The 42,057-nt window shown below is 37.1% G+C and carries 49 protein-coding genes and 1 riboswitch (1 of these 50 cut by a window edge); of the genes, 35 read left to right on the forward strand and 14 right to left on the reverse strand.

Going from position 1 to position 42,057, the window contains the following annotated elements; translation table 11 throughout:
• The 7 genes from asnB to AHA02nite_RS09190 form a co-directional block, all read left to right on the forward strand.
• Window positions 1–26 carry the final stretch of an asparagine synthase (glutamine-hydrolyzing) gene (asnB, locus tag AHA02nite_RS09165; protein ID WP_146816555.1) on the forward strand. The gene continues 1,822 nt to the left of window position 1, outside the view, so 26 of the gene's 1,848 nt are visible here — the last part of the coding sequence; its start codon lies beyond the left edge, outside the window; its stop codon occupies window positions 24–26.
• A 288-nt stretch (window positions 27–314) separates the two neighbouring features.
• Window positions 315–464, forward strand: coding sequence for a hypothetical protein (locus AHA02nite_RS15135; protein ID WP_170236038.1), 150 nt, complete (start codon window positions 315–317; stop codon window positions 462–464).
• A gap of 200 nt (window positions 465–664) precedes the next feature.
• Window positions 665–1,450, forward strand: a complete 786-nt coding sequence (locus AHA02nite_RS09170) for an ABC transporter substrate-binding protein (protein WP_146816557.1) — start codon at window positions 665–667, stop codon at window positions 1,448–1,450.
• A gap of 28 nt (window positions 1,451–1,478) precedes the next feature.
• The gene (locus AHA02nite_RS09175; RefSeq protein WP_146816559.1) at window positions 1,479–2,138 is read left to right on the forward strand and encodes an amino acid ABC transporter permease; all 660 of its coding nucleotides are present in this window, start codon (window positions 1,479–1,481) and stop codon (window positions 2,136–2,138) included.
• Window positions 2,131–2,853, forward strand: coding sequence for an amino acid ABC transporter ATP-binding protein (locus AHA02nite_RS09180; RefSeq protein WP_146816561.1), 723 nt, complete (start codon window positions 2,131–2,133; stop codon window positions 2,851–2,853). Before AHA02nite_RS09175 ends, AHA02nite_RS09180 begins: the two co-directional genes overlap by 8 nt.
• Before the next feature lie 44 nt (window positions 2,854–2,897).
• Complete coding sequence (locus AHA02nite_RS09185) at window positions 2,898–4,460, forward strand: BCCT family transporter (protein ID WP_146816563.1); 1,563 nt, start codon at window positions 2,898–2,900, stop codon at window positions 4,458–4,460.
• A 102-nt stretch (window positions 4,461–4,562) separates the two neighbouring features.
• Window positions 4,563–5,375: an RsiV family protein gene (locus tag AHA02nite_RS09190; RefSeq protein ID WP_146816565.1), complete on the forward strand. Its 813-nt coding sequence runs from the start codon at window positions 4,563–4,565 to the stop codon at window positions 5,373–5,375.
• Between the two features lie 37 nt (window positions 5,376–5,412).
• On the opposite strand, the gene AHA02nite_RS09195 is transcribed toward AHA02nite_RS09190, so the two are convergent.
• The 5 genes from AHA02nite_RS09195 to AHA02nite_RS09215 form a co-directional block, all read right to left on the reverse strand.
• The gene (locus AHA02nite_RS09195) at window positions 5,413–5,637 is read right to left on the reverse strand and encodes a DUF3892 domain-containing protein (RefSeq protein WP_146816567.1); all 225 of its coding nucleotides are present in this window, start codon (window positions 5,635–5,637) and stop codon (window positions 5,413–5,415) included.
• Window positions 5,638–5,895: 258 nt separating this feature from the next.
• Window positions 5,896–7,728: an ABC transporter ATP-binding protein gene (locus tag AHA02nite_RS09200; protein WP_146816569.1), complete on the reverse strand. Its 1,833-nt coding sequence runs from the start codon at window positions 7,726–7,728 to the stop codon at window positions 5,896–5,898.
• Entirely contained in the window at window positions 7,718–9,448 is a 1,731-nt protein-coding gene (locus AHA02nite_RS09205) for an ABC transporter ATP-binding protein (RefSeq protein ID WP_146816571.1), read from the reverse strand. Before AHA02nite_RS09205 ends, AHA02nite_RS09200 begins: the two co-directional genes overlap by 11 nt.
• Before the next feature lie 248 nt (window positions 9,449–9,696).
• A complete protein-coding gene (locus AHA02nite_RS09210) occupies window positions 9,697–10,830 on the reverse strand; it encodes a DUF3221 domain-containing protein (RefSeq protein ID WP_146816573.1) in 1,134 nt (377 codons plus the stop codon).
• Window positions 10,823–11,398 (reverse strand): sigma-70 family RNA polymerase sigma factor, encoded by a 576-nt coding sequence (locus AHA02nite_RS09215; RefSeq protein ID WP_146816575.1) that lies wholly within the window; start codon window positions 11,396–11,398, stop codon window positions 10,823–10,825. The genes AHA02nite_RS09210 and AHA02nite_RS09215 overlap by 8 nt, the downstream gene beginning before the upstream one ends.
• A 165-nt stretch (window positions 11,399–11,563) precedes the next feature.
• Between AHA02nite_RS09215 and AHA02nite_RS09220 the strand changes: the two genes are divergently transcribed.
• The 8 genes from AHA02nite_RS09220 to AHA02nite_RS09255 all read left to right on the forward strand — a co-directional run bounded on the left by AHA02nite_RS09220 (window position 11,564) and on the right by AHA02nite_RS09255 (window position 17,703).
• Window positions 11,564–12,706, forward strand: coding sequence for a M20 family metallopeptidase (locus tag AHA02nite_RS09220; protein WP_146816577.1), 1,143 nt, complete (start codon window positions 11,564–11,566; stop codon window positions 12,704–12,706).
• 425 nt (window positions 12,707–13,131) lie between these two features.
• Entirely contained in the window at window positions 13,132–13,416 is a 285-nt protein-coding gene (locus AHA02nite_RS09225; protein ID WP_146816579.1) for a hypothetical protein, read from the forward strand.
• A gap of 12 nt (window positions 13,417–13,428) precedes the next feature.
• Entirely contained in the window at window positions 13,429–14,289 is an 861-nt protein-coding gene (locus tag AHA02nite_RS09230) for a 5'-3' exonuclease (protein ID WP_146816581.1), read from the forward strand.
• Between the two features lie 10 nt (window positions 14,290–14,299).
• The gene (locus AHA02nite_RS09235; RefSeq protein WP_146816583.1) at window positions 14,300–14,740 is read left to right on the forward strand and encodes a pyrimidine dimer DNA glycosylase/endonuclease V; all 441 of its coding nucleotides are present in this window, start codon (window positions 14,300–14,302) and stop codon (window positions 14,738–14,740) included.
• Between the two features lie 21 nt (window positions 14,741–14,761).
• Window positions 14,762–15,286, forward strand: a complete 525-nt coding sequence (locus AHA02nite_RS09240; protein ID WP_146816584.1) for a GNAT family N-acetyltransferase — start codon at window positions 14,762–14,764, stop codon at window positions 15,284–15,286.
• A gap of 93 nt (window positions 15,287–15,379) precedes the next feature.
• Window positions 15,380–16,342, forward strand: a complete 963-nt coding sequence (locus AHA02nite_RS09245) for a ring-cleaving dioxygenase (RefSeq protein ID WP_146816586.1) — start codon at window positions 15,380–15,382, stop codon at window positions 16,340–16,342.
• A 134-nt stretch (window positions 16,343–16,476) separates the two neighbouring features.
• Window positions 16,477–16,803 carry a hypothetical protein gene (locus AHA02nite_RS09250; protein WP_146816589.1) on the forward strand — a complete coding sequence of 109 codons (327 nt, stop codon included), beginning with the start codon at window positions 16,477–16,479 and terminating at the stop codon, window positions 16,801–16,803.
• A gap of 15 nt (window positions 16,804–16,818) precedes the next feature.
• A complete protein-coding gene (locus AHA02nite_RS09255; protein WP_146816591.1) occupies window positions 16,819–17,703 on the forward strand; it encodes an EamA family transporter in 885 nt (294 codons plus the stop codon).
• Window positions 17,704–17,719: 16 nt separating this feature from the next.
• Here AHA02nite_RS09255 and AHA02nite_RS09260 read toward each other — a convergent pair whose 3' ends face one another.
• Window positions 17,720–18,025: a YggT family protein gene (locus tag AHA02nite_RS09260; RefSeq protein ID WP_146816593.1), complete on the reverse strand. Its 306-nt coding sequence runs from the start codon at window positions 18,023–18,025 to the stop codon at window positions 17,720–17,722.
• Window positions 18,026–18,183: 158 nt separating this feature from the next.
• Between AHA02nite_RS09260 and AHA02nite_RS09265 the strand changes: the two genes are divergently transcribed.
• Both AHA02nite_RS09265 and ytzI read left to right on the forward strand, forming a co-directional pair.
• Window positions 18,184–19,338, forward strand: coding sequence for an acyl-CoA dehydrogenase family protein (locus AHA02nite_RS09265; protein WP_246118841.1), 1,155 nt, complete (start codon window positions 18,184–18,186; stop codon window positions 19,336–19,338).
• A gap of 70 nt (window positions 19,339–19,408) precedes the next feature.
• Window positions 19,409–19,570 carry a YtzI protein gene (ytzI, locus tag AHA02nite_RS09270; RefSeq protein WP_146816595.1) on the forward strand — a complete coding sequence of 54 codons (162 nt, stop codon included), beginning with the start codon at window positions 19,409–19,411 and terminating at the stop codon, window positions 19,568–19,570.
• A gap of 17 nt (window positions 19,571–19,587) precedes the next feature.
• Here ytzI and AHA02nite_RS09275 read toward each other — a convergent pair whose 3' ends face one another.
• Both AHA02nite_RS09275 and AHA02nite_RS09280 read right to left on the reverse strand, forming a co-directional pair.
• Window positions 19,588–20,004, reverse strand: coding sequence for a thioredoxin family protein (locus tag AHA02nite_RS09275; RefSeq protein WP_146816597.1), 417 nt, complete (start codon window positions 20,002–20,004; stop codon window positions 19,588–19,590).
• A 1-nt stretch (window position 20,005) separates the two neighbouring features.
• Window positions 20,006–20,428 (reverse strand): disulfide oxidoreductase, encoded by a 423-nt coding sequence (locus AHA02nite_RS09280; protein WP_146816599.1) that lies wholly within the window; start codon window positions 20,426–20,428, stop codon window positions 20,006–20,008.
• 139 nt (window positions 20,429–20,567) lie between these two features.
• Between AHA02nite_RS09280 and AHA02nite_RS09285 the strand changes: the two genes are divergently transcribed.
• The 9 genes from AHA02nite_RS09285 (at window position 20,568) to AHA02nite_RS09325 (ending at window position 26,919) form a co-directional block, all read left to right on the forward strand.
• Window positions 20,568–21,356: a YfhO family protein gene (locus tag AHA02nite_RS09285; protein WP_146816601.1), complete on the forward strand. Its 789-nt coding sequence runs from the start codon at window positions 20,568–20,570 to the stop codon at window positions 21,354–21,356.
• 127 nt (window positions 21,357–21,483) lie between these two features.
• Complete coding sequence (locus AHA02nite_RS09290) at window positions 21,484–21,825, forward strand: ArsR/SmtB family transcription factor (RefSeq protein ID WP_146816603.1); 342 nt, start codon at window positions 21,484–21,486, stop codon at window positions 21,823–21,825.
• 17 nt (window positions 21,826–21,842) lie between these two features.
• Complete coding sequence (locus AHA02nite_RS09295; protein WP_146816605.1) at window positions 21,843–23,144, forward strand: arsenic transporter; 1,302 nt, start codon at window positions 21,843–21,845, stop codon at window positions 23,142–23,144.
• Between the two features lie 11 nt (window positions 23,145–23,155).
• The gene (gene arsC, locus AHA02nite_RS09300; protein ID WP_146816607.1) at window positions 23,156–23,563 is read left to right on the forward strand and encodes an arsenate reductase (thioredoxin); all 408 of its coding nucleotides are present in this window, start codon (window positions 23,156–23,158) and stop codon (window positions 23,561–23,563) included.
• A gap of 207 nt (window positions 23,564–23,770) precedes the next feature.
• Window positions 23,771–24,283: an RNA polymerase sigma factor gene (locus AHA02nite_RS09305; RefSeq protein WP_146816609.1), complete on the forward strand. Its 513-nt coding sequence runs from the start codon at window positions 23,771–23,773 to the stop codon at window positions 24,281–24,283.
• Complete coding sequence (locus AHA02nite_RS09310) at window positions 24,270–25,313, forward strand: hypothetical protein (protein ID WP_146816611.1); 1,044 nt, start codon at window positions 24,270–24,272, stop codon at window positions 25,311–25,313. Before AHA02nite_RS09305 ends, AHA02nite_RS09310 begins: the two co-directional genes overlap by 14 nt.
• Before the next feature lie 73 nt (window positions 25,314–25,386).
• Window positions 25,387–25,728, forward strand: a complete 342-nt coding sequence (locus AHA02nite_RS09315) for an NIPSNAP family protein (RefSeq protein ID WP_146816614.1) — start codon at window positions 25,387–25,389, stop codon at window positions 25,726–25,728.
• A 7-nt stretch (window positions 25,729–25,735) separates the two neighbouring features.
• Complete coding sequence (locus AHA02nite_RS09320; RefSeq protein WP_246118842.1) at window positions 25,736–26,269, forward strand: DUF4269 domain-containing protein; 534 nt, start codon at window positions 25,736–25,738, stop codon at window positions 26,267–26,269.
• Entirely contained in the window at window positions 26,266–26,919 is a 654-nt protein-coding gene (locus AHA02nite_RS09325) for a class I SAM-dependent methyltransferase (protein ID WP_146816616.1), read from the forward strand. Before AHA02nite_RS09320 ends, AHA02nite_RS09325 begins: the two co-directional genes overlap by 4 nt.
• A 39-nt stretch (window positions 26,920–26,958) precedes the next feature.
• Here AHA02nite_RS09325 and AHA02nite_RS09330 read toward each other — a convergent pair whose 3' ends face one another.
• Window positions 26,959–27,714 carry a SurA N-terminal domain-containing protein gene (locus AHA02nite_RS09330; protein ID WP_170236039.1) on the reverse strand — a complete coding sequence of 252 codons (756 nt, stop codon included), beginning with the start codon at window positions 27,712–27,714 and terminating at the stop codon, window positions 26,959–26,961.
• A 263-nt stretch (window positions 27,715–27,977) separates the two neighbouring features.
• Here AHA02nite_RS09330 and AHA02nite_RS09335 point away from each other — a divergent pair, with 263 nt between their 5' ends.
• From AHA02nite_RS09335 to AHA02nite_RS09345, 3 genes are all read left to right on the forward strand, one after another.
• Entirely contained in the window at window positions 27,978–28,175 is a 198-nt protein-coding gene (locus tag AHA02nite_RS09335; protein ID WP_017185847.1) for a cold shock domain-containing protein, read from the forward strand.
• 136 nt (window positions 28,176–28,311) lie between these two features.
• Complete coding sequence (locus AHA02nite_RS09340; RefSeq protein ID WP_146816620.1) at window positions 28,312–30,375, forward strand: putative bifunctional diguanylate cyclase/phosphodiesterase; 2,064 nt, start codon at window positions 28,312–28,314, stop codon at window positions 30,373–30,375.
• A 70-nt stretch (window positions 30,376–30,445) separates the two neighbouring features.
• Window positions 30,446–30,862, forward strand: coding sequence for an organic hydroperoxide resistance protein (locus AHA02nite_RS09345; RefSeq protein WP_146816622.1), 417 nt, complete (start codon window positions 30,446–30,448; stop codon window positions 30,860–30,862).
• Window positions 30,863–30,903: 41 nt separating this feature from the next.
• Here AHA02nite_RS09345 and AHA02nite_RS15425 read toward each other — a convergent pair whose 3' ends face one another.
• Window positions 30,904–31,476, reverse strand: a complete 573-nt coding sequence (locus tag AHA02nite_RS15425) for a 3D domain-containing protein (RefSeq protein ID WP_146816624.1) — start codon at window positions 31,474–31,476, stop codon at window positions 30,904–30,906.
• Between the two features lie 286 nt (window positions 31,477–31,762).
• Between AHA02nite_RS15425 and AHA02nite_RS09355 the strand changes: the two genes are divergently transcribed.
• Both AHA02nite_RS09355 and AHA02nite_RS09360 read left to right on the forward strand, forming a co-directional pair.
• Window positions 31,763–32,290, forward strand: coding sequence for a DNA topology modulation protein (locus AHA02nite_RS09355; protein ID WP_146816626.1), 528 nt, complete (start codon window positions 31,763–31,765; stop codon window positions 32,288–32,290).
• 67 nt (window positions 32,291–32,357) lie between these two features.
• The gene (locus AHA02nite_RS09360) at window positions 32,358–32,921 is read left to right on the forward strand and encodes an NADPH-dependent FMN reductase (RefSeq protein ID WP_146816628.1); all 564 of its coding nucleotides are present in this window, start codon (window positions 32,358–32,360) and stop codon (window positions 32,919–32,921) included.
• A 64-nt stretch (window positions 32,922–32,985) separates the two neighbouring features.
• Here the strand turns inward: AHA02nite_RS09360 and AHA02nite_RS09365 are convergent, their stop codons facing one another.
• From AHA02nite_RS09365 to AHA02nite_RS09380, 4 genes are all read right to left on the reverse strand, one after another.
• The gene (locus tag AHA02nite_RS09365) at window positions 32,986–33,759 is read right to left on the reverse strand and encodes an enoyl-CoA hydratase (protein WP_146816630.1); all 774 of its coding nucleotides are present in this window, start codon (window positions 33,757–33,759) and stop codon (window positions 32,986–32,988) included.
• Between the two features lie 22 nt (window positions 33,760–33,781).
• The gene (locus AHA02nite_RS09370; protein WP_146816632.1) at window positions 33,782–35,026 is read right to left on the reverse strand and encodes a helix-turn-helix domain-containing protein; all 1,245 of its coding nucleotides are present in this window, start codon (window positions 35,024–35,026) and stop codon (window positions 33,782–33,784) included.
• A gap of 101 nt (window positions 35,027–35,127) precedes the next feature.
• A complete protein-coding gene (locus tag AHA02nite_RS09375) occupies window positions 35,128–36,777 on the reverse strand; it encodes a methyl-accepting chemotaxis protein (RefSeq protein WP_146816634.1) in 1,650 nt (549 codons plus the stop codon).
• A gap of 12 nt (window positions 36,778–36,789) precedes the next feature.
• Complete coding sequence (locus AHA02nite_RS09380) at window positions 36,790–37,734, reverse strand: BMP family lipoprotein (RefSeq protein ID WP_146816636.1); 945 nt, start codon at window positions 37,732–37,734, stop codon at window positions 36,790–36,792.
• A 230-nt stretch (window positions 37,735–37,964) separates the two neighbouring features.
• Window positions 37,965–38,145, forward strand: a riboswitch (cobalamin riboswitch).
• A gap of 127 nt (window positions 38,146–38,272) precedes the next feature.
• Between AHA02nite_RS09380 and AHA02nite_RS09385 the strand changes: the two genes are divergently transcribed.
• From AHA02nite_RS09385 to AHA02nite_RS09400, 4 genes are all read left to right on the forward strand, one after another.
• The gene (locus AHA02nite_RS09385; protein WP_170236040.1) at window positions 38,273–39,229 is read left to right on the forward strand and encodes an ABC transporter substrate-binding protein; all 957 of its coding nucleotides are present in this window, start codon (window positions 38,273–38,275) and stop codon (window positions 39,227–39,229) included.
• Between the two features lie 28 nt (window positions 39,230–39,257).
• Complete coding sequence (locus AHA02nite_RS09390; RefSeq protein ID WP_146816639.1) at window positions 39,258–40,298, forward strand: FecCD family ABC transporter permease; 1,041 nt, start codon at window positions 39,258–39,260, stop codon at window positions 40,296–40,298.
• Between the two features lie 13 nt (window positions 40,299–40,311).
• The gene (locus tag AHA02nite_RS09395) at window positions 40,312–41,076 is read left to right on the forward strand and encodes an ABC transporter ATP-binding protein (protein ID WP_146816641.1); all 765 of its coding nucleotides are present in this window, start codon (window positions 40,312–40,314) and stop codon (window positions 41,074–41,076) included.
• Window positions 41,077–41,146: 70 nt separating this feature from the next.
• A complete protein-coding gene (locus AHA02nite_RS09400; RefSeq protein WP_146816643.1) occupies window positions 41,147–41,965 on the forward strand; it encodes a DUF368 domain-containing protein in 819 nt (272 codons plus the stop codon).
• Window positions 41,966–42,057 lie beyond the last annotated feature (92 nt).

Consider the following 42,057-nt stretch of genomic DNA (forward strand, 5'->3'; position numbering starts at 1 on the left):
ATTATAATGTGCAAATCGAGGCGTAAAGACTGAGCATTTTTAATTGTTTAGAAGTAGGCTGAATACTCCTTCGAAAGTTGTCTAACTATGGAAATGAATAATTTTTAAATTTTAGCACCATGATAAGCTTACAATTCCTTCGTATAAATCGTTGGTTTTAGGTTAGAATTACTACTAAAGGTAACAATTAGGTTAAAAACATTGCAACAATTTATCAAACCTTACAATGTTGTAATGTTAGTTTATGTCGATTGAATACGAGGGTATAACACTAGTACAATCAAGATACATTAATTAAGAAGGAGTGTATGAAAATGAAAAAATGGTTAATGAGTATTCTAATGATTTCTACTTTAGTGATAGCAGCTTGTGGTGGTGACGTTGAAGAAGATCCAATGCCAGAAGAGGATCCAGTAGAAGATCCAGCAGATGAAGATGGCGACATGGACAACGGTGACATGTAAGAACATTCCCCCCTTATAATATAATTGAGAAGCTGACAGGAGTCTTTCCTGTCAGCTTCTTTTTTGTGTTCAAGTTTGTAAGCACTTTCATTATTTTAAAAATTCAGACTTTATAATTATACAGAAAAACCTATTTAAATTTAATTAAACCCGTGTTAATATACATATAATCGTATAAATATACAAAAAGGAGAATGGATATGCAAATTAAAAATTGGGGATTTATTTTTATTGTTGGAGTAGTATTAGCGGTGTTATCTGCATGTGGCACAGGTGCTACAGAGGCTGATGGAGAAGAAATAAGTTCTGATGAGCAGCAAGTGTTGGAAATGGGAACTTCAGCAGACTTTCCGCCATTTGAATCGTTCAATGAAGATGGTGAATTCGTCGGCTTTGATATTGATTTAGCTCATGAAATTGCTGAAGAGTTAGGTTATGAGTTAGAGATTTCGGATATGAATTTTGATGGATTGATTGGTGCATTACAATCCAATCGTGTTGACATGGTATTAGCTGGGATGTCAGCAACGGAAGAGAGACAAGAAAACGTAGATTTTTCACCTGCTTATCATCACTCAGGTGAAATGTTCATTACACAAGAAGATTCAGACATTACAAGTATTGAAGATATTGAAGGAAAAACGGTAGGTGTTCAACTCGGAACTATTCAAGAAGAGGGTGCACAAGCATTACAAGAAGAATATGACTTTGAAATTCATGCTGTCGATGAAGCGACAAACATTATTCAAGACTTATTAACGAATCGTATTGATGTCGGTTATATGGATACGACAGTGGCTGAAGGGTATATTGAAGAACAAGGATTGGCAGGGTTTGAAGATCCAACTGAAGCTTCACCTGGAATGGCTATTGCATTTCCTAAAGATAGTGAGTTACAGGAAGACATTAGCGCTATCATCGAACAGTTTTTAGAGGACGGTACGATTGCTGAACTTGAAGAAAAATGGGAGTTAGATGAACAATAAAATTTAAAGGGATTGGAGTGAATAAGGCATGAATTTGGACTTTAGCCAAATCGTGCCTTATATTCCTTTTATGCTAGAAGGAGTATGGGTCACGTTACAGTTTGTGATTATAGCGATTATTTTTGGTTTTATATTAGGTTCTTTAATTTCTTTAGTAAAAATTAGCCGGTTTACATTACTGAAGTGGTTAGCTGATTTTTATACATCAATTTTTAGAGGGACACCACTAATTTTGCAGTTATTATTAATTTATTACGCCGTTCCTCAGCTTACGGGATATGATATATCGCCATTTTTATCAGCGATTTTAACGTTTGGTTTGAATTCCTCGGCATATGTGTCAGAAATTATTCGTGCAGGAATTCAAGCGGTGGATAAAGGCCAGCGTGAAGCGGCTGAAGCACTAGGTATTCCTTATCGACCGATGATGATTAAAATCATTTTGCCACAAGCAATGAAAAATATATTACCTGCATTAATGAACGAGTTTATTACGCTAACGAAAGAGTCAGCATTAGTTTCTGTTATTAGTTATTTAGATTTAATGCGTCGAGCTCAAGTCGTGTCTTCAGATATATACCGTAGCTTTGAACCGCTCATATTTGTAGGATTACTGTATTATGCGATGGTGATGGTCTTAACGTTAATTGGTAAGTATGTTGAACGGAGGATGAGAGCAAGTGATTAATGTAGAGAAGTTGCATAAAAGTTTTGGAGACACAGAAGTTTTGCATGATATAAACACGAGCATTGAACGTGGAGAAGTTGTTACGATTATTGGGCCTTCTGGTTCCGGTAAGTCGACTTTTCTACGTTGTTTAAATTTATTAGAGCAGCCGACTTCAGGGCGTGTATTTGTTAATGATGAAGATATAACAAATCCTAATGTCAATATCTTAAATATTCGACAGCAAATTGGTATGGTGTTTCAACATTTTCATTTGTTTCCGCACATGAATGTGTTGGAGAATTTAACTTATGCTCCGATGACTGTGAAAGGAGAGAGTAAAGCCGAAGCTAAGCGAAAAGCAGAACAGTTGTTAGCTAAGGTTGGTTTAAGTGAGAAGCTTGAAGCATTTCCAAATAGTCTATCGGGTGGACAGAAGCAACGTGTAGCGATTGCAAGAGCTTTAGCGATGGAGCCAAATCTAATGTTATTCGATGAACCTACTTCTGCATTAGACCCCGAAATGGTTAAAGAAGTGCTTGATGTTATTAAAGATTTAGCTCACTCAGGCATGACGATGGCTGTTGTAACGCATGAAATGGGTTTTGCGAAGGAAGTTGCGGACCGTATTATTTTCATGGACGAAGGCAGAATAGTAGAAGAAAGTGACCCAAAACCTTTCTTTGAAAAGCCTAACACAGAAAGAGCACAATCGTTCTTAGAAAAAGTGTTATAAGTTTTAGGTCACTTCAAATGCTGTATGCTTTGGAGGGCTAGACAATGAAAGCAGAGTACTTTAAAAACCCAGTATTTTATATATCAGCATCGATTGTAACATTGCTAGTAATTTTCGGGGCTGTTATGCCTGAGCGCTTTGGTGAAGTAGCTGGTACACTATTTGTGTTTACGACTGACCATTTTGGGTGGTTTTATTTAGTTGCCGTATTTGCGATTATCATTTATTTAATTGGATTAGCTATTAGTCGTTATGGGAAAATCCGACTCGGTGATGATGGGGAACGACCTGAGTACCCATTCTTTACATGGATTGGGATGTTGTTTTCAGCTGGGTTTGGTGTAGGTTTAGTGTTTTGGGGAGTTGCTGAGCCGATGTCACACTATTTTTCTACGCCTTTTGCAGGTGTGGAGGCTCAAACAGAAGAAGCTGCCCGAGTGGCGATGGGTTATGCTTTCTTTCATTGGGGAGTTAGTCAATGGTCAGTATTTGCTATAGTCGGTTTAGTTGTTGCATTTATGCAATTTCGCCGTAATGATAATGGGTTAATCTCTAAAGCAATGGAGCCTGTGACAGGTGAAAGGCCTGCTTTAAAAACGACAATTGACGCATTAGCAATCATTGCAACAGTAATGGGGGTTGCCACAACATTAGGTTTAGGTGTCATGCAGACGAACAGTGGACTTTCAACTGTTACCCCTTTACCGACTGCCATTTGGGTTCAAATGTTAATTATTGTCGTCATGTTTATAGCTTACATGATCTCTTCAACAACAGGTCTTGATAAAGGAATTAAATATTTAAGTAACGTGAACTTATCTTTATGTATCATTCTGTTTTTATTTATCTTTATTGCAGGTCCAACTACGTTCATTTTAAATGCGTTTGTAGCTGGAGTTGGTGATTATTTAAGAAATTTTGTTGGTTATAGTTTGAGGTTAACCCCATACCAAGGTGGAACGTGGGTCCGTGATTGGACAGTGTTCTACTGGGCGTGGGCGATTGCATGGTCACCTTTTGTTGGAGCGTTTGTTGCTCGCGTGTCAAGAGGCCGAACAATTCGTGAATACGTTATTGGTGTCATGATTGTCCCACCAGCGATCGCGTGTGTATGGATTGCAGCGTTTGGTGGTGCGGCAATTTATAGTGATTTAAATGAAGGGACGATGATTGCTGAAGCGGTTGATAACGATGTGGCAGTGGCGTTGTTTGAGTTGTATGAAACGTTACCATTAACGACAATTTTATCAGTAGTGTCGCTTTTACTAATCTTCACTTTTTTAATTACATCAGCCGATTCTGCTTCATATGTATTGGGTAGCATGGCTGCAAAGGGAAGTTTGTCACCACCATTGTTTCTAAAGCTAGTTTGGGGTGTGCTCATTTCTGCAATTGCTGGTGTGCTATTATTAGCTGGCGGTCTTGATGCATTACAGACAGCATCACTCGTATCAGCTCTACCTTTCACTGTGATTTTACTCATTTTGCTTTACTCTATAATAAAAATGTTGCGAAACGAACAGGTGCCAATAAGTAAACAAGAAGTCCGTCGTTTCCGGAAACTAGAGAAGAAGAATAAAGAGTTAAGGAAAAAAGAAGAAGAATAGATAGGGAAAACATCGGCTGATTGTCGGTGTTTTTTCATGAATAATCTCTTGTTATATAGGGCTAAATAATAGTAACTAAGCTTAACAAGGGGTTATGTGATCATGAGCTCGCAAAAGACGTTGCGTTATTTTTTAGTTTCGCTTTTAATTAGCTATTTAGTTGGATTAATATTTTTTGCACCTGACTTTAGTGAAAGCTCCACAGTACATGCATTAGAGACAGTTAATGATACAGGAGAAATTGAAGAATCCGGTTATCCAAATATTAATATCCGAACGGTATCCCGTGAAACAGAAGATTATATTTTGTTTGTTCAAGCGCCGGTGTTTGACTCTGAAGAACTAAATGAGTTCTTCGGTGATTATGTTGAACAAGTAATGAATCAGTTTTTCCATGAGGTGGAGCAGTTAGGTCGTGTCGATGCAGACACACCAGGTAACTTAAGTTTAAAAGTTGAAATTGAACCAGCTGGAGAAGAATTGTACTCCGTTATATTCAGTGAAGAAACGTTTACTGGTGGGGCAAGTGTCAATCAGAAGGCGAGCGTTTATATGGTTGATGTAGAAGCAGGTGAGTTAATCAATCGTGCTGAGTTATTTAATGACCCAGATGAAGCTCAAAGCACTATATTTCCAATTATTGAGCAACGACTGAAGGACTCAGAGCAATATAGTGCTTATATTTTAGACGATGAATTACAACGTTGGTTATCACAAACGGATTATCATTTTACAAACATGTATATTGAAGATGGTAATATCGTGTTTAAGTTTAATAAGTATGAAGTATTAGCAGGCGTTGCTGGAACCCCTGAGGTGAGTATCCCGATTAATGAAGTGAAAGATCTATTTAAACCTGAGTGGCTTGAAAGAATGAAAGTCGAAGATCAAACGGGACAAGATTTTTATCTGTAAAAAAAGAGAGCCTTAGACTGAGGCTCTCTTTTCAGTATTAAAATGTTTCGAGATGATCTAAATTGTTACTAGGGTCACCATCTGCAACTCCGCGAATTGTTGTACGTCCATTTCGTGCTTTTCCGATTGTGACACCATCCACTTCACCTTGCTCGACTAACGCCAAAGCTTCATCATAATTTAAAATGTTACCATCAGCAGTTTTAAAATGTGTAAGGTCGCCATCTTCGTTGTGGCGAACTGCGACAAATTCTGTTGCCATCACAATCCCTCCTTGAGATTATTTTGTCTTGTAAGGAGGGTTTTATGCGAGCGCTGATAAAGTTGTCGTGAGCGCTGATAAAATATCATGAGCGCTGATAAATGCTGCTGAGCGCTGATAAAATATCGTGAACGCTGATAAAAAGTTGCGAGCGCCAAATAACTGTCGCGAGCGCCAAAAAAGTCCATCTGAACGCCAATAAATTTTCATGAACGCCAAAAAACATAACACGAGCGCCAAATATCTTCCACACCACCACTAAGCTTTTTGCTTCAACTGCGTTTGATAAAGATCAGAATACTTCCCGCCATGTTTAACGAGCTCTTGGTGTGACCCTTTTTCAATAATCTTGCCATGCTCTAACATAATGATTTGATCGGCATTTTGAATCGTATTAAGTCTATGAGCAATGACGAAACTCGTTCGGCCTTCCATTAGGCGATGCAAAGCTTCTTGAATTTTAATTTCGGTAACTGTATCAATGCTGCTCGTCGCTTCATCTAGTATTAAAATTTTCGGATCAGATAAAATAACTCGTGCGATCGTTAGCAACTGTTTCTGACCTTGGCTGATCCCACTTCCGTCAGGGTCTAATACTGTGTCGTATTGATTAGGGAACTTCATAATAAATGAATGTGCATTGGCCTTCTTAGCTGCTTCAACGACTTCATCGTCTGTTGCGTCTAATTTGCCGTATCGAATGTTTTCACGAATCGTTCCTTCAAAAAGAAAAGCATCTTGTAGCACGAAGCCCATATGTTTCCTTAAGCTTGAACGTCTAATATCTTTTATATCCGTGCCATCTAATAAGATCTGACCATCATCGTAATTATAAAAGCGCGACATTAAATTAATAATCGTTGTTTTACCAGCACCTGTGTGGCCAACGAAAGCAACAGTACTACCTGCAGTAGCATTGAAAGAGACGTCATTTAATACAACTTCGTCTTCATCATATGCAAAAACGACATTTTGAAATTCTACATCTCCTTTAGGTTCACCGATTTCAATAGCATCGACTTCATCTAACTCTTCGCTATCTTCATCGATAATGTCAAATACACGTTCAGCACCAGCGACGGCTGTTAGTAACTGGTTGAACTGGTTTGATAATTCGTTTAATGGACGGGTAAATTGACGGGCTAACTCAGTAAAGATGACGATCGTACCGACTGTCACCATACCGTTTATCGCAAAAATACTACCGACAAATGCGATGATCGCAAAACCGAATGAATTTAACATGTTCATCAACTTCGGAATAAAGCCAGAAAAGACAGCAGCCCAATAACTAGCACGCATGACATCATCATTGCGTTGTTCAAACTCTCGTGACACTCTATTTTCTTGAGAGAATGTTTTAACGATCCGTTGTCCGGAAATCGTCTCTTCGACATAACCGTTCATTTCACCAATTCGGCGCTGTTGGATTTTAAATAATGGGCCTGTTCGCTTCGTAATCCACTTCATCCCGAAAACCATTAATGGAACGATCGTTAATGTCACGACTGTTAATAGCGGACTTAAATAAAGCATGACAGCAACAGTACCAACGAGTGTCAAAATACTTTGGAATATTTGAATAACCGATTGGTTCAATGTATTACTAATGTTATCAACGTCGTTCGTTACGCGGCTCATGATTTCGCCAAACTGCCTCTTATCAAAAAAATTAATCGGCAATTCATGAAGTTTATTAAACAGTTGTGAACGCAAACGATAAACTGTATTTTGCGCGATCCCAATCATAAAGAAATTTTGTAAAAAGATCGCTAATGAGTAACCTAAATAAATAAATAACAACGTCACAATTAATGTACCGATTCCTTCTTCTTGCCTTTCAACGATATAATCGTCGACACCCATTCCGATCATATAGGGGCCTAAAAGCGAGAAGGCAGAGCTAAAGACGACCATCACAATGACAAATAGAAGTAGCCAGTTTTCACTTAATAAGTACTTCCATATACGTTTGACAGTCCCTTTCCAGTCGCGGACTTTCGGCTTCGAATGTTCATCGACTTGTTCGGCTTCATTTAAATCGATTTTTTCATATTGAAAAGGCTCTTTTAGTTTGTCTTTAAAGCTCATGGATTTCTTCCTTTCCAAATTGCGACTCGACAATTTTGCGATACATGTCAGAGCGCTTCATCAACTCGTTATGTGTACCTTCATCTAGCAATTCACCATCGTCTAATAACATGATGCGATCGGCGTTCATAGCTGTTGTGACTTTTTGCGTTACAATTAAAGTCGTGCACTCATATTGAGCAATAGCCTCTAACAACCTCGCTTCAGTCTTTAAGTCTAACGCACTTGTACTATCATCAAGCATTAAAATTTTCGGCTTTCGAACGAGCGCACGTGCAATGGAAACACGTTGTTTTTGACCTCCGGATAAGTTAACGCCTTTTTGCCCGATCTTCGTGTTATAGCCATTTGGCAAATCAGCAATGGCGTTATGGATTTGAGCATCTTTAGCAGCTTGAATCACTTCATCTTCTGTTGCACCATTTTTCCCCCAAGCAATATTGTCAAAAACTGACCCCGTAAATAGGAGAGGTGCTTGTGGGACGTAGCCGATTGCTTTTCTTAAGTGATCTAGTTTTAACGTTCGAACATCGTTACCATCAATGTAAACCGCGCCTTCTGTAACATCATATAACCTCGGAATTAACTGAAAGAGCGATGACTTACCAGAACCGGTCGCGCCGATTATAGCAACTTGTTCTTGTGCGCGAGCAGTAAAGCTAATATCTGATATTACATTTTCTTTTAAATTAGGATAACTAAATTTCACGTGGTCAAATTCAATCTTACCTTCCGTAATTTGTTTCGACGGATTCGCATCTTCAGCTTCAACTAAATCGATTTTAGCTGTGAAAACATTTTTAAGTCTTTCTGCAGAAGCTTTAGCTCTTGCGAATGCCATCGTTAAAAAGCCAAACATCGAAATAGCCATCGACACTCGTAATGCATAGTTAATAATCGCGACAATCTCACCTTCAGTCGCATTGTTGTTATTAATCTCGCCATAACCGAACCATAAGATGAACAGCAAGCTTAAGTTCATGACGAGCAAGAGTACAGGCATGGACGTTTCTATTAAACGAAGTGATTTCTTCATTTCAGTCATTAAACCAGAGTTTGCATCAACGAAGCGGTTTTGCTCATGATTACGACGAAGAAAAGCTTTAATCAAGCGAATACCTGCTAAGTTCTCCTGCATGACGCTGTTAACGTTGTCGAGCCTTGCTTGCACTTTCTCAAACAGTTGACTACCTTTTTTCACAACCCAAGTTAAGAAAAAGAGCAAAATAGGAACAGAGATTAAAAAGATTAATGCAATTCGCCAGTTAACGATAAACGCCATCGTGACACCACCAAGAACGAGCAGTGGTGCACGTAACATAATTCTTAACGCCATAAATACACCGTTTTGAATTTGTCTAACATCATTAGTGAAACGGGTGATTAAAGAAGATGTAGGATATTCATTTAAGTTTTTAAATGAAAAGGATTGAACTTTCTCAAACAGTTTTCCGCGAACGTCATAACCAAATTTAAATGTAACGTGTGCTGCAAAAAACGAGTTCCCAATTCCAGCGGCAAATGATAAAAGGGCGAGTCCGATCATAACGGAGCCCCAAAAGACAACGTTGTTTAAATCTTGGACTAAAATGCCTTCGTCAATCATTCGCATTAAAATGAATGGAAGCATTAATTCAACACCTAGTTCAATTAACATCAGTGTCCAAGCAATAATCATATGAAAACGATAAGGTAATAAGTTCTTTAAAACATGAATCATCGTTGGCAGCCCCCAGCAGTAACGGTATATATTAGTGTTTGTTTTAATTTGTATTTCATATCAGACGCTTTATATTTTATCGTGAATTTTTAAATAACCATAGAAGAAAACGGAATTTTCTTATTTTTTATGATGTAATCAATCAACTATTATTAAGGGATGCGAAATATATTTAATATATTACCATAATTCAGAGGCTAACAAATAGAAAAAAAGCTGCCACTTTTTAAAGTGACAGCAAATTAAGGTTATTCATCAATTGGGTCGTAAAGTACATCTTGAACAATCCAGTTCTCATCATGGTATTCAATTAGATAAGTTAGCTCAATGTGGTCAGTGAATTCGTAATTAACTTCTTGGATCACATGGTACTCAGTATCCGATACTTCATTGACTTCATAATCTTGTTCAAGGTCAATGAACACTTCCATACCAGTTGGGATGATATATAGTTCGCCATCTTCTTCATCAACGTAGGTATCTAAATAATAGTCGACGAACTCTTCATTCATAATGTTAGTGAAGTCTTCACGTATTTCTTCGGTCGAATCGAAATTGACGAGCCTTTGTTCATCATCTGTTTCAATTAAACGGTCGTAGGCATTTTCGAATTCAGTTATAATGTCTTCGATGTTGGGTTCTGGGATTTGGTCATCTTCAATAGTGTCTGTGGGTGAGAAACTACCTACCCTAAACTCCAATGTATCTTCAACTCTTAAAAGTGAGTAGTGGTCATTGTAAGCATCTTCAACTTTAATTTCCCACTCATCTCGTTGTTCTATATATACTAGTTTTCTTACAACTGGTATGCTAAAGTCATTCAGATCAGTCGCATCTATTGCTCTTTTCAATGCTTCATGTTCAGTTAGTGTGGTGTTCTCTGATGAGACATCACTCTCCACAACTTGTATAAGCTCAGGAACAGCATGTGGAGGTTCTGAATCTTCTTGTTCTGAATGCCAAGCTTTTACTTTTTGTCCTATTTCTATATCTGAGTCATAATCAGAGTACCATACTGCTGTGTAGCTGCTAGTATCCTTGTTTCTAGGTTCAACAATCAAAATTCGGTCATCTTCAGATTTCATGACATACCCTTCAATGCTAGGTTCTCCATCAGTTGTTGGTCCTTGTTCATCTTGTACTTCTCCAGGGCTCCCTGTCGTAGGCTGAAATAACGGTCCGCCATCATTGCTAGCGAAAATAATAAACGCAATCAGCAGTGTCGCTACTAGTGGAATAGCTATTTTAAATGGAAACAATGGGCCACCTGACTTATTAGAAGACTCGTGCTTGGCTTTACTCATAATCGCATGACGCTCCTTTTCGCTAAAACTTGTTTCGTTTTTATAAATTTCTCGTAAGTGCTTCATTTTTTCATCCATGGTCGCCACCTCCTGACTCGATGATGGTTTTTAGGCGATCTCTTCCTCTTTTTAGTCTTGCTTTTATCGTGTTTTCGTTCGATTTCAAAATGTCAGCCATTTCTTTTACTGTGAATTGTTCAAAGTAATATAAAATAATGACTTCTTTATATTTGGTGGGGAGTTCATAGATCTGCTTGATTAATTGTTTGTTTTCATCAGTTTGAATAGACAAATCTTCTGGTGTTGTTGTTTCGATAGATTCTTTTTTAAAAGATTGAAGCAGTTTATCTTTCAACCGTTGCTGACGATGTTTAAACGACCTTAAATGGTCCTTACTCTTATTAATGGCAATACGGATAAGCCAACTTTTAAGCTGCGAATCTTGATTAAATTGATCAATCTTTTGGTAAACCGACATAAACACTTCTTGTGTGACGTCTTCAGCATCGACTTCGTTTTGAACATAGGAGTAGACGACCCGTTTGATGTCATGGCCGTAATGCTCCATGCAGTAATCAAGAAGCTCAATACGGTCTTGTTCAGTGATCGTTTCTTTCTGCAATGCTTGAAGTTGTGAGACCGACATAACCAACCTCCTTTCATTTACTTATTAGACGACACGGGATTTGTCGAGGTTGCAAGTTTCTAAGGAAAAATCTCCCCTAACGATTTTCTTTCAAAAAGTGTATAATAGACTTGAAAAATATAAAAGTTGATACACAATGTAAAAACAACGGAGGAACAAGATAGAATGGATGACATAGTCCGATATTTGCAAGGCAAAGAAGGCGAGATGGTGTCGTTATTACGAGACTTAGTTTTAATTGAATCACCATCAAGTGAACCGCATTTAACTGAGAAAATGGGTAATTATTTAAGCGAAAAATTCATCGAAATGACAGGTGGCACGTATAAGAAACTCCCAAGTGACGAATATTCTTCACACATTCGAGCTGAATGGGGTGAAGGTGAACGACAGCTTCTAATCGTTACACACTTTGATACGGTGTGGCCGGAAGGAACGTTAGAAGACATGCCATTCGAAATAAAAGATGGTAAAGCTTATGGCCCAGGAACGTTTGATATGAAAGGCGGCATTGTCCAAGCTCTTTATGCTATTCAAAGTTTAAAAGATTTGAATAAACATTTAAATAAAAAAATCGTGCTCATGATGACGAGTGATGAAGAATTAGGAAGCCCAACTTCAAAAGATTACATTATGGCAGAAGCTGAAAAGAGTGATGCTGTATTTGTACTTGAGCCATCTCAAGGTAGTCAAGGAGCGCTTAAAACAGCGCGTAAAGGTGTAGGAACTTACGACATTACCATTCACGGTGTGTCATCACATGCTGGTATCGAACCAGAAAAAGGCGCGAGTGCTATTGAAGAGTTAGCTGAACAAATTACGTATCTATCAAACTTAACGGACTATGATAAAGGGACGTCAGTAAATGTTGGAATTATAGATGGAGGTTCATCTAAAAACGTAATCGCCGAAGAGGCACACGCAGTTGTTGATGTGCGAGTGCAAACTCAAGAGGAGATGGACCGTGTTGCCCCATTAATAGAACAAATTAAATCGCATGATGAAGACATCCAAATTGATATAGAAGGCGAAATTTATCGTCCACCGCTAGAGCGAACAGATGAGATTGAAGCATTATTTGAACGTGCAAGTGATTTAGCGCGAGACTATTTAGGGTTTGAACTTGAAGAAGAGTCAACAGGTGGAGGAAGTGATGCAAACTTTACAGCCTCCATTTCACCTACTATAGATGGTTTAGGTGCTGTCGGTGATGGAGCTCACGCGCATCATGAGCATTTAGTGGTTAAGGATATGCCGAAGCGTAGTGCTTTGTTAGCGATGTTGTTGTGTGAATATGGTTCAAACTAAATGACAAGCGCTCGCATTCATCGTTACTTCAGTTGCTGAGGTGCTCATGACCTGCGCTGGTCATTCCGCTCCTCAGCTTCCTTCGTGCCTCGACTGCCAAGCGCTTTCATTTAGTTTGAAGATTGAGAAGCGCTCGCATTCGTCGTTACTTCGGTTGCTGAGGTGCTCATGACCTACGGTGGTCACTCCGCTCCTCAGCTTCCCTCGTGCCTCGACTGCCAAGCGCTTTCATTTAGTTTGAAGATTGACAAGCGCTCGCATTCATCGTTACTTCGGTTGCTAAGGTGCTCATGATATTGTTGGTCGTTAATAAGATGAATAAAGAGGTTGGTGCATACTACGCATCAACCTTTTTGTTTGAAAAGACATCTCGCAGGCGGCAATGCTATAATGAAAGTTAGCTTGTTATAAGGAGTGTCAACCACATGCTATACAAACACCCCTATGTCATACTTAGGCGAGAGATTGACCATATTAATTTTCAAAAAAAGTATATTGAAGATGAACACTTTATTGAGCTATACGAAGACAAAATCATAACAGCCGAGAATAAATTTGACCTTAAAATTGTCTTTGATATGTCATATAAAATGCTGTCAGACAAATACGGATTTTTTTACTTGCACACAACAAAAGGCGTCTTTACGTACCAAGTAAAACAAGATCCTGCAGAACTGATTGCTCAATTTAGAAAAGTCGAAATTAAGTAATGGAGGAGACCGATGAACAAACACGTCTTATTAGTCGATGGTATGGCACTATTATTCCGTGCCTTTTACGCTACAGCAATGAACAATAATTTTATGATTAACAGTAAAGGAACTCCGACCAATGCGATTCACGGATTTATTCGTCATCTGTTAACAGCCACAAATACATTTCAACCATCACACGTTATTTGTTGTTGGGATATGGGGAGTCATACGTTTAGAAATGACCTTTATTCTGAATATAAGGCGAATCGCGGTGCCCCACCTGAAGAGTTAATTCCTCAGTTTGATTTAGTGAAAGAAGTTACAGAAGCAATGGACATCCCGAATGTTGGGGTAAAGGGTTTCGAAGCTGATGACTGTATCGGAACATTAGCTCTAACTTATCAAGGTGAAGCGGATGTAACAATATTAACGGGTGACCAAGACATTTTGCAGCTTTTAGATGATGGAATTCGAGTAGCCTTATTGAAAAAAGGGTACGGTAACTACGATGTATATGAATCAGATCGTTTCTTAGAAGAAAAAGGCATAACACCAAAACAAATGATTGACCTTAAAGCAATGATGGGTGATTCGAGTGACAACTATCCAGGTGTTCGAGGTGTTGGTGAAAAGACAGCTTTAAAGCTATTAATTAACCATGGATCTCTAGATGCGATCTTAGATAATTTAGATACATTGACGACAGCACAAAAGACGAAATTTGAAAACGACCTTGAAATGATTCACCTTTTACGTAAGCTAGCTGAAATCCATTGTCAAGCAGGAGTAACGTGTGATTTAAACGATGCAGAATTTAAAATGAATCGTGAACGTGTCATTGAAAAGTTCAACGAATTAGAATTTAAACGATTAGGAGAATACGTCTAGGAGAGATCAAATGCGTTTATGGTCAGTTCATCCAACATATTTAGATGCAAAAGGACTTGTCGCCCTATGGCGTGAAACCTTACTGGCGCAAAAAGTCTTATTAGGTGAGACAAAGGGTTATCGTAATCATCCGCAGCTTATTCGATTTCGCGAGCAAGAGAATCCTATAGGTGCGATTGGCCATTACTTAAGTGGTGTTCATGAAGAAGCGACGTTACGTGGCTATCGCTTTGATCGGACTAAAATTGTTGCGCCTGAAGAAGTTTCTGAAATACCTGTGACGACTGGTCAAATTGGTTATGAATGGGAGCATTTGTTAAGAAAACTAGAAACGCGAGACCCTAGTCGTTTTGACCAACTTAAATATTATAATTCAAACGACTTAAAGCCACACCCAATGTTTAACATCATTGAAGGTTCCATAGAACATTGGGAAAGATTTGCGAAATAAGTAAGAAAGAAAGGAATTTGTATGAGCCTAAAATTAGTTAAACCAACAACATCATTACAAGACGCCTATATGGATTTCTACCAAGAATGGGTAAATAGTGGGGAAGAAATTATACCTTCAGCATTAAGAAAAGATCCAACAAACTTTGAAGCACTCGTTCAAGGTTTAATAGATACTGAAGAAGGTGTAGGATTACCAGAAGGCTATGTTCCTGCGACAACGCGATGGTTAGTCGATGAAAAGTATAAAATTTTGGGAGCTTGTAACATTCGCCACGATTTAACAGGCCCTTTACTCGAAACAGGCGGACACGTCGGATACGGTGTTAGACCATCTGAACGAGGAAACGGGCACGCCACTTTTATGCTAAAAGAGACGTTAAAATTTCTAAAAGCATTAGAAGTACCGCGAGCATTAGTAACGTCTAATGATGATAACGAGGCGTCTATGCGTGTTATTGAGAAGTGTGGTGGTATGCAAGGTTTGCCTTTTACTGAGGAAGACGGCAATGTCGTTAGACGTTTCTGGATTGATCTTAGAGATTAATACAAATGTATTTAGGTGATAAGGGTAATAGTTAGGGAATTGAGCTTTAATCTGTTATTCTTCAACTAACTAATGTTTAGGGGGACTTTACACATGGAGCTCTTAGGAATTCATCATTTATCAGCTATGACTAAAAGTGCACAAGAGAATGTTGATTTTTATACCAAAGTGTTAGGTATGAGATTAGTAAAGAAAACCGTTAATCAAGATGACCCTTCAATGTATCATTTGTTTTATGGTGATGAAGTTGGTAACCCAGGTACTGAGTTGACTTTCTTTGAGATACCACGAATTGGGCAAAACCATGATGGCAATAACAGTATTTCTACGACATCATTGCGTGTGCCAAATGATCAAGCACTTAAATATTGGGAGGAACGTCTGACCCAATTTGACGTGAAACATGAAGGGATTGTTGAACAGTTTGGTCGTCTTGTCATCCCGTTTCGTGATCATGAACAGCAACGCTTAATATTAGTGTCTGATGAGCACAATGAAGGTGTTAGCGGTGGCACAGCTTGGGAACATTCTAAAGCTGATCCTCAACATGGAATTGTTGGGTTAGGTCCTATTCATTTAACCGTTCCAGACATTGAGCGAACGGAAACAGTTGTAACTGAAGTGATGGGGTTTAAGAGAGTTGGGACATATGAATTTACGCCAGCTGGAAATGAAGTTGTTGTATTTGAAACAGGAAAAGGTGGAACTGGTGCTGAGCTGCATATTCATGTTCGTCCTGACTTGCCGCCTGAGCGTTTAGGGCGAGGAGGCGTACATCACGTTGCTTTTCGTGTTAAAAATGAAGAAGAGCTTCATCAATGGATTGAACGATTAAACCAATCTAAGCTTGGCAATTCTGGGTTCGTTGATCGGTATTACTTTAAATCTGTTTATTTTAGAGAGCCGAATGGAATACTGTTTGAGCTTGCAACAGATGGACCAGGATTTACGACAGATGAAGACGAACTGAACTTAGGAGAAACGTTAGCATTGCCTCCATTTTTAGAAGAGAAGCGAGATGAAATTAGTCAAAAATTAAAGCCAATTGATTATTAATTGATTAAAAGCCAGCATACGTTTAAGTAGCTGGCTTTTAATCAAGCTAAAGTGTGGTAAAACTAACTTCATTTTTGACTGAAAACTGATACAATAAATAGATAGATTAATAGTTTATAGAAGGTGAACATATAATGAGACAAGTCCATTGTCAAAACTGTGAAAAGTTAATTGAGACGAGGAAAGATTTGTTTACAACACAGATCTTTTTTATGGTCCAAGCTTATTGTAAACAATGTTACTTTGATAAGATTAAGAAAGTATCATCTTTAGCTGTTAGTAATACGCCACTTAATGGTCGTTATTCTAACTTTTTGGCGGGCCTTACGTTTGTAGGGTTAATTTTAGTCTACTTTGCTGAAATTGAGTACATTAAAATTCCTTTAATTTTAGTTTTATCTTTAGTTTTATTTATGCGTATTTATTCATTTGTAAGGTTTGAGCGTCATTTGCCATTTTAAAAGGTGTGTTTCGTTATGAGAAGTAGTGTATGGCTCGTTTTAATCGGGGCTATTTTATGGGGAACAACAGGAACAGCACAAGCGTTAGCACCAGAAGAGTCAACACCATTAGTCGTAGGTGCATTACGGTTACTAATTGGTGGTGGCTCTTTATTTTTATTGGTCTATTTTCAGAAGCGGTTATCGATCAAAGGTATACCAAAAAAGCCTTTACTCATTAGTGCAATTGCAATGGCATTGTATCAACCATTTTTCTTCTCAGGTGTTGACTTAACAGGGGTAGCGATCGGGACTGTTATTGCGATTTGTAGTGCGCCAATTTTTGCAGGCTTAATGGAAGGCGTTATACATAAAAGACTGCCTGACCTCGTTTGGGCTATTTCGACAGTTCTGGCGGTAGTCGGTTGCTTATTATTGTTTCAGTCAGGAGAGACGGTTACTTTTAATTTTCTGGGGATGATGTTTTCATTAATGGCAGGGCTAGCTTTTGCCATATACACGTTTGTTAGTAAAGATCTTGTGACCAATTATCCATCTGACGTTGTAGTTGCCGTCGTTTTTAGTACAGCCGCAATATTCTTACTGCCGATCCTTTTTGTTTATGATACGAGCTGGTTGGTTCAAAGTAGTGGTGCGATCAGTATGTTGCACTTAGGTTTAATTGCAACAGCACTAGCTTATTTGTTGTTTGCTAGAGGTTTGAAAGGAATTCCTGCATCAATGGCTGTTACGTTAGCTTTGGCAGAACCGGTAACAGCAGCCCTTCTTGGAATCCTTTTACTTGGTGAGCCTTTAACGATCGTATCTGGGTTTGGCCTATTATTATTAATAATCGGTTTACTATTGCTTGCTAATAAGCCTAAGGTTTTAAACTATATAACTGCTCGTAAAAAAAGCTAAGCTTAAACGCTTAGCTTTATTCTTTATTCCAACGACGGTCAAAACCTGTTACTAAACTTGTTAGAAAGTAGCCTATGAGTGTATAAATTAAAAATGCGAAGATAGCAGAAAACTCAATGACAAACGTTCCATCTAGCACCGTTGATGGGAAAATTCCTTCAAAAGGATGTAAGAGAGGATCACTAGTATTGTAAACCCATTCAACAAATGGTGCTGTTTCTGCAGCGCCGAACAGCTTTAATATAATTCGAAAGCCTAAAATCAATTGAACAATACCAATTACAATATTAATTAAATGATTTATAAATCCAATACCTTTCATTTTAACCCCTCCTCTACTTATTATGTTCCTCAAAGTTTTTCTTTTTAAACTTAAAATCAATTCTTAAAAATGTGCATTTATTATATGCTAAATCCCAGTTCTTGCATAAGATAATTTATACTTTGAGATTGGATAGTCATAAGAAGGGAGTTCTTGTCGTGGGATTGAATGATGAAGTGTTTCTAAAAAGCGAACGACAAGTAGAATTATATGAAAAAGCGGCAAAGATAAGTGATCAAGTAAGCCAGTATGCTAAAGTAGCTGATCAAGAAGCCCGTTTTTTAGATCAAACGTTAAAAGTGTTAAAACGGTATAACTATTTATCAATCGTCTTACCAGAAACATATGGTGGGGAAGATTTAAGCTTATATGAATGGTTACTGATGCAAGTAAAAATAGCTGAAGGAGACGGTGCCACAGCTTTATCTGTCGGTTGGCATTTAGGTTTATTAATGGAAATTAAAGCAGAAGGAATTTGGTCTAATTCAATTAATGAATTTATTGCAAAAGAAGCAGCTAAACAAAAACTTTTTAACCGCGCATCAACTGAACGAAACACAGGAAGTCCTACACGTGGAGGAAAACCAGAAACGACCGCGGTCTTAGGTCAAGATGTATACCTGCTAAATGGTCGTAAAACGTTCACGACGATGGCTGAAAAGTTAGATTATGCATTAGTGTCAGCATATATGCCTGAAGAAGAGAGTGTCAGTTGGTTTTTAGTTGATATGTTAAAAGAAGGTGTATCTATAGACCGCACGTGGGATACGTTAGGGATGAGAGGAACTGGTAGTGATGACCTTGTATTGGATGATGTTTTGATTGATTCAGAATTTCATGTAGAGCACAACGGTAACAAGCAATCATTACCTAAAGCATGGCTGTTACATATACCAGCATGTTATTTAGGGATTGCGCAAGCAGCTTTAAAAGATGCTGTTACATTTGCCAGAGGTTTTCAGCCGAACAGTTTAGATCACCCAATAGCGAAAACACATCAAGTAAGACAAAAGTTAGGTGAGATGAATTTGTTACTTATGCGTTCGCGTCACCTTTTATTTGATTTAGCAAGAAGATGGGATGAAGAAGAGCAAAGAGAACGGTTAGTAAATGAAATAGCTATGGTGAAAGTAAATGTTACGAATGATGCGCAACGGGTAGTCGATTTAGCAATGCGAATAGCAGGTGGTAGAGGTCTTTCAAAAACTTTTAACTTTGAACGATACTATCGTGATGTCCGAGCAGGGTTGCACAACCCACCATTAGATGATGTTGTTTACGAACAATTGGCAGCATTGGCCTTAGATGAATAGACAGTATACTTGCGAGTAAAAATAGACAAAACTATAATGAATGTAATGATGCCATAAGGAGACGTTGATCATGACGACCGTATTAATTATATCAATTGTGGTTATAGTCATTGTAACCATACTAACCATCGTTGCTATTTCAAAAGGGTATGCGTATAGCCATCAAGTTGATCCTTTACCGGGTGATGAATCGGAAGAACCTAAAGGTACAGAAAAAAGCGAGGACAAATAAATGTCCTCGCTTTTGTATTAATCTAAAGCATAATGGTTTAGAAATGCTTCAAATTCTTCTTCTGGAGCTGCGCCAACTATTCGGTTAACTTCTTCACCATTTTCATAATGTACTACAGTAGGCGTGCTTTCAAGTCCATAATTGTGCCAGCCTTGTTCGTGCTCTAGTAAATTGTAAAGGACTAAATCAACATCCATGTCCTCTGCAAGTGGTACTAAGACAGGTGTTGTTTCTAAACAGTATTGGCATTCAGGGCTATGGAAGTACACTGTCACTTGATCTTCCTCTTCTAACTTCGTTTCTAGTTCACCAGGTGTGACTTCGTTATCATGTAGCGGATCATCTGTAACGTCTTCAGAAGAAGCATCCACTAATAAAATTAGTGCGATAAATAAAACAACGATGACACCACCGAAAATTAATAATTTCTTCATATTAGTCCTCCTTTGAATATTTATAACCAATGACGCTTATAATGAGAATTAACGTAAAGGCTGTCCCAGCAAGGAAAGGGATTGTAATAAACCCTCCCCAATTAATGTATTGAGCAAGACAAGAAACTTGTCCACATGAAGGTGATGAGTCTTGTAACAGCGTCACCTTTTGAATCGCATAATGATACCAAGACGTTAAAAGGCCGATAATTGAAAAGGCAATTCCATATATGAACACTTTATGGTCTTTAATAATAATCCCAATTAAGTAGATTAATACAAGCGGGTACATGATAATCCGTTGGTACCAACATAAAAGGCATGGTTCGAAGTGTTTAATCTCAGAAAAGTATAATGAACCTAATGTTGCCACTAAAGCAATGATCCAACTAAATACTGCTAAATTTTCAGCTCTCTTATTCATTATACGAATCTCCTATCATTAAAACATTGAGACTATATAAGAATTATATTATGAATGGGTAATTAAAGTAAGTAATTTGTTTGAACATTTTCTAACTAAATAAAATAGTGTATGATTATAAAAGATTGGAGGTACATGCATGGGTAAATTTCATAGTTTTAGCAGTCGAATTGGTACAGCCTTTGTGACGCTATTAATTGCATATGTTATATATTTATTATATTCAGGTTTTCATTTAGCAGAGGCTTATGAATTGTTATCAAACCCATTAATCTGGGCTATATTCATTTTATATTTAATGATTAGTTCTTATGTTAATGAATGGTTGGCTAAAAAGTTAGAAGACGATTCGAAAAGAATGTACGTATCACTTTATATGGTTTCAGGTATGCTTATTTGGTTTCTGGCCTATTCGCCATTTATTTTTTCATCATTCTTAATGTACATATATTTAGTTTTGTATAGTAGTATATTTACGGTTGTGGCGTTTATACTATTTTATTTTATAGAAAGATATGCGAGACAGTCGAGGAAGCGACCATTTATTGTTGGTTTTCCTGCAATCGTTGTATTATTGGTCATTTTAATAGCTAACCCGTCAATTACTGAAGGGTTAACGATTGAACAAAGTGATCGTGAATATTATGCTTCATTTGATCGAATTAATGGAGAAGAAGTCGTAGAGATTCCAGTAGAAGCAGGTCATCATTATGAGCTTCGAGTTGACTGGGACTTAGAAGATGACGCACTTCCACACGGGTTAAAGATTCACCCTTCTGCAACTGATCTAGGATCTATTGAATATATAGGTGATGGTGACGAGTGGCTTTATGAATTAGACATAGCTCAAGACGGCGAACTGCCAATCATCTTTCACGGAAAAAACATCGAAGGATCAATTTCTTTTACATGGAATGAACTAAATTAATTTTACAAAGCTGCTGATGGTAAATCAGCAGTTCTTTTTTTATTAAGAATTTGTAAATCAGGTTGAAATGTGAGGGGTAAAACCTATATTATAATATAAGCATTTACTTATATAGGGGTGGTTGAACGTGACAATACAAACAAAGGTGACGACAGAAGAGCTTTCAAGTGTATTAAAGTTACTCGGTGAAAAGACCCGACTGTCCATTATGCAGTACGTGTATGAAAGAGAGCTTTGTGTTTGTGAACTAGTTGAGTTATTAAGTATGTCACAGCCAGCTATAAGTCAGCATTTAAGAAAGTTAAAAGATGCTAAATTAGTTCAAGAAAAACGAAGAGGTAATTGGGTTTATTACAAAATTAATGACGAGCATCAAGTTTATTATGTTATTGAAAAGATACTTAATGAACTACCAAGTATCGAAGACAAATTGCAAGAGTTAGAGAGACAAAACTTACTATGTAAGTAGAGTGAGAGGGGTACACCATGGACATAACAATTGCTGTCATTATATTTATAGCAACATTAACTTTAGTTATATGGCAACCTAAAGGGTTAGGAATCGGGTGGTCAGCCTGTGCAGGTGCTTTAGTTGCTTTAATTGTTGGCGTTGTGACGTTACAAGATGTAGTTGATGTAACAGAACTCGTATGGAATGCGACGTTTGCATTTGTCGCGATTATTATTATTTCTCTAATATTAGATGAAATTGGTTTCTTTGAATGGTCAGCGTTACATATGGCACGGCTCGCTGGCGGTAGTGGTGTGAAAATGTTTGTGTTAGTGACTCTTTTAGGAGCGGCTGTAGCAGCATTGTTTGCTAATGATGGAGCTGCTCTAATCTTAACGCCGATCGTTTTATCGATGGTTCGAGCACTTAATTTTAAAGAAGCGATGATTTTACCTTTTATTATGGCAAGTGGTTTTATTGCTGATACGACATCTTTACCACTAGTTATTAGTAACTTAGTCAATATTGTATCAGCTGACTTTTTCGAAATAGGGTTTGTCGAGTATATGTTACGGATGATGCTCCCTAATCTATTTTCGATGGTTGCTAGTATCATTGTGTTGTATTTATTTTTCAGAAAATCTATACCGAAAGACTATGATTTAGCTAATTTAAAGGAGCCTAAAGAAGCGATTAAAGACGATAAGCTATTTCGCATTTCTTGGGTTATGTTAGGTTTATTGTTAATTGGTTACTTTATGACAGAAGGTTTAGAGACGGTACCTGTATCATTTGTAGCAGGATTTATAGCAATAATCTTTTTAATCCTAGCTAAGCGAAGTTCGGCTGTACCGACAATGGAGGTCGTAAAAGGCGCACCATGGGCCATTGTTTTCTTCTCAATTGGTATGTATGTTGTCGTTTATGGTTTGCGTAATGTTGGTTTAACTGATGTGTTAGCACAATTAATAGAAGCCTCAGCACAGCATGGTGTGTTAGCGGCAACGATGGCTATGGGCTTTTTAGCAGCGATTTTATCTTCGGTTATGAATAATATGCCAACAGTTATGATTAATGCTTTAGCGATTGATGCGACAAATACGTCAGGTGTAATCAAAGAAGCTTTAATTTATGCAAATATAATTGGTAGTGATTTAGGTCCGAAAATTACACCAATAGGTTCACTTGCAACCTTATTATGGCTACACGTCTTATACAAGAAAGGCATTCATATTTCTTGGGGTTATTACTTTAAAGTAGGGATCATTCTAACAGTGCCAGTCTTAGTCATCACGTTATTCGGTTTATACATCTCGTTAGTTTTAGTTAATTTATAGGAGTGATTTTAATGAATAAGCCAATTATTTATTTCTTATGTACAGGAAACTCATGCCGTAGTCAAATGGCAGAGGGATTAGGGAAAGAGATCTTAGGTGATGAATGGGATGTTTACAGTGCAGGTATTGAAGCACATGGGATCAATCCTAAAGCGGTTGAAATGATGGATGAGATCGGCATTGATATCCGAAACCAAGAGTCACAGGTTATCGATCAAAATGTTTTAAACGAATCAAAACTAGTTATCACATTATGTGGTGACGCGAAAGAGAATTGTCCTGTGATTCCTACAGGTGTAGAAACTGCTCACTGGGGGTTAGTTGACCCAGCTAAAGCAGAAGGAACAGAAGAAGAGGTTAACAAAGTGTTCCGTGATGTTCGTGACGAGATTAAACGTCGAATAGAAGATCTGAAATAATGTTAAAAAGCTTCGCCCGAAAATTAAATTCGGCGAAGCTTTTTATTTTTATGCTTGAGCTGGAACATTGCAAAGTCGGGTGAAATATGAACATTTTATAAATGTTCCGATAGCTGTATGATTTAAAGAGAGAATATAACTTTTTTCTGTAAGATGATGACGGCTAGTGCGTCTAATAATTAAACGGGTAGAAAGAGAGGTACACACATGGATGAAGATTTAATTGCGCGATGGTTCGACTTATATGCTGATGATGTGTATCGGTTTTTGGCCTTTCGGTTAGGAAGTCCTGATGTTGAAGATTTAGTTCAAGATGTTTTTATAAAAGCAATTGATCATAGCCATTCCTTTAAAGGAGATGCCAGCCCTAAAACGTGGCTGTTAACGATTGCTAGAAACTTAGCCGTTGACTATACGAGGAAGAACAAAGTGCGAGATTGGCGTCGCTTACTACAATATGAGGAATATCAAAATCCTAAAGTCGATCAATCGCCAGAAGAAATATATGAACAAAAAGAAGCTAGTTCTTTACTATATCAATTTATTTCTGAATTAAAACCGAATTACCAAGAAGTGCTATTGCTTAGAGGGATTGAAGAGATGTCAGTTCGTGAAGTAGCTGAAGTTCTAGGCTGGTCAGAAAGTAAAGTTAGTGTCACTTATCATAGAGCGGTAAAAGCACTTCAACGCAAAGGAGGTATTGAAGATGGATCGATTTAATGAAGAACAAGAGGTTGAATCGTTACGTCAACAGGTTCATACCCTAAAAATGGATGAACAGAAAAAAAGCGAAATGCGCACTAATCTAATTAAACATGCTCAAAAGAAAAGAGATCGCAATAAGTTGCAGAAGTGGATCATATTAGGTGGAACTATTGCAGCTGTTGCGCTATTTTCAGTGATTAGCTTTACGATGTTTATCGACAATGATCAGTTAGAGCAAGCAACAAAGATAGAAGAGGAATCAGAAGTTACTGCTTCTGAAATAGTTGAAACCATTGAAGTTGAGGGTGAAAACGGTGATTATCGGGTGCGAGGAGTACCACCAGAAGACGTTGAAAGCTTCGAGTATGCTGTAATGGTTGACGGAGAAAATATAGCTAATGCAGGAGATGACGTTTACAATATGACCCATGAAATGGAGGGTAGCTATTCTTTTACACTTAATTTATCTGTTGAAGAAAGCTTACTCCCGAATGAAGGAGAGTTATTGTTTTCAGTTAAGAAAGATGATACTGAAGCATCAGTTGTGTTAGAGGAATTTGAGCAATTAGAAGACGTTGAAGGAACGTTATCGGTTGAGGAAGTATCAGTTGACCCAACAACTATTTTAATCGAGGGAATGGAAGAAGACACTGAAGTAACAACTTACGATCTTCAGCCTTATGACATCACGTATCAAATGGATCAGTTTTTATCGCATGTTGAAGTAGGGGACGATTCAGTCACACATCATAATAATAATGATGAATACCGGGTAGAAGTTACAATAAGTGTGATTGAAGATCAAGCTCTAAATGAAACTCAACAAATGATGGAGGAACAACATAATATAAGCGAATCCCCAATCGATCTGTCACAGTTTGAAACGGCGTTTGAAGGTTATCATCAGTCGGTCGATATTGGAGAAGGTTATTTCATTTTAGAAATTAATAGCGACGTTTTAATGATTGAGTACAGTTACTCGATTGAAGCTGGCGATGGAATATGGCCAAGGTTAGAATTGCTTATTAACTCCATCAATCAATAACGATATAGAATTTATAAAAGCTTATTGGTAAAATGTTACTAATAAGCTTTTTCATTTTAGGGGGGGCGTTAGGTTGTTTTACCGAAAGAAAACGTATCAAGTGAAAAGTGAGTTTGTTAGTACGTTTAATAAACATTTCAATCAAAACTTATTACCAACACAGATTAAGCACGGCTCACGTTTAGTTGGTCGGTGGATGACGAATGACCAAGATGGTTTAGTTGAAATTTTTGCGATTTGGGAATACGACAGCTATGGATCTTATGTACAAATTGAAGAAGAAGTACGTGGTGATCGAGCCCATGTTAAACGCGTGAAGGATTGGTATGATAGGCACGGTGGTCGTGATTATGTTATCTCAAAACAATTAGTATCAGTTAATGATGAAGAAATATACTCTACAGTTGAGAGGTGATTTTGATTTGTTTGACCCATTAGTAGCAATGAAGTTCGGGAACAATCGACAGCAGAAAGCTTTAACCGCTATAAATGAGTTAAATATTTTAAATGATCTTTCAAGATATGATCCAATTGTGTGTGGTACAATTCCTTTACAAATTGACTTAGAGGAATCAGATTTGGACGTCATTTTTAATGTTAACAACTTTGATGATTTTGAACAGAAGGTATTAAAATTATATGGCCATTTATCAGACTTTACGTTAGAGCGGAAACTAATTAGAGCAGAATCGGTTGTGAAAGCGAACTTTAACTTTGACGGTTTTGAGTTTGAAATTTTTGCTCAAAATCAACCAACACATAACCAACATGCTTATTTACATATGGTGGTTCAAGCTGAAATTTTGAAAAGAGAAGAAAGTTTGAAACAACAAATTATCGATTTAAAAGAAAAAGGGTATAAGACAGAGCCTGCGTTTTGTGAAGTGTTAGGAATTGATGGTGACCCTTATAGTGGGTTGTTAGAGTTTGGTAAGCAAAATGGTTTTATTAAATGAGGTGTATTTTGGTGAGTGATGCAAAATGGCATGATCAAGCAAGAGAGATGTGGGATAGTGGGAGCCGTAAAACGATTATTCCTTTTTTTGAACAACAAGTCCCTAAAGGTGATTCGGTTTTAGACCTTGGATGTGGTGATGGTTATGGTTCATATAAGCTGTGGCACCAAGGCTATGAAGTCACAGGTGTTGATTTATCACATGAAATGATTTCATTTTGTCAAAGTAGGTTATCTGAAGACATTGAGCGACTGAAATTTCTTCAAGCAGACATGCTACAGTTACCATTTGAGGATCAATCATTTGATAGTTTGATGGCAATTAATTCATTAGAATGGACAGAAGTACCAGCTGATGCGTTTAAAGAGATCTCACGTGTTATAAAACCAGGTGGTTATATGGTTTTTGGCATTTTAGGCCCAACAGCAGGACCGAGAAATCATAGCTATAGAAGGTTATATGGTGAAGAAGTTATTTGTAATACGATGATGCCTTGGGAGTTTGAGAAAATGGCTCAAGAACAAGATATAGAAGTAGTGGACTCAATGGGAGTTTATAAACAAGGTGTTCAAACCAACCATATTAATCAATTATCGCATGAGTTAAAACAAAGCTTGTCATTTATGTGGTTGTTTATATTAAAGAAATAAAAAAGGTTGAGCTATTAGAGCTCAACCTTTTACATATATTTAGATTAGAATCTCGATGTCGCTTTGATCACGTAGGTTGTTGATCATTTCTTCCATTTGCTCAGATTCTTTTTGTTGCATAACTTGAGTTTCAAGTTGATCTCTTACTTCATCTAATTCTCCAACTTCTTCTTCCATCTCTTCCATTTGAGCTGCATACTCTTCATATGCTTCTTCAATTTCTTCTTCAGAAGCTGAAGATTCTTCTATGCTTTCTTCAAGATAATTGTTAATTAGAAGCATTGTTGAAATTTCATCACGAACTTCTTCTTCAGTCATTTCAATTTCTTCATATACATCTTCTTCAGATTCTAGACCTTGTTGTTCTTGGATGCCAGAGATCTGGTTGTTAATTTCTTCATCAAGTTCTTCCTCAGATGGTTCATAACCTTCTTCAATTGCTGCTAATTCAACAACTTTCGAATTGATCACTTGTTCAAGTGCAGCTTCACGGATCATTTCTGGATTTTGTTGAGGATCCATGCCAATCTGTGCGTATTGTTGACCTACAGCTTGTTCACCTTGAAGTAATTCAGCACCTGTGATTTCTTCACCATCTACAGTTGCAACAACTTCATCTTCATCTACATCAGAAACTTCCATATCTTCTAAGTCTTCCTCATCAGTAGGTAGCTCGTCTTCTACATCAGGAGTTTCACCTTCTTGCGCTCCCTCTTCTTCACCGTTATCACCGCCACAAGCGACCATCACGATTGAGAATATAGCTAATACTAATAGTAATAGCAGCTTCTTCATTAAAAACACATCCTTTGTTGTTTTGATAAAATGTTTCGAGTATGCATTGTAGCATAGTGGATTTGTTAAGTACAAGAAAACGTGCGAAATGAAAAATAATTGTAATATTTGTCTTTTCCCTTGCATTTTACCCAAAAAGAGAGTAAAGTATTAATTGAACGAATGATTGATATCGATGTTTACTGATTGGCCTCTCTTAAAAGAAGTCTGAAGTAACAAGATTCAATTGTTTCAAAGATTATTTTTTAAGGAGGTCATTTAATATGACAGGTACAGTAAAATGGTTTAACTCAGAAAAAGGTTTCGGATTTATCGAGCGCCAAGACGGTGACGACGTATTCGTACACTTCTCAGCAATTCAAGCTGAAGGTTTCAAAACGCTAGAAGAAGGTCAAAGCGTTGAATTTGAAATCGTTGAAGGCGACCGTGGTCCACAAGCAGCTAACGTAGTTGCTCAGTAATTGACCTACAATATCTAAAGTGTGTAGCGCTATGCTACACACTTTTTTTATGTCGTTTTAAAAATTGCTATTTTTTAGCAGTGATCTGTTTTAAAATAAGTGTAAGTTTTTATTATCTAAGAGAGTGAGGATCAGAATGGACATTCATGACTACAACTTGTTAATAACAATCAGTGTTAAAGGATCTCATGACTCTTCACTTGTTGTATTATCTGTTTTAATCGCTATTTTTGCATCTTATGGTGCACTTACGTTAAATGAACGTCTTTATCATAATGGGTTGATTCATCCGTATTATTGGATAGTGTTAGCCTCATTAACTATGGGGTTAGGAATTTGGTCAATGCACTTTATTGGCATGACCGCCTATCATGTTCAAGCGCCAATGAGTTATGATTGGATATTAACTATACTGTCAGTCATTCCAGCGATCGTTGCGGCGTTTATTGCGTTTTGGTTTGCATACGAACAGAAAAAGGGTCCCATTCAATTAATTATAGCCTCATCTGTTATGGGGATTGGCATTGCCACAATGCATTACAGTGGAATGGAAGCAATTGTCGTGGAGGAAGGCTCAATAGTATATAACTATATTGGAGTTGTATTTTCGGTTTTAGTTGCGCTCTTTATTTCATTTATTGCTCTATACATATTAATTAATCAACCTGAAAAAATGAAGGTTCGTAATAAAGTAGTTATAGCCTCTTTATTAGGAATTGGTGTAGCAAGCATGCATTATACAGGCATGATGGCAACATACTTTGACTTAGAGGAATCGATGGCACACATGAATCACAGTGGACACGACTCAATAGAGGTCTTAGTTATTAGCGTAACGGTAAGTGTCATTAGTATTGTTTTATTTTCTATAGCTAGCACGTCTTTTGATCGCCAATTAGAAAAACGTTTGGAGCATTATGACCACTTAACGAACTTGCCAAACCGTAAAATGTTTGATCAAAAGCTAGAAGGTTTGGAAAGGTCCAATGACGTTGGTTTGGCAATTGTTCATTTACACGCTTTGGACACTATTAATTATAAGTACAGCTATCAAACCGGTGATGAAACAATTAAAGTATTAGTTGAGCAGATTAAGTCGGCTTACCGCAGCAATTTCTCTAGACGAGAACTTTTAGTTTATCGAATTAGTAATAAGAAAATTGCTGTTATAGTAAATGAACTGGACCCTAAGTACAAGTTGGAGATCTTTTCGAAAGACTTAATTAGTTCTTGTAAAACTAATATGAACTATGGTTTAAACATAAGTATTGGCTTATCGTGTAAACCAACGACAACAACAAGTACAAACAATTTAATGGAGCAGGCTTACGCTGTGTTGAGTGCAAATGGTGATCAGTTAATTGGCCAGTATGCAATGTATACAGATTCTTTACACCGTGAAGGCTTAACAGATCGATTAGTTGAACGGTTAAGGTTGATTGATTATGACCAAGAATTAATTGTTAAATATCAACCTAAAATTGCAAATCATACTTTTGAATTGAGCGGTGTAGAAGTATTGATACGTTGGCAGGATGATGAACTAGGTTTTATTCCACCTAACCATTTCATTCCGGTCGCTGAAGAAACGGGTGCAATTCATCCAATTACTTTATGGTTAATCGAGCATGTTTGTAAGCAAATGAATCAGTGGAAAGAATATGGTATAGATGTTGGGAAAGTCGCCATTAATTTATCAAACCGTACACTTTCAGAAAAAGCCTTTGCCCTAGATGTGAAGAAAATAATTGAGAAGTATAATGTAGACCCTCATGAGTTAGAATTTGAGATGACTGAAAGTAGTATTATTGAAGATGAAGAAAATGCTCTGAATACTATCCAAGCATTGAGAGAGTTAGGAGTTTCAACAGCACTTGATGATTTTGGAACAGGTTTTTCTTCATTGACCTATTTAAAAAGATTACCAATCGATCAAGTTAAAATTGATAAATCATTTTTAGAAGGTATTACTGAAGATGTAGTGGGGCAACAATTTCTGAGAGACATTATAAATCTTGGGAATACTTTGTCACTTGGAGTTGTTGTGGAAGGGATAGAGAATTCTGAGCACCTTGAGGTTATTAAAGATACATCCGCAAGTGAAATACAAGGGTTTTATTTTGCAAAACCTATGTCTTCTGAAGAGTTATTAAAGTGGTATGAACAGTACTATATAAGTAATCTTTTTAATAAAGTTTGAATTAAGTGCATGATATAAGAGAAAATCGGGTATGTAATAGACTGAGGAAAATAATAAAGGAGTGTTGCTAATGAGTAACTTATTTACAGCTAAAGCGACAGCAAAAGGTGGTCGTGGTGGCCACGTTAAGTCAGAAGATGGTGTGATTGATTTAAATGTCGTTATGCCGACTGAAGACACGGATGAAAAAGGGACAAACCCAGAAGAGCTTTTTGCTGCTGGTTATGCCGCTTGTTATGATGGTGCATTAAATCTAGTAGCTAAAAATAACGGTAAAGACATTGATTCTACTACACATGGTGAGGTTAGTTTCATGAAAGATGAGTCAGACGGTGGATTTAAAATCGCTGTTAAGCTAATCTCAGAAATTGAAGGTGTGTCTCAAGACGAAGCTCAATCGTTAATGGATGAAGCACACCAAGTTTGCCCTTACTCAAAAGCAACGAGAAATAACATTGAAGTTGAATTAGAGGCAAAAGTTAAATAATAACATAAGAAAAAGCCGATCTACTCAGATCGGCTTTTTTACTAATCAATAACTTCGACTCTAACTTGTCTAACACCATACCTATTTGCTTCAGCTTCATCAGGGATAAATAAATCAATACGATTACCTTTAATAGCGCCCCCGATATCTGCAGCAACTGCTGTTCCATAACCTTCTACCCATACAGTTGAACCTAACGGAATAACATCAGGGTCAACAGCGACTACTTTTTGGTCAGGGTTTTCTCTTAAATTAACCCCTGTATAAGTCGTGCCGCTACAACCTTCACAGTAAGCAGTGTATGCTGTTGCTGTCATATACATGGTTTCGGTTGCTTCTTCTTGCTGACTAACTTGTTGTATATCGCCTTCATTACTAGAGTTGTTATTATTCTCAGCTTGTTGAGTAGTCTCAGGTTCAATGATCGTAATCTGTTCTCTTGCTTCGAGTTGAGTTGAGGCTGTTTCATACCCCTTTGTATATTGCTCTAATTCAGATATATGAGTTGTCATTTCTTGATGTGTGTTTGCTTCTTTTATATCAGAATCAAAAGCTACTAATAGAAGGGCTATTAACAAGCCGACTCCCAACATTAGTACTATTGTTCTTTTCATTAAATATACCTCCATAGATGGATAAAAATTCACTTCAATAGGACTATTACCTTGTTTTTGAAGCCCGAGGGATAGTATAACAGTTGTGTTTAACAGGTCAATCACAGTGCCTATACGAACAGATAACAATCATATGACATTGTTTGTAAAAAATCTAAATATTAATAACATACAAATAAGTCAAATTGATTACGTATAGATGTTGAAAAATGTTTTATAATATAGTTAAATTAGTAGGTATTTGCAACTAGGCCGTTTGCAATGACTGGGTAAGGGGTCAGAAAGGATGAATGGATTGAACCGCATTTTAGTTGTAGGTTCAAGTGGTGCAGGGAAATCAAGTCTTTCTCGTCGTTTAGGTGAAGTGTTGGACATATCCGTTATTCATTTGGATTCGCTATTTTGGCAACCTAATTGGGTTCAAATTGACCGGAAAGAGTGGATACAATTGAATAGAGAGATTGTGAAGGGAAAACAGTGGGTCATCGATGGTTTTTATCCTTCGACAATTGACATTAGAATGGAGCACGCTGACACAGTGATCTATTTGAATTATTCTAGACGAGTTTGTTTAGTCAGGGCTTTTAAGAGACGTTTTCAATATAGGGGCAAGACAAGACCTGATATGGGGGAAGGCTGTCAAGAGCGATTACCTATTAGTTTCTTAAAGTACATTTGGGATTTCCCTAAACACCAAAAGCCAATTCTAGAAGAAATGCTACGTCAATCGAGTTCACATGTTAACATTATTGAGTTTAAATCTCCTAAGGAAGCAGAAGATTATATAACTAATTTAAGTATGCAAGATGTGTGACACGTATGATGAAGTGTAATAAGCTAGAATATATAATCATCCGTTCATCAATGAGAGGGGTAAGAGTGTGAAAGTTGTTTTAATAAACGGGACAGTAGTTGGTTCAAAAACAAAAGTGTTACTACATGAAGTAGAGAGCCAATTAAAACAATTCTCAGCAATTAAAGAAATTGAACATATAAACTTAGAGGACTATCAATTGGAATTTGCAGATGGTCGAATTAAGGAACAATATTCAGACGAAACCCAGTCAGTCATTAACCGTATTGAGAATGCAGACGGTTATATAGTTGCAACTCCTATTTTTCAAGGGTCTATACCAGGTGCTTTGAAAAACTTATTTGATTTAATTTCGCCAAAAGCTATGAGGTATAAACCTGTATCAATATTAGCTAATGGTGGAACGATCCAACATCATCTTGTAATTGAAAATCAATTAAAGCCAATATTAGATTATTTTCGTAGTTTAATAACTCCGAACTATGTTTATACACATCCTTCTCACTTTTCACATGATAATGAATTGATAGATGAAGATGTGAGAGGAAGGGTTTATGAGTTGGCAAGAGTTTTTTCTCATTATATTACAATGAGTCAATTAATTATTGAAGAGGATCATTTGAATTATTAAACTCTTACATAGAGATAATAAGAAGCACCAAACTCTTAAAACGAGTTTGGTGCTAATTTTATGTTTATTTCCAAGTAAACTGTGGTTGTCTTTTATTTAGAAACGCTTGTACACCTTCTTGGTGGTCTTCCGTTTGGCGCATAGATAATTGACCGTTTGTTTCTGAATCTAAGATTGCTTTTAGCTTACTTAATTGCTGAGAGTTCAGAATGCCTTTAGATTCAATCATAGCTAATATTGGAGCATGTTTTAATTTATGGACATATCCATTAACGACTTGATTTAGATCTTCATCAGTTGATAAATCTATTAATTGTAGTTGTTCAGCTTCTTTCGCTGTTAACGTTTTACCTTCCCAAATGAGTTGTTTAGCTTTTACAGTTCCAACTCGTTGTTCCATGAAGAAATGGCCACCACCATCTGGGATTAAACCAATTCCAATAAAGTTCATAGCTACTTTTGCGTCAGACTTAGCTATAACATAATCAGATGCTAAAGCGATACTTAAACCTAATCCTGCTGTAGCACCGTTAAGAGCGGATATTGTTATTTTAGGCATTTGGTATAACGTTAAAACTATATCTCTAATCTTAGACATAACATCGTTAAAAGTATCAGAGCCACTTGCTTGAAGCATCATTTTCATATCCCCACCGGCAGAGAATGCCTTCCCATTACCTGTGATGACTAGTATTTTAGCTTCACTTCTTTGAACTTCATCTAACTTTTCTTGAAGGTCTACGAGAAGCTCTTCATTCATGGCGTTGAGCTGCTCAGGACGATTAAGTGTAACTGTTGCAACATCGTTCTCATAGTTTAAAAGCACTGTTTCTGACATTGTGTAAAACCTCACTTTGGCGTTATATTGATTCTTTGGCTAATTGTTGAAAGTAGTAAGAAGATAACTTATATAGTTCTCTCTCTTTAAGTGATTCTCCTAATATTCTATACAGCTCTTTTAAAGTATGACGTTCACCAACTTCAGTTAAATAAGGAATCCACTTATTTTCTGCTTTCTCGACAAATGATGATTCGCCTACTTCATTGTTAACTTGTGCTGTTAAGATCTCGAGCTGACACTTAAGTTTGACATCATTAATCCTCTTACTTATCACTTCACCTTGTTCAATATACGATACAGACTGCTCAATTTCCTGCAAGTAATAATGAGCTTTTGCAATTAAATGATAGGAGTGTAGTTTTTCATAAAAAGATTTGAAAGAATGAATGGCATCTTCTAAATATGGAATGGCTTTTTTCCACTCACGCATTTCACAATACATAAACCCTATATTATGTTTTAAGTTAGCGGTAACTAATTCTGAATCCATCATTGGTCTAGAATCTAATATTTGAAATAAGTACTGTTTTGCCAGTTCAAATTCTTTTAATAATGTATAATTAATCCCAAATAATACGTAACAATCAGTAATTTTTGGATAGAAGAACTCCCCAATGAATTGCTCCTTTGCGACCTGACAATAATGGTTGCTTAAGACAGGCTCCTCCATTCTTGTATATGTCGCAGCTAACAAATAATACAAGTCAGGGTCTTTTAACGAATACTCGACTAGAATTCTTTCAGCGTCTTTGAAGTAATTGATAGCTTTGTTTGGGTAAGCACAATGGATGTAATATACCCCTAATATTTTGTTGAAAAGATAAAGAGTTTCACCAGTGAAGCTTTCTTTCATGTTGTGTATTTGTTCAATAGGTTGGTTCATGGCATCTTCTTGTTTCGTTTCTACTAAGTAGTAAAATTCAATTAATCGAAAGAAATGTAAAGTCTGTAATTGATGAAATGGTGTAATCATACTCTTTAAATGTGTGTAAGATGACTTAGCTTCATTAAAATTTTTCTTGGTGATCAATTTATATAAATTATAAATGTCATCATGTAAATCTTCATTTTCGACTGAGATTAAATCCTCGTATGGAGCATCTAGTTTATCGCATAGGGACATGATGACATCATGGCTTGGTTCAATTGTCCCGTTCTCGATTTTACTTAAGTAAGAAATAGAACAAATCCCGTTGGCAAGATCTTTTTGTGTAAAACCACTTTTCGTTCTGTAGTATTGGATGAAAGCACCAATATTTGTCATATGTGTTCACCTAATTTTCTTTATTTTAATTTTATTGTAAGAGAATTGTGGAGAAATGTAAAAAGAGTTAGGTGATTTCAGTTTCACCTAACTCTTCTCAATTAATAAAAATGTGATGTTTGTTCGTTTAACTCCTGGATCATCTCTTCTAACTTTTCAGATTCTGCTTTAAGTTTTTGGAAAGCGTTCTGCTGTTCAGCTGCTGAAGCTGATATTTCTTCAGTACCTGCAGCTGTCTCTTCTGTTACTGAACTAATACTTTCCATTGTAGAAGTAATTTGTTCACTTTGTTGTCGTGAATAATTCATACCTTCAGTTAGTTTGTTTAACCGTTCATAGATGTCATTGACGTGTTCAGTTATTGAACTAAAGGCATTTTCTGATATGGCAACGACTTCAGTTTGTTTAGTGCTTAAGTTTGTCGTTTGTTCAGTTTGGTCGTGAATCGTTTTAACACCTTGTTTGATTTGTTCTACCATTTGTTTTATATCGCCTGTAGCTGATGTCGATTGGTCTGCAAGCTTTCTAACTTCATCAGCAACGACAGCAAACCCTTGTCCATGTTCACCTGCTCTTGCTGCTTCAATAGCTGCATTAAGTGCGAGTAGGTTTGTTTGTTCAGCAATATCATTGACTAATTCGACAGCAGATTCAATTTGCTCTGTGTAGTTTGTAAATTGATCAACTGAATTCTTAACTTGGGAGATCGCTACTTGGTTGCTTTCCATAATGGAGCGCTGATCTTTCATAGCTTCATTTCCGTTTCCAACAGCTTGTTGAGCTTGATTACTTGCTTCATTGGCGAGCTTACTTTCTTCTGTGTTTGAAATGAAGTCTTGTTGCATTTGTTCCACTAAAGTAACAGCATCTTGTACATCGTTAGAAATGGACTGACTGCCTTGGGCTAATTCGTCAGTTGAACTAGCAACTTGTTGAGTACCTTCAGTTAAACTATTAATTTCTTCGTTTAATTGGTTGCTAAAATCATTTACTCGGTTATTTATACTATGGATTGAATGAACAGTTTGACTTAAATTGTCCATCATCGTTTTAAATGAGCGTTTTAATTGGCCAATCTCATCTTTTTCTTTTTCATTTACATCAACTGTGATTGAGAGTTTTCCATCAGCAGCTTCTTGAGCTTGTTTCGATAATAGTTGTAAAGGGTTGGCAATTCTATTAGATAACCGTACTGATAATATTAGTGATGACGCGATTAGTACAATACTCGCAATTACAATAAATGTTACTAGACTGTTAATCATCGTTTCTTGTTCTTGGATTGTATTATTGTACCAATGGGTTGAAGCACGCTCTAACATGTAAGCATCATTAACTAATCCAGATGTTCTTAAAGATTGGCGGTGAATTTCGTTCATATTTTCTTGCTCAATCGCCATAACTGTTAGCTCTTGCCAGTCTTCATATTTTGTTTCAGCTTGGTTTAGCCAACGAGCCTGTTCATCTGTTTCAATTAAGTTTGAGAGAGTCTCAATTGTTTGTTCAGTTTGCTCAATTTGAAATAAAGCATCTTGTCTTGTTGCTTCTGATGGGCTGTAAAAGTATGTAGATAAAGCTTGTTCAGAAGCTTGTAATTGTGCATAAAACTCTTTACTTTCTAATAAAACGTCTACATCTTCTTGAGATGAGCTTTGAAAATTAATCATTTCAAATACGATCCAAGAGACAAGAGCTAAACTTAAAAGTAAAGGGATTAACGTCATAATGTATAATTTACGTTTTATATTCATTAGTCCACTCCTTTACGACTCATCTTGGGCTTGTTCTAGGGTTCTTTCTTCTAATGTTGATAGCTCAATAACACGAATAGGTGCTAGGCCAACACCGTCTTCATCAAGGCCAAGCACTAAATGCTCACCATTTAATACTTCACCGTTTTGTAAGCTTTCAACAACTTCATAAATGGCTGTGTTAACATTTTTAACCATTGATGTAACGACAGCGTCTTCTGCTATTGTGTATTGGTCGGTATCTACTCCAAAAGCATAGATCCCTTCACTCTCAGCTTCTTGAAGGGCTCCAGTCCCTGTAAAGCCTGCAGAAGGGAAAAGGTAATCAGCCCCTTCATCAATCATGTTATCGGCTATGTCGGCACCAAGTTGATCATCATCAAAAGTGCCAGCATATTCTATTAAAATTTCAGCGTCTGAATTGGCTTCTTCTACACCTTCTACAAAGCCTTGTTCAAAAGTACGAATAACTTCACTATCTACACCGCCAATAAAACCAACAACATCTGATTCAGTTCGCATGCCAGCAATTAACCCTATTAAGTAGCTTCCTTCATCTTCTTTAAAAGTAATTGAAGTTACATTAGGTAGGTCAATGACGTCATCAATTATGACAAACTGTTGTTCAGGGTGAGTCTCGGCCATCGCCTCAATTGCCGGAGCAGTTGAGAAACTTAAGCCGAAGATCACATCATGCTCTTGTTCAATTAATTCTTCTAAATGTCGTTCGTATTCTTCATCAAATGGTTCACGGTAATCAAAAACAACATTAAGTTCATCGCGTGCCTGGGCTAACCCTTGAAAGGCAAGGTCACTAAATGCGTTGTCACCTAAACCGCTTTCCGTTACTAAAAGGCCTGCACTAATGGTTTCATCTTCTTGTTGTTCAGTTTCAGAAGAGCAAGCTATTAAAGTCATGATTATAAGCAATGCTGTTATTAATCTACTAAGTTTCATAAGTTCCTCCAATATTAAAGTGTTTGTCGAATTATATCGAAAAGATGTGGTACTAAACTATTATCGGATTAATTTGGTATTTTTTTATGGATTATGAAAAAGTTCAAATTTTAAGAAAAGATTGTAATTTAAGTACGGTTAAGTCCAACGGGTTAATATGCACTTGAGCAAGAACAGTATCGATATATTGACGTTGTAGGAAATTAAGCTTAATATAGAAGTTGATAATAAAATACATAGAATAAATGGGTGTAAGCAGATCAACTGTTTACTTAAAAGGGAAGTCGGTGCAAGTCCGACGCGGTCCCGCCACTGTAAGGGGAAGCGACTAACTGATCCACTGTCTTAGACGGGAAGGGGTTAGAAGCAATGAACCTAAGCCAGGAGACCTGCCTATTTGTTTTAGCTCATTTCCTTCGGGTTTAAAGGAAAAGCTATATACAGTCTGTTGATTTTATATAGTAACTGAGGTGTGTACCCTCATTTCCTGCCCGTGTAGGAGATGAGGGTACATTTTAATTCAGAGAGGAAGAGGAATATGAGGAAACAAAGCTTATGGACAAAACTGTTTTTAGTACTAATGTTAGTGCTTGCTGTCGGGTTAGCAGCATGCCAACAAGATGAAGGGGAAACAAATGAATCAACGAATGAACCTACTGAGGAGTCTACAGGTGAATCTGTAACCTTGACTGATCAAGCAGGTGAAGAGGTTACAATAGAAGGGGAAGTTGACCGAATCGTGTCTGTCATCCCTAGTGCTACAGAAATTGTGTATGCTGTAGGTGCAGGCGACCAAGTCGTTGGTGTATCTGAATGGGCTGATTATCCAGAAGAAGTGTTTGAAGTAGAAGAAACAGTAGGTGACATGAATTTAAATATTGAAAAGATTGTTGAGTTAGAACCTGATGTCGTCATTGCTGATTTAAATAATGCAGATGACTTAGAAGCAATGAGAAGCGCGGGTCTTAACGTTGTAACATTAGGCTCTCAAAGTCTTGAAGGGGTATATGAAGATATAGAGTTAGTCGGTCAAGCAACAGGCCAAACAGAACAAGCTGAACAAATAGTTAACGAGATGGAAATGAAAGTAGAAGAGGTCACTCAAGCAGTGAATGAAGTACCAGAAGAAGAACGTAAGAGTGTATGGATGGAAGTTGGTCCAGAACTGTACTCCGGTGGTGAAGGATCATTTTTACATGAACTAATAACACTTGCTGGTGGTGAGAATATTATCGCTGATCAGGAAGGATGGCCACAAGTGAGTGAAGAGGTTGTCATTGAACGTAATCCTGATGTCATTATTACAACTTACGGTTACTATACAGATGATGTTGCTGAATCTGTTTTACAACGATCAGGTTGGGATTCGATTACAGCGGTAGAAAATGAAGAGGTTTACGACATTCATAATGATACCGTATCACGTCCTGGTCCTCGATTAGTAGATGGGCTAGAAGAAATAGCATCAATTTTATACCCAGATTATGTGGAGTAAGTAGTAAATTGAAACTAGGTGTTAACAAATGAACAACCGCTTAATATTGTCAATTGCTATACCAGCTTTACTGACCACCTTACTTGTTGTGATGTCTCTTGCGATTACAGTCGGAGCAGCAAATATAAACTGGCAAGATGTATGGCTCATTGTGTTTGCTGAATTGCCTTACATTCATCAGTGGATTGAACCAAGCTGGAGTGATTCAACAGAAACTATTGTACTTGATATACGAATGCCTAGAGTAATTTTAGCCGCAATAGTTGGCGCTGCGCTTGCTTTAGCAGGCGCTATATATCAAGGGGTGTTACGTAACCCGTTAGCTGACCCATTTATATTAGGTGTCTCTTCTGGAGCGTCTTTTGGTGCAGCTCTAGTCTTTGCCTTCGGTTTTCAAGTCGTTTGGTTAGGCAAGTTTACTTTACCAGTTGTTGCTTTTATGTTTGGTTTTGGAACACTTATGGTCGTGTATTTTTTAGCAAGAATCGGTCAAAAAGTAAGAATGGAAACGATTATACTTGCAGGTGTAGTCGTTCAAGCGTTTATTGGCGCTTGCCTTTCTCTTGTAATGGCTTTAGCGAATGAACAACTACAAACCATTGTATTTTGGATGATGGGTAGCTTAACGTTAACTGATTGGAGCTATAATCAAATTGTCTTACCAATCATTTTAATTTGTTCCATAATCGCTTTGTTCTATGCAAGAGAGCTAAATATGCTAGGACTAGGTGAAGAAGTAGCACACCATTCAGGGGTTTCTGTAGAAAAAACTCGGTTTTATTTATTAATACTAGCGTCTATTATGACAGGTGCTGCAGTTTCTGTATCGGGTGCGATTGGTTTTGTCGGTTTAGTCGTTCCACATATCATAAGATTGATCGTTGGAGCTGACTACCGGTTAATCTTGCCTTTATCGATCTTCGGTGGTGCTATTTTCTTAGTCGGTGCTGATACGTTAGCGCGTGTATTAATGGCTCCACGTGAATTACCGTTAGGGATTATTACTGCCTTTTTAGGGGCACCATTTTTCGCTTATTTATTACGAAGAACGAAGCGAGAGTACTTTTAGGAGGCTTTTATAAATGATCACAATTGAAAATGTTTCTAAACAAGTAGAGAATAAGTGGTTGTTAAATGACGTCTCGTTTAAAGTAGACGAAGGTGCCTGTATTGGTTTAATTGGCCCTAATGGTGCGGGAAAGTCCACATTAATGAAACTGTTATCTGGTCTAGAAGAGCCGACGAGCGGAACGGTAAAAGTTCTAGGAAAGGAAGCGGGTAAGTGGTCGGTTAAAAAGCTGGCGCAAAAAGTGTCTGTCTTAACACAAGATGGTTTATCACCTTATCCAATGACGGTTTATGATGCGGTATTAATGGGGCGTTATCCGCATTTAAGCTTCTTTCAAAGAGAAGGAACAGAAGACTACAAGCGTGTTGAGAACGTATTAAGTATGACTGGTTTAGATAGTTTTCGTAATCAAATGCTTGATACGTTAAGTGGCGGTGAAAGGCAACGTGTTGCGATCGCTAAAGCAATGGTTCAAGAACCTGAAGTTTTATTATTAGACGAACCGACATCATATTTGGATATAGGTTATCAAGTAAATGTTTTAAATTTAGTTAAAGAGTGGCAAAACCGTGATCAATTAACGGTGCTTATGGTACTTCACGACTTGAATTTAGCTGCACAGTATTGTGATCAATTGGTTTTAATGAATAACGGTGAAGTTATAAAGCAAGGCACTAGTGAAGAAATCATTGAAGCTGACACGTTACAGACGGTTTATCAAACTAAGCCAGAAATAATACGTCATCCAAAATCAAATATCCCACAAATTTTATTGTAAAACCATAGTCATACAAACAACTTTTAGTATAATAGAGTTAAGTAGGACAAGATGGAAATGGGGATTATTAATGATTGAATGGCGGAACTTATACCGCGGTGGCCTTATGGGAATCAGTGATCTAATTCCAGGGGTCAGTGGTGGAACAATCGCAGTTGTTTTAGGTATTTATCAAAGGTTAATTGAAGGAATAAATGGTATCTTCACACGTGAATGGAAACGTCATCTCGCGTTTTTAGTACCGTTATTAGTCGGTGTTTTATTAGCTTTATTTTTATTATCTAATGTCGTTAATTGGCTTTATGACAATTATCCAAATCAAATACAATTTTTATTTTTAGGATTAATCGTTGGGATTATCCCAATGCTGTTAAAGAAGTCTGAGTATAAGAAGACATTTAGCGGGCAGCATTATGCATTATTTATTTTAGCGGCGATTCTCGTTGGTTTAACAGGCTTATTCCAAGAAGGTGTAGCTGACACTATTACAACATATGATGCTTCAACATACGTGTTGTTGTTCTTGTCTGGTTGGTTAGCTAGCTCGGCTATGATCTTACCTGGTATTAGTGGGTCAATGTTGTTATTAATTGTTGGAATGTATCCGACATTTGTTTATATATTAAGTGATGTTGTTATAGAAGCTTTAATACCATTAGGTTTAGGCATCGTTTTTGGTCTGTTAATTATGAGTAAAATTATTAAGTACTTCTTGAATCAGTATTTTTATCAGACATATGCGCTCATTATTGGACTAGTATTCGGTTCAATGTTTGTCGTTTATCCAGGTTTTGAAGAAAGCTTCATGTTAAATGCTTTAAGTATATTACTAATCTTTGCAGGTATTTACGCAGCTTATTTACTTGGAAAATTAGAGCATCAAGATTAAATATTTAAGGAGCTGGGACAGAACTACTTGTTAATACACAAGACCCGAACGAAATCATAATTTGACTTCGTTCGGGTTTATCTTTTAGCTCC

This window comes from Alkalibacillus haloalkaliphilus, from assembly GCF_007991275.1.
GTDB lineage: Bacteria > Bacillota > Bacilli > Bacillales > Alkalibacillaceae > Alkalibacillus > Alkalibacillus haloalkaliphilus.

Excerpts from the sequence above, each read along its gene's own strand:
- AHA02nite_RS09330 (WP_170236039.1), bottom strand. The coding sequence starts at position 27,714 with ATGAAGAAGCTGCTATTACTATTAGTATTAGCTATATTCTCAATCGTG.
- AHA02nite_RS09370 (WP_146816632.1), bottom strand. The coding sequence starts at position 35,026 with ATGACAAATATTGGTGCTTTCATCCAATACTACAGAACGAAAAGTGGT.
- AHA02nite_RS09335 (WP_017185847.1), top strand. The coding sequence starts at position 27,978 with ATGACAGGTACAGTAAAATGGTTTAACTCAGAAAAAGGTTTCGGATTT.
- AHA02nite_RS09325 (WP_146816616.1), top strand. The coding sequence starts at position 26,266 with ATGAGGTGTATTTTGGTGAGTGATGCAAAATGGCATGATCAAGCAAGA.
- AHA02nite_RS09225 (WP_146816579.1), top strand. The coding sequence starts at position 13,132 with ATGCTATACAAACACCCCTATGTCATACTTAGGCGAGAGATTGACCAT.
- AHA02nite_RS09260 (WP_146816593.1), bottom strand. The coding sequence starts at position 18,025 with ATGAAAGGTATTGGATTTATAAATCATTTAATTAATATTGTAATTGGT.
- arsC (WP_146816607.1), top strand. The coding sequence starts at position 23,156 with ATGAATAAGCCAATTATTTATTTCTTATGTACAGGAAACTCATGCCGT.
- AHA02nite_RS09250 (WP_146816589.1), top strand. The coding sequence starts at position 16,477 with ATGAGACAAGTCCATTGTCAAAACTGTGAAAAGTTAATTGAGACGAGG.
- AHA02nite_RS09170 (WP_146816557.1), top strand. The coding sequence starts at position 665 with ATGCAAATTAAAAATTGGGGATTTATTTTTATTGTTGGAGTAGTATTA.
- AHA02nite_RS09355 (WP_146816626.1), top strand. The coding sequence starts at position 31,763 with ATGAATGGATTGAACCGCATTTTAGTTGTAGGTTCAAGTGGTGCAGGG.
- AHA02nite_RS09215 (WP_146816575.1), bottom strand. The coding sequence starts at position 11,398 with ATGTCGGTCTCACAACTTCAAGCATTGCAGAAAGAAACGATCACTGAA.
- AHA02nite_RS09390 (WP_146816639.1), top strand. The coding sequence starts at position 39,258 with ATGAACAACCGCTTAATATTGTCAATTGCTATACCAGCTTTACTGACC.
- AHA02nite_RS09285 (WP_146816601.1), top strand. The coding sequence starts at position 20,568 with ATGGGTAAATTTCATAGTTTTAGCAGTCGAATTGGTACAGCCTTTGTG.
- AHA02nite_RS09310 (WP_146816611.1), top strand. The coding sequence starts at position 24,270 with ATGGATCGATTTAATGAAGAACAAGAGGTTGAATCGTTACGTCAACAG.
- AHA02nite_RS09220 (WP_146816577.1), top strand. The coding sequence starts at position 11,564 with ATGGATGACATAGTCCGATATTTGCAAGGCAAAGAAGGCGAGATGGTG.
- AHA02nite_RS09205 (WP_146816571.1), bottom strand. The coding sequence starts at position 9,448 with ATGATTCATGTTTTAAAGAACTTATTACCTTATCGTTTTCATATGATT.
- AHA02nite_RS09345 (WP_146816622.1), top strand. The coding sequence starts at position 30,446 with ATGAGTAACTTATTTACAGCTAAAGCGACAGCAAAAGGTGGTCGTGGT.
- AHA02nite_RS09385 (WP_170236040.1), top strand. The coding sequence starts at position 38,273 with ATGAGGAAACAAAGCTTATGGACAAAACTGTTTTTAGTACTAATGTTA.
- AHA02nite_RS09235 (WP_146816583.1), top strand. The coding sequence starts at position 14,300 with ATGCGTTTATGGTCAGTTCATCCAACATATTTAGATGCAAAAGGACTT.
- AHA02nite_RS09195 (WP_146816567.1), bottom strand. The coding sequence starts at position 5,637 with ATGGCAACAGAATTTGTCGCAGTTCGCCACAACGAAGATGGCGACCTT.
- AHA02nite_RS09295 (WP_146816605.1), top strand. The coding sequence starts at position 21,843 with ATGGACATAACAATTGCTGTCATTATATTTATAGCAACATTAACTTTA.
- AHA02nite_RS09245 (WP_146816586.1), top strand. The coding sequence starts at position 15,380 with ATGGAGCTCTTAGGAATTCATCATTTATCAGCTATGACTAAAAGTGCA.
- AHA02nite_RS09255 (WP_146816591.1), top strand. The coding sequence starts at position 16,819 with ATGAGAAGTAGTGTATGGCTCGTTTTAATCGGGGCTATTTTATGGGGA.
- AHA02nite_RS09375 (WP_146816634.1), bottom strand. The coding sequence starts at position 36,777 with ATGAATATAAAACGTAAATTATACATTATGACGTTAATCCCTTTACTT.
- AHA02nite_RS09365 (WP_146816630.1), bottom strand. The coding sequence starts at position 33,759 with ATGTCAGAAACAGTGCTTTTAAACTATGAGAACGATGTTGCAACAGTT.
- AHA02nite_RS15425 (WP_146816624.1), bottom strand. The coding sequence starts at position 31,476 with ATGAAAAGAACAATAGTACTAATGTTGGGAGTCGGCTTGTTAATAGCC.
- AHA02nite_RS09395 (WP_146816641.1), top strand. The coding sequence starts at position 40,312 with ATGATCACAATTGAAAATGTTTCTAAACAAGTAGAGAATAAGTGGTTG.
- AHA02nite_RS09185 (WP_146816563.1), top strand. The coding sequence starts at position 2,898 with ATGAAAGCAGAGTACTTTAAAAACCCAGTATTTTATATATCAGCATCG.
- AHA02nite_RS09305 (WP_146816609.1), top strand. The coding sequence starts at position 23,771 with ATGGATGAAGATTTAATTGCGCGATGGTTCGACTTATATGCTGATGAT.
- AHA02nite_RS09230 (WP_146816581.1), top strand. The coding sequence starts at position 13,429 with ATGAACAAACACGTCTTATTAGTCGATGGTATGGCACTATTATTCCGT.
- AHA02nite_RS09400 (WP_146816643.1), top strand. The coding sequence starts at position 41,147 with ATGATTGAATGGCGGAACTTATACCGCGGTGGCCTTATGGGAATCAGT.
- AHA02nite_RS09190 (WP_146816565.1), top strand. The coding sequence starts at position 4,563 with ATGAGCTCGCAAAAGACGTTGCGTTATTTTTTAGTTTCGCTTTTAATT.
- AHA02nite_RS09200 (WP_146816569.1), bottom strand. The coding sequence starts at position 7,728 with ATGAGCTTTAAAGACAAACTAAAAGAGCCTTTTCAATATGAAAAAATC.
- AHA02nite_RS09275 (WP_146816597.1), bottom strand. The coding sequence starts at position 20,004 with ATGAAGAAATTATTAATTTTCGGTGGTGTCATCGTTGTTTTATTTATC.
- AHA02nite_RS09175 (WP_146816559.1), top strand. The coding sequence starts at position 1,479 with ATGAATTTGGACTTTAGCCAAATCGTGCCTTATATTCCTTTTATGCTA.
- ytzI (WP_146816595.1), top strand. The coding sequence starts at position 19,409 with ATGACGACCGTATTAATTATATCAATTGTGGTTATAGTCATTGTAACC.
- AHA02nite_RS09240 (WP_146816584.1), top strand. The coding sequence starts at position 14,762 with ATGAGCCTAAAATTAGTTAAACCAACAACATCATTACAAGACGCCTAT.
- AHA02nite_RS09340 (WP_146816620.1), top strand. The coding sequence starts at position 28,312 with ATGGACATTCATGACTACAACTTGTTAATAACAATCAGTGTTAAAGGA.
- AHA02nite_RS09280 (WP_146816599.1), bottom strand. The coding sequence starts at position 20,428 with ATGAATAAGAGAGCTGAAAATTTAGCAGTATTTAGTTGGATCATTGCT.
- AHA02nite_RS15135 (WP_170236038.1), top strand. The coding sequence starts at position 315 with ATGAAAAAATGGTTAATGAGTATTCTAATGATTTCTACTTTAGTGATA.
- AHA02nite_RS09380 (WP_146816636.1), bottom strand. The coding sequence starts at position 37,734 with ATGAAACTTAGTAGATTAATAACAGCATTGCTTATAATCATGACTTTA.
- AHA02nite_RS09210 (WP_146816573.1), bottom strand. The coding sequence starts at position 10,830 with ATGGATGAAAAAATGAAGCACTTACGAGAAATTTATAAAAACGAAACA.